This window comes from Evansella sp. AB-rgal1 (assembly GCF_041820985.1).
Classification (GTDB): Bacteria; Bacillota; Bacilli; order Bacillales; family Salisediminibacteriaceae; genus Evansella.
The window spans coordinates 57672-115342 of sequence record NZ_JBGUAU010000015.1 but is presented as its reverse complement, the minus strand read 5'-3'; the positions used below and the strand labels follow the sequence as shown (position 1 = coordinate 115342).

The following is a 57671-nucleotide window of genomic DNA, read 5'->3' as shown; positions in this document are numbered from 1 at the left end:
GAAAATGAAAAAACGGAATCATTACAAAGAAATATAACTTGGTACACTTTTGTTATTGGTTTCGTGTCTGCTGCAATCATCTCGCCGATATATGAAGAGATTTTTTATAGAGGTTTTTTATATAAATGGTTCCGTGGGAAATATGGAATAGCAGCTGGAATGTTTATAAGTTCGTTTATTTTCATGGTCGTTCACATCCCAACATACAATACGCTACCTATAAATTTTATCTCAGGCCTTGTGTTTGCATGGACATATGAGAAAACGGGCTCAGTTCTACCAGCTATTATTATTCATGGTATATATAATGGTATTGCTGTAGTACTGACATTATTAGCATGATAATTCAAGAATATGTTTATTTTGATATTTCTTTACAACAATAGAAAATATAGGGTTTCTTTGTTATCTCTGTTATAAATATTGTAGTATTAAAAGTAAAAAATCCTTTTTATCAATAATAATAAAAGTTACAATTAATATGTTAGACTTTTAACTATACATAATATTTAAAAGACAAGTAGGTGCCTTTATTAAAGTAAAGGTTAAAAGGGAAGTTGGTGAAAGTCCAACACGGTCCCGCCACTGTAATCGTTATTTAAAGCTACAATTAGCCACTGTACATACAAGTATGGGAAGGTGTAGCAGAGACGTAAGTCAGGAGACCTGCCTATTTGTAACTTTTGTGTTCCTTCGAGGAAAAGGATGCTTAAGGGATAAGTGTGAGCTTAAATGGGGCTATAACTTAGATTTTTCTAGGTTTTTGTTATCTCATTACCTTAAACGTCTTTCTAAGAAGAAAGGCGTTTTATTTTTGTTGAAAAATATCATTTTAAATTTACTGGAGGTATGAAAATGAATAAACGTAAAGAAGAACAGCGTGGATTGACCCTTGTTTATACAGGGAACGGCAAGGGAAAAACAACGTCTGCATTAGGACTAGCTTTAAGGGCGATTGGTAGAGACTTTAACGTGAAAATATACCAATTTATAAAGTCTCCTGAAAGGTCCTATGGAGAAAAAATAGCTCTAGAAAAATTAGGAGTAGAAATGGTACAACTTGGAATTGGCTTTACATGGACAAAAACTCCTGAAGAACATAGAGAGGCTTTAAGAAAAGGATGGCCAATCGCACGAGAAGCAGTAATGAGTGGGGAGTATGATTTGGTCATCCTAGATGAATTGAACAATGCCCTTGCTATTACCCAATTTCCTATTGAAGATGTTTTGCCGATTCAGGAGGTAATAGATTTAATTAAAAATAAACCTGCTCATGTTCACCTTGTTATTACTGGTAGAGATGCGAATGAGAAAATAAAAGAAATTGCAGACCTTGTGTCGGTAGTTGAGCCAGAAAAGCACTATTATGACGAAGGTATTCCTGCTGTAAAAGGTATTGAATATTAATTGTAAATATGGAGGTTCCAAAAATGTCTCAACGACGACTAGTAATAGCTGGAACAGGCAGTAGTGTTGGAAAAACGACAGTAACCATCGGTATAATGTCTGCCTTTCAACAAATGGGGTACACTGTTCAAGGATTTAAGTGTGGTCCGGATTATATTGATCCATCGTATCATACAGCAGTAACCGGTCGACGATCCAGAAATCTAGATAGCTGGATGTTATCTCATTCTGTTTTAAGAGAGGTCTTACACCGTGGTAGTGATGGAGCGGATATATCTATTATTGAAGGGGTCATGGGTTTTTACGATGGAAAGGACCCAACAAAAGATGAAGGAAGTACAGCAGAAATAAGTGTGCTGATCGATAGTCCTGTTGTATTAGTTGTTGATTGCTCAGGAATGGCACGGAGCGCAGCAGCGATTGTACGAGGATTTCAAATGCTATCCAAAGATGTAAACATCGTGGGAGTAATAGCCAATAAAGTTGGTGGGGATGGTCATTTTCAGTTAATAAAAAAAGCAGTTGAACAGGAGTGCAACATTCCCGTTGTAGGATATTTAAATAAGGAAATAGATATTGAAATGCCAGAGCGACACTTAGGGTTAATTCCATCTATTGAACGAGGAGAATTAGACTCTTTTTTTCAGAAGCTTGGAGAAATAGTTAGAGATACTATTGATTTGACTAAGATATATGAAATAGCGGAAACAACTCCTTTAAAGATAGATGGTCCAAGTTTTCTTAAACAGAAAAAAACCGTACAGGTTAGGATCGCTGTTGCTCGTGATAAAGTATTTAATTTTTATTATGAGGAAAATCTGGAGCTACTAGAAACTTATGGAGTGGAGCTTATCTATTTTTCTCCTCTAGATGGAGAGTTGCTCCCGGAAAACATTGACGGCCTGTATATCGGGGGAGGGTTCCCAGAAGAGTATGCAGATCAATTATCTAAGCAAACAGAAGTTCATCGTTCTATTAAAAAGGAAATTGAAAAGGGGCTGCCAACATTTGCTGAATGTGGTGGATTTATGTACCTATGTGAAGCAATCACAACGCTAGATCAAAAGGACCACTCTATGGTTGGTGTTATACCGGGAGTTGTTAAGATGCAAAAGAGATTAGCTGCAATTGGTTATAGAGAAATTACTGGAGAGAAAGGAAATTTCCTTCTTAATGAAGGGGAAACAGCAAAGGGACATGAGTTTCATTATTCCACTTTTCACTCAATGAAAAAGAATGAAGTGAAGCATGCCTATGAAACAAAAGGGATGAGAGGGATACAAAAGGAAGGATTCCTTCATAAAAATGTTGTTGCTGGATATACACATATCCATTTTGCATCCTGCACAGCAATAGTAGAAAATTGGATAACAAAATGTTTGGAGTGGAAATCTCATGTCTAAAGCGATACCTATTATGATTCAAGGTACACATTCCGATGCTGGGAAAAGTGCCATTGTTACAGCGTTATGTCGGATTTTTTCTCAGGATGGTTATGTAACAGCACCCTTTAAATCACAAAATATGGCTTTGAATTCCTATATCACTGTAGATGGAAAGGAAATTGGCCGTGCTCAAGGTGTTCAAGCTGAAGCGGCAGGGGTCACTGCAACGACTGATATGAATCCAATATTAATTAAGCCAACTGGAAACTATGAGTCTCAAATTGTGGTTCATGGACAAGTCTATAAAAATATGAAGGCTGGAGAATATAGAAAAAGCTTTTACGAACAAGGCATTAAGCTGATCGAAGAGTCTTATAAAAGACTTGAAGATACATTCGAACGGATCGTCATTGAGGGTGCAGGTAGTCCAGCAGAAATAAATTTAAATGATCGGGAACTAGTAAACATGCGAGTAGCTCGGATTACAAATTCTCCAGTGATCTTAGTAGGGGATATTGAAAAAGGGGGAGTATTTGCTAGTTTAGTAGGTACATTGCAACTTTTAGAGAGGGAGGACCACCAAAGAGTTATAGGGGTAATTATTAATAAATTTAGGGGAGATGTATCCTTACTAGAACCAGGTTTATCTTGGTTTGAGGAATATAGTGGTGTTCCTGTACTTGGAGTTGTTCCTTATATTGATAATTTAATGATCGAAGCAGAAGACTCTGTGGTTTTAAGTCAGTATACATCAAAGGCGGATGCATCTAAGGAGATTGATATTGCAGTTATAAGATACCCTTTCATATCAAACTTTACTGATATTGATCCTTTTTTTGAAGAATCAGATTGCCATGTTCGTTTTGTTAAAAACCCAGAAGAACTAGGTAATCCAGATATTGTTATTCTGCCTGGTAGTAAGAATACCATCGAAGATATGTTGTTTTTATACAATAGTGGCTTGGTGAATCGCCTATTAGACCTTTCTCAAAAAGGCAAATTCATTTTCGGGATCTGTGGAGGCTATCAAATGTTGGGGAGTACTATCGAGGATCAAATGGGTATGGAATCCTCCTTGCAAAAAACAGATGGTTTGGGGATTATCCCAATGAAAACATCCATTAGAACCAAAAAAACAACGACATTATCTGAAGGTATTGTTACATATAAGGAGATGGAAATTCCTGTGACAGGTTATGAAATACATATGGGAGAATCTGATTACGAAGAGGCTTGTGAATCCTTCATTCGAATAAAAGGAAGTAGTGACGGATTCATGAGTAAAGATGGTAAAGTAATTGGAACATATTTTCATGGAATTTTTCATAACGACCTCCTAAGAGAAGAATTCCTTAATGATGTAAGAGTTAGCAAGGGTTTAAATCCCATAATAGACAGGGCTGCGTTTTCCACAAAAAGGGAGGAAGCCTTTGATCGCTTAGCTAAAGTTGTTAGAGAAAATATTAAGTTAGATGAAATTTATAAGAAAATGAGTGAATATCAAAAAGCATAGGGATAGAAGGGGATGGACAGTAAATGAGGAATACAATAGAGGCAATTCGGCCGGTCGATAAGACTGTAGGAAATGACGTTCAGGCATATTTACATACACTCACAAAGCCAATAGGTAGTTTAGGGATGTTAGAGTCACTGGCAGTTCAGTTAGGGGAAATTACATCCAATAAATTTCCTGAAGTGTCTCCGCCAGGAATTATCGTCTTTGCTGCAGATCATGGTATAGCAGATGAAGGGGTATCAGCTTATCCAAAAGAAGTAACAGCACAGATGGTCCATAATTTTTTACAAGGTGGAGCAGCTATCAATGTTCTTGCAAAACAAATTGGGGCAATGTTTCAAATTGTTGATATTGGTGTATCTACTTTTATTGAAAGTGAAAATCTCGTTAATAGAAAAATACGTAACGGAACAGGCAATTTTTTATATGAAGATGCCATGAGTAGAAAGGAAGCTATTGATGCTATTGAGGTTGGAATAGACGTAGCTACCAAACTTATTCAGGATGGTGCTAAATGTATTATTCCTGGAGAAATGGGAATTGGAAATACAACTAGTAGCAGTGCGATCCTAGCGATTCTTTCACAAGAGGATATAAGCATGATTGTCGGATCAGGTACAGGAATAACAGAAGAACAAAGAAAGTATAAAGAAAAGGTTATCCAAAACTCTATAACAAGCCGAGAACCGAATCGAGAAGACGTAATGGACGTTTTAGCAAAAGTGGGAGGCTTAGAGATTGCAGGGATGACAGGAGCTATATTAGGAGCTGCTAGTAAAAAAACACCGATTTTAATTGATGGTTTTATCAGTACTATTGCAGCTTTGGTGGCGGTGAAGCTTTGCGAACACGTAAAAGATTATTTAATTATTGGTCATCAATCAGAGGAAAGAGGACATCAAATTGCTTTAGAGATGTTAGAGTGTAAACCAATACTTAATTTGCAGTTAAGACTCGGAGAAGGAACTGGGGCAGCACTTGCCTTTCCTCTACTTAAAGCATCGGTAAATATTTTACAAGAGATGGCGACTTTCTCATCTGCAGGAGTTACAGAAAGGGAAAAACAATAATTAAAATATTTACAAAAGTAGAGTCCTAATTTATACTAATCTTCAGAACAAAAAAACGAATAAGGAACAACTTGGTTTCTTACATACAAAATTATGTAAGATGAAAAGGGAAGTTGGTGAAAGTCCAACACGGTCCCGCCACTGTAAACGTTGAGGAAGGCTAACATATCTCCACTGTGGATAGTAAGTAATGCATGGGAAGGAGTAGCTAACCGATGAAGCGTAAGTCAGGAGACCTGCCAGGGTGTGTTTTTTAAGCTCCTTCGAGGAAAAGGATGTTTAATATGCATGGTAGTTTATAAAATGGATTACCAGTCTGTCATACTGTCTAATCATAGATAGTGGATGTACATTATATGCATTTATACATTCGACGCTCTTTCTTAGGGAATAGCGTTTTTTTTGTTGTAAAAATAGGGAGGAATTGAAATGAAGAAAGAAATTTTTAAAAATTGGGGTCTAGGAAGTTTTATACTATTTTTAACGATAGTTTTATTAACTGCCTGTGGTACACCTAATGAAGAAGAAGGACAAGCTAATAATACTAATACGAATGAAAATGCCAATGAGCAAGTTGATAATGATCAAACGGAGGACACAGCAGACCAATCACAATTTCCAGTAACGATTGTTGATGATGCAGGAAGGGAAGTAACAATTGAAGAGGAGCCTGAAAGCATCATTTCTATTCAAGCAAGTATTACTGAAATCTCTTTTGCCCTCGGTTTAGGGGATAAAATAGTAGGAGTATCCGATTTTTGTAATTACCCTGAAGAGGCACAATCCGTTGAAAATGTTGGTGGACAAGATATGAATGTGGAGCTTATTTTAAGCATTCTTCCGGATATTGTTCTTGTAACCGATTATCATCATAATAATCATGGAGAAATCTTGTCTCAGTTTGAAGAGGTTGGGATAAAGGTAGTTGTTATAGGAAGTAAATCCAACTTCAATGAAGTATATGAATCGATTGCATTAATCGGCCAAACAACAGGAACTTCCAACGAAGCCGAAGCAATCATTTCTGACATGAAGGAACGTCATGAGGTATTAATAGAGAAGGCGGAAGAAATTACAGACAAAAAGAGAGTTTGGGTTGAGGTATCCCCAGCACCAGATATTTTTACAACGGGGAAAGGTACATTTATGCATGAAATGCTAGAGTCTATTCAAGCAACAAATGCAGCAGAAGATCATGAGGGATGGGTAATGCTGTCTGAGGAAGAGATTGTTCAGCTACAACCAGATGTAATTATTACAACCTACCATACAGAAGATCTTCAAGGGGAAGTCTCCTCTCGTGATGGATGGACAGAAGTTCCAGCTGTAAAAAATGGACAAATTTTTGATGTAGAAAGTGATATTGTAGTTCGACCAGGACCACGTTTAATCGAAGGAGTGGAAACTCTTGCGAAACTCATCTACCCGGAAGTTTTCAAATAGGAAAATTATTTGGCTTTACGTATTCAGTGGAGGGTTTGTACTAGGTACAGCCCTCCTTGGTTTATTAGTAAGTAGTGTTAGTGTTCCTATCCCCACAATATTTCATATTATTTTAAATAACAGTATTAATATAGGATGGCTTGAAGATATCCCAGCCAATGTAGAGTCTATTATTTGGAACATTCGACTTCCGAGAGTGTTACTTGCTTTTTTCGTTGGAGCATCATTAGCATTAGCAGGTGCAGCCTTTCAAGGATTATTACGGAATCCTCTTGCTGATCCATATACAATAGGGGTTTCCTCTGGAGCGGCTTTAGGAGCTGTTATCGTTTTGTTTTTTCAAATAAGTATCGTAGGATTAGGGGGATATACTCTTCCAGTCTTATCTATTATAGGAGGCTTTATTGCCCTACTTATTGTGTTTGGTTTAGTCAGGTTAAGTAGTAGAAGTCTAGCGATAGAAACCATCATCTTAGCAGGAATTATTGTAAGTGCATTTATTAGTTCTATTATTTCCTTAATTATTGCGTTAGGTGATCGAGACTCCATGATACAAATTATATATTGGCTTTATGGAAGTGTTCGTATGAGGGGTTGGAGTCATGTTCAATTGCTAATTCCCTTTATGATAACGGGAACACTAATTCTTTTAATGCATTATCGTGAACTAAACGCTCTTGCACTTGGTGAAGAAGCTGCGGAACAGATTGGTGTTAATGTGAATCGAGGAAAAATACTAATCTTAATAGGTGCATCGTTATTAACAGGATCCGCGGTTGCGGTTTCTGGATCGATAGGTTTTGTGGGGCTAGTAATCCCTCACCTTGTTCGTCTTATTTCAGGTCCTAATCATCGCCATGTTCTCCCGTTGTCGTTATTAACAGGCGGAGCTTTCCTAATTTTGGCGGATTTAGTTGCTAGAACGATTATTGCACCGAAAGAATTGCCAATCGGTGTTATAACAGCATTAATAGGCGCACCAGTATTTGCGTTTCTGTTAATGAAAGAGCGTATTGGTAAGGGGGCCAAATAAACCATGCTTTCGTTAAAGGGTATTGTAGGAGGATATGCTAATACTCCTATCATTAAGGGAATTGATTTAAAGATTGAAAGAGGGGAATTCTTTGCTTTGTTAGGTCCTAATGGAAGTGGGAAAACAACTCTGTTTAAATTAATCACAGGGCAACTTCCTTTACTAAAAGGGGAGAGTATAATTGATGGACAGGCCCTCTCCTCTCTTACTGCGCTAGAGAAAGCAAAGAAGATTGCAGTTCTTACTCAGGAGGCGCATGTGTCTTTTGATTACACAGTGGAAGAAATTATTAGCCTCGGTCGTTATCCATATCAAAAAGGTTTTTTAAAAAATCTTTCGAAAAAAGATTATGAAGTTATGGAAAGCGTTATGGAGATAACGAAAACAACAAATTTTGAAAAAAAACCATTTCGAACGTTAAGTGGTGGAGAAAAACAACGTGTTTTATTAGCCAAAGCACTGGCGCAAGAACCGGAGATGCTTCTCCTAGATGAGCCTACAAACCACTTAGATATAAAGCATACGTTTCAAATGCTTGATTTATTAAAAGAGTGGCAACAAGCAAGAGGATTAACGATCTTTGCTATTTTACATGATTTAAATGTTGCTTCTCTGTATGCGGACCGGGTCGGCCTATTGCATCAGGGGAAATTTTTAGAGGTTGGGGATATTAATACGTTAAGAAAAGAAGACCAATTAGAGAAGGTTTATGAAGTGCAAGTCAAGACACAATCACATCCAGCTATTCCAAAACCACAGCTATTAATGACACCGAACTTTAGAGAGACGCCTGAGTGTAAAGACTTTTTTCAATCATATTCTATAGAAAAAAACGAGAAGTATGTTCATCTTACTTTCGAACAGCCACTACGTACCATATCTAATGGGGTTATTGGAGATGGAATACAGTGGATCAAACACTTCTGCAATTTTCATGTGGAAAAGCACTACAATTGCTCTGAACCAGACAAAGACATTCAACGTTGGATGGAAAAACATCATATTCCTCATGAACAATCAGTTGGGATGATGACTGCCGTCAATTTAGAGGATGTGATAGTGTCTAAGAAGCGGGTTGGTGATAACCACTCTATTATGGCAGTTGTTACAGCTGGAACAGGAAATGCAGTAGACATATCTTCTAAGGTAAAGGCGATGGAGGATGTGAAAATAGGTACGATTAATACGATGGTGTTTATTGATGCACATTTTACTGATGGAGCACTTGTAAACGGAATAATGTCAGCAACAGAAGGAAAGGTAAGAGCGCTTCAAGACCTTCAAATAAAAGACCCTCTTTCTAACACATTTGCTTCTGGAACGTCCACTGATAGCGTGGTCCTGGCGGTAACTCAGCAAGGGGAAAAAACTCCGTATGCAGGATCTGGTACACTTATTGGTAAGGCGATTGGAGAAGTTGTGTATGAAGCAACAACGAATGCTGTAAAAAAATATTTGAAAAGAGTAAAAGTAAATGATAATTCATAATCTGTTTACGTTTCATGAACTAAGTTTATTTGGGTTCATAAGTCTCGCTATAATTGGTGCAATTGTAATAGATCTCCTTATTGGTGATCCACGCTGGATCCCCCATCCTGTCATTCAGATAGGAAAACTAGTTTCTACCCTGGAAAAAAGATGGAATAAAGGGGCAGGTCGCAAAATAAAAGGTTTCTTACTTACAAGTACTGTGCTTACAATCGTTTTTCTTATAACTCTAGGGGGTGTCTATCTCGCATATAAAACTCACTTTATCATTGGCATAGTCGTAGAGATTTACATTATTTCTACGACTATTGCTATAAAAGGATTAAGTTCTGCTGCGATGGATGTATTTAGCCCCCTCACGCAAGGGAATATGAAAGAAGCAAGGAAGAAGCTAAGTATGATCGTTGGACGAGATACAGACCAATTACAAGAAAGTGATATTGTAAGAGGAACAGTGGAAACAGTAGCTGAAAATACAGTAGATGGAATTACTGCGCCCTTACTTTGGGCAGTTATTGGAGGAGCTCCTTTTGCAATGGTTTATCGAGCTATAAATACCATGGATTCTATGGTGGGTTATAAAAATGAAAAATTTGAGAAGTTTGGATATGCATCTGCAAAGCTCGATGATATAGTAAATTGGATTCCAGCACGGTTAACCGCCTGTACCATGTTACTGACTTCTATTTTTATAAAAGGATCTCATAAAAAGCAAGCCATATATGTAACAATGAGAGATGCCAAGAAGCACCCAAGTCCGAATAGTGGTTGGCCAGAAGCAATGGTGGCCGGATTGATTGGTATTCAGCTTGGTGGCGTAAATTTTTACGGGGGCCAAAAATCAGAACGTGCAACAATGGGCGATCCGAAGGAAGTACGGACTGTTTCCAATATCAAACAAGCCATCCTATATATGCATGGAGGCTGGATTGGCTTTGTTTTTCTCGTGCTACTCTTTGTATTCTTTATAGAAAAATGATAATGGAGGTGAAAGAATGAAGTGGCCAAGTCATGGCGGACAGCCAGAAACAATGAAACAACTATTTCACATGGACAAGGAAAAAGAAATCCTCGATTTTAGTGCAAACTTAAATCCATTAGGTCCTCCTCCTTGGTTAAAGGGTGAAATCTATCATTCATACACTACGATTACGAAATACCCAGACCCAACCTATTCTAACTCCCACAACGCATTAGCCGACTATGAAATGATAACAAAGGATAAGGTGTTGCTTACAAATGGGGGAGCAGAAGCAATTTTTTTAGTTGCTAAACTATTTGAAGGTGGCAAAGCGTTGATAGTGCAGCCTACATTTGTGGAGTACGAGAGGGCTTGCGAGCACTACCATATTACTACAGAAGATGTTTTTTTAGAGGAAAGTAATGAATTTCAGCTACCTTTAGAGTTAATCTTAGAGAAGATGGGTGAAGCTGATGTAATTTTTCTTTGTCGCCCCAATAATCCCACTGGTACCTTAGTAGATGAAAAGAGTTTACATAGAATACTCGAAAAAGGGCTTGAAACGAATACGTATGTTGTTGTAGATGAAGCTTTTGTAGACTTTCTTCCTTCAACAAAATTATCTCTGACAAGCTGGCTTCCGTCCTATCGTAATTTGGTTTTATTACGTTCATTAACGAAAATGTTTACCATCCCAGGTCTTCGAATCGGTTATGTTCTGGCAAATGAACATGTCATTGGAAAAATAAAGTCATGGCAACTTCCATGGAGTATAAATTCATTTGCAGATGCGGTTGTTCCTAAATTACTAGCAGACGATAAATATGTAACAAGGACCCGTAACTGGTTAGGGTCAGAATCCTCTTATGTTCTAAACAAATTAACGGATTTAGATTTTTATGTGTCAGAATCTAAGGTGAACTTTTATCTCCTACAAGATAGTAAAAGACCTGATGATACAGAAGAATTGTTTCAATATTTATTTAAAGGTGGGATCTTAACAAGACATACCCACAATTTTAAAGGGCTGAATGGGAATTATCTGCGTATTGCAATTCGGTCGTCAGATGAAAATAATCAATTAATAGACAAACTTCGAGAATGGAGAAATAGATGATGATTGTCTTTGTTTCAGGTGGAGCTCGTTCAGGAAAAAGTAGCTTTGCAGAAGAGCTAGCAAATGAATCGTATTATTCCGTAAAGGGAAAGTTCTCCAAAAGCTGTTTATACTACGTTGCTACTGCCAAGAGAACCGACAAAGAGATGGATAATCGGATTAACATTCACCAACAACGTAGAAGTGGACAATGGGAAACGATAGAGGAGCCATATGATATCGCAAATCTTTTATTAGAACTGAACAAGGGAGATGTGGTTTTATTTGATTGTTTAACCATATGGTTAAGTAATAGAATGTTTGATTTAAACGATGCTTTTGATCAAATAAAGGTGAAATTTCAAAGCTGGCTGAAAATTGCGAAGGAAAGGGAGATAGTTTTTATTATCGTATCGAATGATTTAAATGAAGGGGTTCCCATCCCTAATCAAACTGTCCATAACTACATTTATAATCTGGAGAACTTGCATCAAGAGATAATCCTTTATTCTGATCAAGTGATACAAATGATTGCTGGCCTTCCAACGTATTGGAAGGGGGAAAGAAAATGAAGAACTTCATGTACGGATTTTTATTAGCGATGCAATTCTTGACGAGAATTCCGATTCCCCTTTCGTGTCCATGGAATAAGGAAACGAGTAAGTGGGCCCTGCGTAGTTACCCTGTTGTGGGCTTGCTTTTAGGTACAGTCATAACGGTTATTACGCTGTTCCTCAACACTTTTATACCAGAGGTCATGCTTACCTTAGTAATAATAACTTTGTGGGTATGGCTTACAGGTGGTTTGCATTTAGACGGCTGGATGGATGTTGCCGACGCTATGGGCTCAAATGCCTCCGTTGAGAAAAAGTGGCAGATTATGAAAGACCCACACGTTGGTAGCTTTGGTATTCTTGCTCTTGTATTTTTGCTTTCATGGAAAGCGATCTTTCTTCATTACATAATGGATATTTCCTTCGAGCATATTTATGTATTCTTAGTTATCCTGTCTTTATCTAGGCTAAATGCAGTATTACTGCTGTTTGTTATGCCAACAGCCAAGCAAGAAGGGTTAGCGTATGAATGGAAGAAGCATATATGTAATTCAGATATTCTAATAGCTGTGATTCCTGTTTTCGTAATTTTTCTTATCTTTCCTAGTTACTTATTTTTATTTCCTGCTTATTTACTATTTATTGTTGTATTTGGATTGTGGGTTAAGCATACTTTTAAAGGAATTAATGGCGATATACTTGGAACTGCTATTGAAGGAGGAGAGTTATGGGGACTTGCAATGACTTGGATCTTCTTCTCATTCGTCATGGGATAACGGAGTGGAACGTACAAAAACGATATTTAGGACACACCGACATAGGGCTTGTAGAGCGTGAATTACCAAAGCTTGATCCATTAAAAATAGAATTACAAAAACAATCTTATAATACAATATTTACAAGTGATCTAAGGCGATGTAAGCAAACCCTTAATTATCTATCCCTAAGAACCCAGTTCAACGAAGATGCTAGATTACGAGAGATGAGTTTTGGAGACTGGGAAGGGAAAACATATGAGGATTTAAAAAATAACCTTGAATATCAAAGGTGGTTAAATGATTGGGAGCAGTATTCCACCCCCAACGGAGAGTCTTGGTCTGAATTTACCTCGAGATTGGATTCGTTTTTAGATGATTTAATCCAATGGGTAAAAACAGATAAAATAAATACGAAGCAAAAACCTATTGTAGTGATGACTCACGGTGGGGTAATTCGGTATTTTTTATGGAAGTTTAAAGCAGTCAGCTCATTTTGGGAATTGAATATAAAAGAGGGACAAGCATTTAGGTTAACAGTGAGCTGGGAGGGAGATGATTGGGTATGCAACTCATTGTTGGAGGTGCCTTTGCAGGAAAAAGAAAGGTTGTAAGGTCAACTCATAAGAAGTGTAGTTGGGTGTCATCCTATAATGGAGATTCACTAGATGGATGGAAAACTCGATGGGATTCTAATACAACGCTAGTTTTAGAAGGTTGGGAGAACTGGATTGGTGAAGAGTTACAGAATGAACTTGACGATTTGATCATTCGAGATAGATTTCTAGATGTGTTACGCAAATTAAAAGAAGAAGAAAAAAGAAACGAAACAATTGTCCTTATTATGCTAGAGTTGGGAAGGGGCATAGTACCGATGGACCAAAATGATAGAAGGTTGAGAGACTTAGCTGGATGGCTAGTACAAGATGCAGCTAAAATATCAACGGATGTTCACTATGTTTGGCATGGTTTATCAAGAAAAATGAAATAACAACAAAAGCTGGCAGGGAAAGTATATGAGAATCCGCTAAGGTTTGCACAGCGTTCGGATTCTCAGTTTTACACTTTCGTTTAGTCCTAGTCACGTTTTATTATTGTTTATTTGTTTAATAACGGGTCTTTCTGCTCATCAAATGAAGGATATACATTTGGATGTAGGAGACTCCCAATTTTATTAAGACCTAGTAATAGTCGTGGAGAAGGCCTACAAAATAATGGTTCATCTAAAATATATAATCGATTGTTTTTAATAGCATTCATAGATTCCCAATTTGGACGTCTAAGAATAACCTTAGGATTCACTTTGTCTTTTTGTACACCAACCCATACTACACAAATGATATCAGGGTTCCTATTTCTAACATCATCCCAATCTGTTTTTACACTTGCTTCGGAGTTATCTTCAAAAATATTAATCCCACCAGCTAGTTTACTTATTTCTGTTAGCCAATTATTTGCACCCGGTGTAAAAATAGGTTTCGCCCACCACTCCCAATAAAGGGTTTTAGGATCTGTTACTTGTTTACTTAACGAACGATATTGTTCAAGTATACTATTGTATCTTTCATGCACTACTTTTGCCTCATCAAATTTGTTCGTGGCCTCTCCTAGAAATAATAAGCTATCTCCAACTTCCGTTAATGTTTTAGGCTTAGGAACGATAATATATGGAATATTTCGTTTTTTTAACTCTTCAATATTCCTTTCCATCCCTGGAACGGATAGAGACGCAATTACTAGATCCGGTTGCAACTCCTCTACTTTGTCCATATTAATGTTTAAATCAGGACCAAGCCTAGGAAGTTTATTAACTTCCTCTGGCCAATCAGAAAAGTCATCCACTCCTACTAATGAAGAAGTTAAACCTAAGTACGCTAATAATTCTGTGTTACTGGGACAAATAGATACTAGTTTCAACGATAGCACTTCCTATCCTTTTAGATTATCTTCTAAACTCTTTGTTACTATTTTAACTAATATTATAAAAGAATGTAATGAATAAGGAGATTTAACTTCAACTAAATCATATTAAGTGTTATTACAGAATAGGGAAAGAAAATAGGTACAAGATAAAGTAGAACTAAAAAAGCCTGTCCATATATAGTTTACTCTACTAAAACCCTTTGGACAGGCATGTCTTTTTCTTTTTCTAGTAGCATAGTGACGAACTTTTAATAACTACTCTCCCTCATTTTCATCTCCATCTGAATCATTTATCTCTATTTCGAGAACTGGGCTATCCTCTTCACTATTGCCTTGTTCTCCATCTCCTTCGCTTTGATCAAACAGTGGCAGGACATAAAAAGCGATAAAAAATAGAATACCAAGGGTAATGATCGCGATAAACAAATATTTGATAAAGGTAGCCCCTAATAAACTAGGATTTTCCTCTTTATGATGGTGAATTTTTTCCTCTTTCTTATATTGATCTGTCATGAAAATCAGCCTCCTGATAAGAAGATAGGCGCAAGTATCCTGGAGATAGACATCATTTAGCAAATCGATGCTTTCTGATCTCTAAATCAAAGGGGTCTTCGGCCTTGGATGACTCTGATTAATAACATGGCCACGGCAATGATCAACAGAATGTGTAAGTATCCTCCTAGGACTTGTCCTGATATTAACCCCAATAACCAGAGAATCAATAGGACAAAGAATATAAACCAAAGCAATATCCGACACTCCTTTATTCTTGTAAGCAGATAAGCCACTTTCCCCCTGTTTTCTGAGAAAAAATTTGTATTGCAACTCCAGTTTTGATGTAAGACTTGTCTTGATAAAGCAAGTACCCTTGTATAACCTACACCAAACATGGTGAATAAAATTAGTACTTTATGAGTATGAAATGGGTATTAGGCACTTTACACATGTTGGTAGTATTCAATAATCTGTAGGGTTCACTAACACGCAACCTATCAATTGGTTCTAACTATTAGTCTCTATTTAATAGCTACTGTTATTAGTATATACTTAGACAAATTATGCGCTATGAATAAACCTAACCTCCTCAAGATTTCCTTTTAAAATGTTATGATTGTAGAGAACGCTTCATTTTCACAGGAAGTGAACAGCAGTTTTATAAACACAAAGGGTTTGTACATCCAAGGTGATGTGAAAAGTGTCGAGATAAAAGGTATGGAGAAGACTTCTTAGGGTAGAATCTGGGAAGCAATTAAGAACATAAACATACTTATATTCGAGTTTAGGTAAGAAAGAGTACCTATCAGATATCTTATGGATCTGATTAGTTATAGTAGCAAAATACTAAAAATATTGGATTTAATCAAGGCTTTTCATTAGTAAAAAACTTATGAAAAGCCTGTTTAATTACTGTTGTCTATCTAGATATTTCTGCAGTTGGAAAGCAATCATCTTTCATTAGACACTTCTCCAATTGTTTTTCTATTATATGTGGATTTAAGTGGTCACCAATAAATAGAAACTCTGATAGAACTTTACTCGAAGGTTCATAGTAGCTTTGTTTCTCCGATAAAACTTCAATAGTGGGGCCAATTTGAGAAATATAATAAGTTTTATTTTCATAGGGTATATAACATAAAGCTTTTGTACGTAATAATCCCTCTGGAAGTTTTGTAAAAAAATGCTTAAGGTTTTTCATGGAGATGGGAAAAGGACTTCGATAAATATAGGTATCAATACCATATTCTCCAATAAGCATCAAAGGTTTTTTCTGCTCGAAATGTTGTAATTGATATGTGTATAGTTGTTGTGATGTATGATTCGTTCTATTATTAGTTTCTCTATAGAGGCTATCATTTGTCTTTAAATCATTCGTAGTCATTACTTTAGCTAGTGGATTAAGTTTATTTAAAAACCATTGTAGCTCAGACAAACGTTCTTTATTAATCTTATCAATGCCACCTAGGAGAATTGTGTCAGCCAATTCTAACGGGGTTATTAACAGTTCGCCTATGGAAGACTCATTTATTTCTTCTTCATTAGGATATTGATATATATATTCATTAGAGGAATACTGGAACCAAAAGTTAACCGCATCTACTACATGGATATGCTTTGAAATCAACCAATCGTCTTCCTCAACATTTGAAAATTGCGATAGTAAATGGACATTGGAAAGCTTATCAAGATTGATAATTATTTGATCAATCTGTTTAGTATTCCAAACCTTTATTGTAGAAAGTAGGTCCTTTATAGTGAATAGCTCTAGATCTTGGACTACTTCTGTGGGAATGTTTTCTTGAATAAAACATTCCTTTGAAATATCTCTATTTACTATCCTTGGATCCCGAAAAAGTATAACCTTTGATTTGATTTGTAATTTCATTTCCTTTATTAAAGTAGACTTGAGCCTGTCAGAGAAACCAGTAACTAAAGTGATGGGAATTTGTTTTTCTTTTGTCATTGCTATCTCTCCTCGATAACTGATTTACTGATAACATATGCAAAAGAGAAGCCCGAAGAATTGGGCTTCTATACCATAACGTTACCTGAGTTTTCTTACTTTACCAGCTTGATTTTTTTACCCCTGGAACTTGTCCTTTATGTGCTAATTCTCTAAATGCAATCCTAGAAAGTTTAAACTTGCGAAGAACTCCTCTTGGTCTTCCTGTCATTTCACATCTTCTTGTAAGTCGTGTAGGACTGGAGTCTCTAGGGAGTTTACGTAATGCTTCATAATCTCCTTTAGCCTTCAATTCTCTTCGTAGCTCAGCATATTGAGCTACTAATGCCTGTCGTTTTCTTTCCTTTGCTACCATTGATTTTTTTGCCATTTTTACATTTTCCTCCTTTTACGAATTAAATCGTAATGATTACGTTTTGACTTGTGGTATCATCATACCGAAAAATCTTTTGGAAGTAAAGGAAGGGTCATGATTTTTGACAAGGGAAGGATATGGGTTTAGTATAAGTTATAAAACGTAATGATTACGATTTATAAAGGTGAAATGAGGGGATATCAAATGAAGAAGAGAATTCCAGTTACTGTTTTAAGTGGATATTTAGGTGCAGGTAAAACAACAATATTGAACCATATATTAAAAAATCGGGATGGTCTTAAAGTTGCAGTTATTGTAAATGACATGAGTGAAATCAACATTGATGCTGAGTTAGTAAAACAAGGAGGGGAGCTTTCGAGAACCGAAGAAAAACTTGTGGAAATGTCTAATGGATGCATATGTTGCACTTTGAGAGAGGATTTATTAATTGAGGTAGAAAAGCTAGCAAAGGCTGGAAATATTGATTATATCGTCATTGAATCAACGGGTATAAGTGAACCAACTCCAGTGGCACAAACCTTTTCCTACATTGATGAAGAGCTAGGGATAGACTTAACGAAGTTTTGTCAGTTAGACACAATGGTAACAGTAGTGGATGCAAATCGTTTCTGGAAGGATTTTAGATCTGGAGAGAGCTTACTTGATCGAAAAGAAGCTCTTGGAGAAGAGGACACTAGGGAAATTGCAGATTTACTAATTGACCAAATAGAGTTTTGTGATGTTCTTTTATTAAATAAATGTGATTTAGTGTCAGAAAGTGAATTGGAGAATCTGGAAAAGGTACTCAGAACTCTTCAACCGAAAGCCAAAATTATTCGGATAGAAAAAGGAAAAGTTTCGACAAAAGAGATTTTGAATACGAGTCTATTTAATTTTGAGGAAGCGAGTTCCTCTGCAGGTTGGATTCGTGAGTTGGCCCAAGGACATGAGCAACATACTCCTGAAACAGAAGAGTATGGAATCTCCTCTTTCGTGTATCAACGGCGCCTTCCGTTTCATTCAGAGCGCTTTAATAATTGGATACATTCAATGCCAGAAGAAGTAGTGAGAGCAAAGGGGATTGTTTGGTGTGCCACTAGAAATAATGTTGCACTTTTGATGTCACAAGCTGGTCCATCTGTGGCTATTGAACCTATTACGTATTGGGTAGCCTCTCTACCAAAGCTTGAGCAAGAACAAATTATCAAACAAAACCCTCATTTATTAGATGAGTGGGATGTGGAATTTGGTGATAGACATACCAAGCTCGTTTTTATAGGTGTTGATTTAGATCAAGGTCTAATAACAAGAGAATTAGATAACTGTCTATTAACTCCATCAGAATTCGAAGCGGATTGGACAATGTTACCTGATCCGTTTAACTGGAATTTTCAAAGAGCCTAGGGAGAAGGTGAAAACAATTGATATTATCTGGAAGAAGCATACTATCTAACATTTACTCGGAAAAAATCAAGGTAAATCCCTTTTACGAGGAGCAAATCCAACCAGCATCTATCGATTTACGTTTAGGGAAAAGTCTTCCTATTGAATTGACTGTTGGAAGAAGAATATGTCAATTAGTATTTGCAGAAGTTAATGAAGAGGCTGACCCCTATACGGGAAAGTATCTATATCAGTCTGGTGCAACTAACAGCAGGATATTTCAGGACGTAGAAGTGAAATGATAGTTTGCCTATATCAGGAAAAAAGGATCCCCTAAAAAATATCGTTGTAAATAGTAATAATTACGATTTAAATAGATATATATATTGCAGTAACCTTAAGTAATATTTTTATGGGAGGGGAAAGGAATGGCAAAAATCCCGGTATTTGTTCTAAGTGGCTTTTTAGGGAGCGGTAAAACAACACTTCTAAAGCAATTACTCCAAACATGTGAAGGAAAGGAAGTTACTCCTGCTGTTTTAATGAATGAGATAGGCAAAACAGATATGGATGGAGAGATTATTCTTGAAAAGAATAAACAACAGATCATTGAAAAGTTATTGGATGGTTGTATTTGTTGTAGTAAAAAAAGTGAAGTTGCTGATTCAATCAAAAAACTCCTTCAACAAGAGCCAGATGTCATTTTTATTGAATTAACAGGGGTGGCTAATCCAGAAGAAGTGGTAGATTCTTTAACTGAACCTGAACTGATCGATTATCTTTATTTAGAAAAAGTAATAACGGTCCTTGATGGGGAGAATGTTCTAGAGTATAACAGTATTTTTGAATCTGTTCGAGAACTGGTTCAAACAACGAGGCGACAAATAGAAGTTGCTGATATTTTAATAGTAAATAAAGTAGATTTAATTTCAGAATCTCAAAAGGAAAAAGTAAGGAAAGTAATTAAAAAACAAAATGCAATATCACCAGTATATTTCACTTCTTATAGCGAAGTAGATTTGGATCTTTTGTTAGCAGATGTAAAGGTAATTACGAATAAATTATCATTGCAAAAAAATAGGCATACACACTCTCATGAGGAACATAAGCACCGTCACAATCATGACCATAAAAATAACCGTTCCTACTCTCGGATAAATACGATTACGTTGAATGTAAACCAACAAACGAAACCAGCTAAAATCGAAAAGTTTTTAAAGAAGTGGCGCCCCAATTTGTTAAGGGCAAAAGGGTACATCCCTTTAAAGGAAGGGTGCTACTTACTACAACATGTAATGAAAAGAACATATCTCGAACCATCGGAACATAAGGGTAGAAATTACTTAGTAATGATTGGGGTAGACTTAGATCGTGATGTAGTGGAAAGTGAATGGGCAAAGCTGAATTTTTAATGATGAGAAACAACAAAGGAATTTTTCTTTGTTGTTTTTTTAATGACATCAAATCGTAATTATTTCGATTTGATGTCATGATCCTTGCTTGTCCGCATATATTTTCAGTAAAAATTAAAAGTATGGAGGATCCAATGATACGGCGTATTGAACATAACTTAGCAGAAATTACTGGTTTCATTGTTTTAGCATCTGTAATTTATCTTGTGGTTGTCAATGAGAGATGGACTTTGAAAATAATAGTATTACCCGATTCTCTTTTAGCCATTAACACGATTTTTCTTAGTATATTAATTGAGGCACTTCCCTTTGTTTTAATTGGAGTCTTTATAGCGGGCCTTATACAAGTTTTTGTTACAGAAGAACATATAAAAAAACTAATTCCAAAGAATAAATTGATGGCTGTAGGGATGAGTTGTATGCTGGGAGCATTATTTCCAGCGTGTGAATGTGGGATCGTTCCAATAGTGAGGAAATTAGTGTACAAGGGGGTTCCCATATTTGCAGGGGTGGGTTTTCTCCTAACGGGCCCTCTTATTAATCCAATTGTTATTGCTTCCACTTATATGGCTTTTGGCCAAGATGTACGGATAGCATTATGGAGAATGGGATTGGGTTTGCTTATTGCAATTGTTATTGCTATGATCATTAGCTTTCTATTTAAAGGAAATCAATTAAAAAAAACAACTAATCTACCTGAATTGGATCAGTCAACCTACCGTTTTCCTCTCTTATTGCGAATAAAAGCTATGTTAATCCATTCCGTGGATGAGTTTTTTGATGTTGCTAAGTATTTAATAATTGGGGCCATGTTGGCGGCATTTGTTCAAACCTATGTATCTACCAATACCTTAATTGGAATGGGGCAAGGGGTGGTCTATTCTACAGCAATGATGATGGGGTTAGCTTATCTCTTATCTCTTTGTTCGGAAGCAGATGCTTTTATTGGGGCCTCCTTTCGTCATGTGTTTCCTGAAACTTCTTTATTAGGTTTTCTAATTTATGGACCGATGCTCGATTTAAAAAATACGATTATGATGATGGCAGTGTTTAAGCTTCGTTTTGTAGTCATTTTAATGGTGATTATTACATTGAGTGTATTTGGTATTCTAATGTTTGTTCATCCATGGGTATAGGAGGTTTTTTCTTTGTATTATCAAAGTCAGCAAGCTATAAAAGCAATCATTTTACTAATGTTTTCAGGATTTATTTTTAGGCTACACCATACAGGAGAGATTATTATGTTTATTAATCCTCAGTATACAGCGTTTAGTCAGATAGCTTCCATTCTCTTTCTCTTTCTATTTTTTATTCAAGTACCTAGAATATTTATTTCGAAAGAGCAAGCGGAAGATCATGACTACTGCACCATTTTAGGGTGTAATCATGAGATGATTGGTGTAAGAACGATTCCTTTAAAAAATGTTGTTATTTACTTCATAATAATACTTCCAATAGTAACAGGATTTCTCCTTCCATATAAAGATCTTGGTGCTGCAGAGGCTGTGAAAAGAGGAATCTGTTATACTACTAATTCAACACATACTGATCATTCAGGTAAGGTGGGTACGTCAAACAACGTTTTTCACGAAATGATCGGAAGTCCTGTCCTCATGTTAAATAATGATAATTTCTCTGTATTTGTGAACAATATTCTTACTTATCCAGAGGTGTTTGAAGGGAAACCTATTGAGTTAGAAGGATTTATTTATATGGATGAGACATACTCTCATGAATATCCGCTTTTGGCTAGGTTTTTAGTTACACACTGTGTTGCTGACGCTCATGTTACAGGTTTGCTGTTATCAACTGATGATAAAAATAGGAGAAATGTAGATGAGTGGGTAAGAGTGAACGGAGAAATTAAGTTAATGGAAAATGCTGAAAATACAATACCAATTGTTCTTGTGAAACAATGGAAAAAAATAGAGCGACCGAAAGCGACGTATATTTATCCATAAATGTCCTTAGTTCATAATTTTACTTTCATTGAGGATAACATAAATAATAGCAATTACTATTTATTTAAGATGTAAATAATGAGTATAATTATATTATAAACCGCTTTTAGAACGTTGAAAAATTAAGTGAGGGATTATATGGAAGTAGAAGTAGCTATGCAAAAGTTAAAAGATCATGGATTTAAATACACGCAGAAAAGAGAAAAGATGTTAGAGATATTTTCTAATATAAACGGCTATCTCTCCGTGAAAGAGGTTTATCAAAAAATCAAACAAGAGTATCCTACTATTAGTTTAAATACAGTCTATCTTAACATCTCTTTTTTTGAAGAGGCAGAGGTTCTAGAAACGACGGACCTAAATGGCGAAAAAGTATATAGGTTTTCCTGTGCAGACCATCACCATCATCATATTATTTGTACAGAATGCGGGAAAGTACAAGTTATTAACATTTGTCCAATGGATTCTATCTTTGGTAATCCTCCTGGGTTCACAATAACAGGCCATAAATTTGAAATATATGGGTATTGTGATGATTGCAAGAAATGAAAAATTATCAAGAAGGCCCCACTGCTATGAAAGAAAAGTGACGTTTTTCCTATTGGTATATGATTCAGCTTGAAAAGATGGAACTCTATAGTAATTTCTAGGTTCCATCTTCTTGTTAATATTGTAGAGATTGATTAAGTGACAACTTTATAACTTTGTTTGCACCTCTGTTATCGTTGTAATCATATGTTCATAATCAAGATTTTCACCTATGACAACTAATAGTGTCGGGTAATCTAAATTCTTTCTACAATATTCTAACATGATAGAACCATAAGAATAGTTTAAAAGATATGTGCCTGGACTTTCATCTATTTCAACAAAGCCTTTTGCTCTATATAATTGACCAGGCAATTTAGTTAACCAATTTTCCAATCGAATACGGTTGATTGGATGCTCAAAACGAAAGGTAAATGTATTTAGATGGAGATGAGCATGCTCTTCTTTCGTATCGTCATATGTTTGTGATTTAATAGGACAGTTGTTTGAAAAAAATATAGCCGGATTGATATTTGCGTGTACTGCAGGAAAAATAGCTCCTTCACCATTTATTTCCTTAATGCTTGCAACTAATGAGTCCAACATGTTTGCCTCGACTGTATCCATTTTGTTTATAACTATAACATCTGCAAATTTTACCTGTTCTTTCATAAGCTTTTTTAGCTTAATACTCATTTTACCGTGAAGCCACTGTTTAGCGTTCACTACCGTAATAATCCCTTTCATTGTTATGTAGTTTGCTAACGTAGGATGAGTACAAGCATCAACTGTTTCTATTAAGTGAGCTGCACCTGTTGACTCAATGTATATTACATCTAGTTCGTGGATGTTTAATAGCTCTTTTATCTGTAAGCTTAATTCTCCTCGTAAATTGCAACATACACAACCATTCAGTAATTCTCTTAGGGGAGTATCTGACGGAATGAGTTCCCTATCAATATTAACTTCTCCCATCTCGTTCATGATAACTCCAATCTTTCTTCCTTGCTTTTGCTCGTATTTGATTAAATTAGCTAGTAATGTACTTTTCCCACTCCCTAAAAAACCACTAAGAATAACAATATCAACTTTTTTACACATGTCCATATCTCCTTTAATCCTTTTGTTACTAGTCATGCGAAAGTATTGGTAAGACCTCTATTTTGAATTTCATCATATCAGTTTTATGCTTACTCCTTTGTATAAGATAATTTTGCAATTGCGTCATGTATATGAATTGATTCCTCATTCCTGCATTCCACCGTAAATGATTTTATGTATTCATTTTCATATAATTCTGCGCTCACTAAACGAACCATGTCTTCTACAAATCGTGGGTTCTCATATGCGCGTTCTGTTACAGACTTTTCATCCGGTCTCTTCAATACTGGATATAAGTTGGAACTTGCATTTGATTCTGCTGCTTCAAGTAATTCTACTTTCCAATCATTATTTACCTCAAAGGGATTTAGGTATTCTGCTTTGATAGTTACATAACCTCTTTGATTGTGGGCACTGTATTCGCTTATTTCTTTTGAACAGGGACATAGGGTTGTAACAGCAGTTTTTAGTTCCACTTCATGGGAAAAACCATTCTCTTGATGATAGGTGACGTTCATGCATGCTTCAGCATGTGCTAATCCAGCTTTATTTAAAACAGGACTAGCCCTATTAAAAAACCAAGGAAAACGTACACTCATTTGTGCACTCCTTTGTTCCATTCTTTGAACTAATTCTTTGGTAAAAGAATATAGACTTTCCCAATCTAGAACAAATTCCTTCAGATGATAGTCTTGTAGCAGTTCTGTAAGTCGGCTCATATTAATGCCTTTACTAAACTGGTGTAAGTCTGTTGTTAATGAGAATGTTCCAACTGTGGTTTGTTCATTAGGGTCATAACTTGAATGGATAATTACCGGGTGCTTTACATTACATATTCCTACAAAGTCAAGCGGGAATAAAAAATCACTAGGTGTGTTTTGGAGGTCCATCATGTCTTCTTTATTTATTGGCTTATTTCCTGGTGATGGCTGTACGGAGCCGAACCTTTTGTGGCGCTCTTCTTTATTGGGTAGTTTCTTCTTATTCATAGCATACTCCTTATAGGTTTAAATAGTAATCGTTACAATATGAGTATAACAGCTATTAACATAAAAATCTTTACATACGTATTTCGTAATTATAAAAATTACATTTAAGTACTGTTTTTTCAATAATTAAAAGGTGGGTTGAAACATATATAAATCTTATTTATCATTTGACGAGGAGAATAAAAACATTTAAAATTACATATAAATAGTAATGATTACTATTTGTTTTGTAGCGTGCCTGGTAACATAAAGATTACTATATTCGATTTGAGGAGAGGGAAGGGATATGCTTGATGGCTTATACAAAAGTATAGTAATAGAACATGCGAAATATAGACGTAATCATAAGCGATTAGAAGGAGAGAACGTACGGAAAATTCATTATAAAAACCCTACATGTGGGGATGTAATAACCTTATACCTTCAATTGCAGGGGGAGAAAATCAAAGAAGTTACCTTTGAAGGGGTGGGGTGCAGTATTAGTATGGCTTCCTCATCTATGATGACAGAGTTAATAAAAAATAAAGATTTACGTGATGTAACCAAATTAAGGGGAGAGTTTGAAAGATTAATACGCAATGGTAGTCAAACAAACGAGGAGATTGATCTAGGGGATGCAATATCGTTACAAGGGGTAAACAGATTTCGGGCACGTCATAACTGTGCATTAATGGCATGGCAAGCATTGGATAAACTATTAGCCGATGTAAGGGGATATAAGGGGTGTTGAAACATAGCTAGATTTTTTATGGCTAGACTCCAAAGGAAAACAAAATAGTATTTTTTTATATTGTTAATCGTAATAATTTCGATTTGGACGATTATAAATTGGAGGAAATGAAAAATGAATAAAAGTAATAAGGTTCCTGTTACAGTTTTAACTGGATTTTTAGGGGCTGGAAAAACCACGTTATTAAACTATATCTTAAGTGAAGATCATGGGGAAAAGATTGCTGTTATTGTGAATGAGTTTGGGGAAGTGGGCATTGATAACCAATTAGTAGTTGGTGCAGATGAAGAAATATTTGAGATGAATAATGGTTGTATATGTTGCAATGTCCGAGGAGATTTGATACGGGTTCTCTATGATTTAAGAGAAAAAAGAAGCGCTAGAAATGAAGAGGAGAAATTAGAATTTGACCGGATCGTTATCGAAACAACAGGCCTTGCAAATCCAGGTCCTGTTGCTCAAACATTTTTTGTAGATCTCTCAATAGCTGAATACTATCAATTGGATTCTATAGTGACAGTTGTTGATTCCTATCATGCTCATAGTCAGTTAGACAGATCGCATGAAGCACAGGAACAAATTGCTTTTGCTGATGTACTGCTCCTTAACAAGATTGATTTAGTAAATGAAGACGAACTAACTATTTTAGAAAATAGGCTAAGGAAGATGAATCCAGCTGCTAGGATTCAATATGGAGAGCATAGTCAAGTCGAATTAACTAAAATTCTTGATATATTCTCCTTTGATTTAGAAAGGAAGCTCGAGATAGCGCCTAATTTTCTAAGTGAACATCACCATCATCATCACGATGATCATGTAAAAGCAATTGTTTTAAGGACGGATAAGCCATTAAACCTTAGAAAAGTAGAAATGTGGATGGATATAGTGATTAAAATGCTTGGACCAAATATGTACCGTTACAAAGGTATATTAAACATTGAGAATCTAGAGAAAAGATTTGTGTTTCAAGGAGTTCATATGCTATTTGCAGGTTACGCAGATAGACCTTGGGAACAACATGAAAGACGGAAAAGTGAAATGGTTGTCATTGGTGAAGATTTAGATGAAAGGTGGTTCCAAGAGCAATTTGAAAAGTGTACATCAACTTAATAGGGGGGAATTATTTTGGCGACTTGGGATTTAAGGGAAACAAGAAATCATTTATTTATTTGTAATGGTGGTAGTTGTACGAAGGCAGGAGCGGAACAACTAGTTCAAGCAGTTAGGAAGAAAATTGGAGAAAGAGGATTAGATAGTAGGATACATACGTCTAGAACACTCTGTAATGGACGATGTCAAGATAAGTGTGTTTTAATATCATACCCAGATGGTTATTGGTATAAGGAGATGACAACTGATGATGTACCTAAATTTGTTGAATCGATACTAACAGGAGATTTAATGGAAGAGAAATTGAGTCTTTCATATAATGGTGATGGATTTCAGCCTACATTAGGATCTTTTGTAGGTATAGAGAAACAAAGAGGGACGGTCGAGAAAGTTTCGAAGAAGTTATAGAAATCGTATTTTAAAAAGGCTACCCCTCCATAAGTCATCTCTTAGCTTAGAGATCATTTTTGGGGATAGCCTTGATATAGATTAGTACTTGAATTTTTCTACTAATATTTGAAGTTCTTCGGCCATTTTAGATAAGTTTGTTGCTGTGGCTGTTATTTCTTGCATTGTGGCAGATTGTTGTTCAGATGATGCAGCCACAGTTTGGGTATAGCCAGAAGCTTCTTTTGCAACATGATTTGTTTCATTAATATCTGAAAGCATAGTTTCTGATTTATCTGTAATTTTTTTAACTAACTTTGATATTTCTTCTATTTGTAAAGAAACTCCGTCGACTGAAGTAACAATTTGTTTGAAAGATTGGCCTGCTTCTTTGACAAGTCCAATTCCATCATTCACTGATGATTGTACTCCATTGATGGAAATCACAGATTTATCAATGCCAGCTTGGATTTCATCAATTAAATGACGAATATCGGATGAAGAAGAAGTTGTTTGCTCGGCAAGCTTTCTTACTTCATCAGCTACAACAGCAAACCCTCTTCCGTGTTCTCCTGCTCTGGCAGCTTCTATCGCAGCATTTAGGGCCAAGAGATTTGTTTGTTCTGCAACACCAGTGATTAAAGAAATGATACTTCCAATTTCTTTTGATTTATCCCCCAAGTTATTAATTAGATGAGAGGAGTCATGGGTATTTTTGTTTATTTCTTCCATTTGGTGAATAGCTTGTTCAATTACCTCTTGTCCACTGTTTGCTGAGTTACTAGTATCTAAGGAAGATCTACTCACATTTAAGGTTCTAGTAGAGATTTGTTCGATTCCCTCCACTATTTCTTTACCTGATTTTGTTGCTTTATTAGAACTCTCTACTTGAAGTTCTGATCCATTAGCAATTTCTTGAACAGAGCTACTAATTTCTTCAGTTGCTTTACTTGTTTCTTCCGAACTTGCACTTAACTCCTCCGATGTAGACGCAACTTGCTGAGCGGAGGAAGAAATGTTAGTTATAATCATCCGTAAGCTACTTTTCATTTCATTAATGGCTCTGCTCAAATCTCCTAATTCATCATGGGAGTCATTTTTAATGTCATTTACTTGTAAGTCTCCACTACTAATTGCTTTGGCTGTATCAGTTACTGATTTTAGTTTTGTAATTATAGATCGGCTAAATAAAATAACTGTTATCAGACCAATTAGTAGAATTAATCCTACAATAACAATGGATCCCTTCAGAGAATTTGAAATGATAGTATTCGTTGATTCTTGAACAGCATTGGCTTCATCCCTCATCAAATCAACTAATTCCATAATAATTTCATTGTTATTTCTACGAACATCAATTAGTTGGGGTAATAAGTGTTCATTGTTGTTACTTACAATCTTATATACCAATTCATTAAAAACATCATTGTTTTCCAGTATCTGTTGATGCATAGTGCGCATTTCTTCAGTATGTAGGTTACTTTCAACCTGATGTATATACGCTACTAACTGTTGATCCCTTTCTTGATAAAAATCCTCTCGGTACGTTCCATTAATGATATAGTCAGAAACCTGAATATATTTGGACCTGAATTCCGAACCTATTTGAGATACAATAATTGCACTCTCACTTGTATCGTTTAAGGTGGTTACATTCTTATCGATCGATAGAAACTGCATAAAAACAAAAATAAATCCTGCTAAAAAAAATAAAAATATAGAGCCAAAAACAAATGATAATTTCCATTTAATACTAAGATCTCTGTAAAACTTCTTCATGCTGTTCATCTCCTTAGTGTATTTACTTTTCTATAAATATATCGACAAAAAGATACATATATTTATATATTCCGACATTTTATTTGGTCGGTTATAGTTGTTAAGATACATACCTTACGTTATTACGTTTATGTAACAAGTGGATTGCCACTGCTCAGCATAAATGACTTGGATGTGTACACTAGCAAGAAAGTACATTATATATTGAGTTAGGACATAGACGACGTACAATAAAAAAAGGGTGCCTAAATGGGGGAAACAACCTCAGGCACCCTCTTTATTTTTTTATTACATTAGTAGCTTACTACTGCAGCACCGATTATAACTAGCAATACGAAAATCACCAATACAAACGCAAAGCTTCCTGCCCAGCCTGTAGAGTGAGTCATGAGAACATTCCTCCTTTCCGTTATAGTACATATGTATGTCAGTAAAAGAGTAGTTGTGTAGGGAGGAAACTACTGCTTGGAAAATTAATTACATCATTGATAGACCAACATCTAATGAAGCTTCCGATATAGTAATATAATTTCAAATACATTAAAAGGCTGTTACATACAACATAACATCTTGGCTATTGAATATAATTGTGTTATGAATTTTTTAAGGGGGAATCCCTTATTTTTTATGTTAAAATGCATCCTTATTAAAAAAAGAACGACAAATTATATACAGAAGTGGTGTGTGAAATGGTATTGTAATTATTTATAAAATTGGAAATAAAAACTTATATTTCAAAAAAAATACGGTCTAAATATCACGTAAATTTTGTATGTTCATGATATGATAGATAAAAGTCAGTCTATTCAGTCCCATAACATAGTTCCTATAAAAGGTGTTCAAAAGGGTGGGTGAAAGCATAAACTGGTTACTTCATTCAATCTCCTAATTATTTCAGTATTTGTTTCTGCTTTTTTCTCTCTATTTTGAATTCTTTTTTTTATAGGTTCTACTAGGAATGTATCTTTTGAAATTCATAAAGAATTGCGAGCACCTGTAGCTAAAAACAGGTAGAGTGTTACTTTTTTTTAGGCGTAAAGAGCCTTGATTTAACAAAGTGAATAAAGTTTTTTCTTAAAAACTTTCATATATTACTAGGAGGATGATGCTATTTTGGGTAAAAATCATGAGACTAATGTGGTACAGCCACTTGTTAATAAAATGATTGAAAACGTGGAGAATGTGGTTGTTGGAAAAAGAAACGAAATTGAATTAAGCTTTATCGCATTGCTTAGTGGTGGCCATGTGTTGTTAGACGACGTTCCTGGTGTGGGAAAAACAATGATGGTTCGTGCGATTGCCAAAACATTAGGAGCAGACTTTAAGCGAATTCAGTTTACACCAGATTTGTTACCTTCTGATGTAACAGGAGTTTCGGTTTTCAACCAAAAAACGATGGAGTTTCAGTTCCGTCCAGGACCGATTATGGCGAATGTTGTTTTAGCAGATGAAATAAATCGTACGTCACCAAAAACGCAAGCAGCACTATTAGAAGCATTAGAGGAAGGCAGTGTAACCACAGACGGAGAAACACGGGAATTACAAGATCCTTTTTTTGTAATGGCTACACAAAATCCAATTGAATATGGTGGAACGTACCCTCTTCCAGAAGCGCAGCTTGATAGATTTCTGTTTAAATTTAAAATTGGATATCCGTCGAGACATGAAGAGTTAGAGGTTTTGAATAGAGTAGAAAAGCGTCATCCAATTGAAGACTTACAATCTGTTATTTCATTAGAAGATTTATTAAATATCCAGCATAGTGTGACGCAAGTGTATGTAGATCAAACGGTAAAGCAATATATTATTAATCTTGTAAATGCAACAAGGGAGCACTATTCCGTTTACCTAGGAGCAAGCCCGCGTGCTTCCATTGCTCTAATGAAAGCTGGTCAGGCGTATGCATTTATGCAGGATCGCGATTTTGTTTTACCAGACGATATTAAGGCACTAGCGCCGTATACATTGCAGCATAGAATTCTATTGAATTCTGATGCAAAGCTATCAAATATCACGAACGAGCGAATCATTAAGGAAATAATTGAGCATGTTCCTATTCCAGTAGGAAAAGAGTCAGCAAGATGAAAAGGCCAAGTAATGTAAGTAGTTGGATCAAGTTAATCCTAAGAGTACTAGTTGTGGCAGCTGTATTTATAGGGATGTACAGCTATGCCATGTTTCAAGGTGGTTTTGTAAGCTGGTTTTTATTTTATTCTATTACGGTACTGGTCGTTCTCATGCTACTCTATGCTGCCATTCCGTTAGGCTCCTTTCATGTAAAAAGAGAGTTAGGGGATGGAGCAGTAATAGCTGGAGCGGACTATAAGGTAACGGTCACTATACGCAGAAGGTGGCCATTTCCTTTCTTATATTTATCTGTAACAGATCATATTGAAGATAATCTGAAAAGACAATTGAAGTATAACCATTCGAAAATGATATTTTATCCTACGTTAAAAAGAGAACTAACATACACATATACTATTCCTAACGCCAAGCGCGGGGAATATGTGTTATATGGAGTGGAATTAAGTACGAGTGATATGTTTGGTTTTTTCTATAAAAAGACATTGGTTGAGTTAGAAGATACCATTTTAGTTTATCCAAATTATCATGAGATTGAACGTTGGTCTGCTCTTGAAAATAGAGAGACAGAAACTACATTATCTTCTTTAGATTTTATTGAGGACGTTACTTCTGTGGCAGGAGCAAGAGAATATGTTCCAGGAGATAAACTCACAAGTATTGACTGGAAAGTAACAGCAAGATCAAGTAAATTAATGACAAAGGAATTTGAAGAATATACTGGTCAACGTTTTTTAATTGTATTAAATAATCACCTTCCTAATATGGAATATGAAACGTTAGAAGCTTATGAAAAATCAGTGGAGCTGGCAACTTCTCTCGTTATGCATAGTAGTAGAAACCAAATACAAGTAGGATTATGGACGGTGGGGAAAGAAAGTGCGGCTTACCCTATCGATTCTGGTCCTGAGCAACAAAAACGGTTAATCTATCACCTTGCGAAAATTCGAGGGGATAGTAATGGAGATTTTGCTAAAGGAATAAAGGAATATGATGATAAAATTCCACTAGGTACGACGCTTTTAATAGCTTCAACAGAACTAACAGATGGAATGTTAGAGAGAATCCGTATTTATCTATCAAGACGAACGCGTGTATATTTCTGTTTATTAGATCGGGAAATCGACTCTCAATCTACAGAGATGAAGCGCTTTGAACAATTGAAACGATACGGAGCAGAGGCTTACTTACTATCAGGAGGGAACATTGACCATGCTATCCCATCCTATGCAGGTGATTAATGATGAAACAAATGATGGATAAAAATTCAATAACACATCTATTTATTTATGCATTAGCCTTTCTCATCTTATGGGAATGGTTACGTCCAATCCCAATTGTTACAAATACCGGTAATATTCAAGTTTTTGTATGGTTTGCTTTCTTTAGTTCCGTTCTCATTTTTATAAGGATGAGAGTAATGTACATGATTCCCTTGCTTTTTGTGGGGAGTATTTTCGGATTGAACTATATCTTTACGAAAGAGTTTTTCTTTAGTAGAGAAGGTGGTTGGGAGACATTTGCATCTTTCGTGTCGGACCTTATTTATAATATGGGGCTTGTTTTTACATGGGAGCTGGGTTCTTTAACGAATACGTTCCGAACATTTTTACTATTTTTACTCCTAGCGTTAATCTGTTATCTACTATATTTTTGGATTTTTCATTCAAAAAGAATCTTTTTCTTTCTTTTAGCGACAGTAATTTATATTACAGTTCTTGATACTTTTACTGTTGTCGACGCTTCTATGGCAATTATTAGAATTGTAGTCATTGGATTTTTTATGATGTCATTATTACATGTGTTAAAAATTCAAGAGGAAGAAAAGGTAATCGGGAGGAAAGGCGCTGCTTTTATATCCCCTGCTTGGATGTACACACTTATTTTTATGATTTTGATTGCAACATCAGTAGGTTATGCTGCACCGAAGCATGATCCACAGTGGGGAGATCCAGTACCAGCCTTTCGGGAATATGTATTAGGACAAACAGGAGCGGGGACAGGAACTGGTAATCGACGTGTAGGTTATGGAGAAAATGATGAGATACTTGGCGGAGGGTTTCAACAAGATCACTCTACTGTTTTTTTCGCTCAAACAGAAGAAGCTTTCTATTGGCGAGGAGAATCGAAACATGAATATACAGGTGCTGGTTGGACAAATGATCCAGTTCTGAGGGAGTCTACATCCATCTTTGAAGAAGTGGTGGATTATTATATGTATCGAAATCGAGTAGAGGTAGAAAACAGACATGTTACGATTTCTATGGACGAAGGTGTAGGATTCCGAAACATATTTTATCCTGGTCAGTTATCCTCTTTGAATACAGACTCTTTAGTGTATGAAGTAAACGGACAAAGTGAAACAGATTCCTCCCTTTTAACTTTTTTCACTGATATTGTTGGGGGAAGAATAAGTGCTACCACGAATGATGGGAACGAGGATGTTTTGTTAAGAAACTATGACCTTGCATTCGATCACCCGAGATTTAATTTAAATGATTTAATGGCAGATTCAGAAGATGATCCAGAAAGTATACTAGATATTTATTTGCAACTACCGGACGATTTACCAGACCGAGTTGTTGAGTTGGCGGAAGAAATTGTTGCTGGATTAGATAACCGTTATGATCGAGTTGTTGCAGTAGAAAAATATTTTTCACAAAACGATTTTGAATACCGTACATCTAATGTTCCGATTCCAGAAGATGGTCAGGATTACGTAGATCAGTTCTTATTCGAAACACAATATGGCTATTGTGATAATTATTCCACAGCAATGGCTGTATTATTGAGAGCTGTTGATATCCCGACGCGGTGGGTGAAAGGCTTTACTTCTGGTGAGGAAGTAGAGGAGTTAGCTGATGGGGTCAAGGTATTCGAAATAAAAAATAGTAACGCCCATTCATGGGTAGAAGTGTATTTCCCTGAAGTAGGGTGGGTTCCTTTTGAACCTACTCAAGGTTTTAGTAATAACATCGATTTTTATGAAGAAGAAGGGGAACTTTCTGAATCTGATTCAGAAGATCCGTACTATAGTGAAGACGAGGAAGATAGTCAAAGTGATGTGGACTACTTGATGCCTCCTTTTGAGGAAGACTTTGATGATTCAGGTGTTGGTGCAGGTGGAACTACTGGTGGTGATTCAGAAAGTCGAATTGCGACAATGTTCACGTTTAAGTATATTTTGATTTCCATAACTGTTCTTTTACTAGTTGTTATAGTTTATAGTAGACAAAATCGACTGCAGAATAGTTATTTTTTACTCAAGTACAGAATACTTGGAAAAGATGAGTACTTTACTTCAGCTTATGAACGCCTTCTTTGGATTTTAAGAAATGAAGGTATGCCAAGGGCAGAAGGAGAAACTTTACGTGAGTATGCCTTGAGGGTAGACAGAATGTTTAATTCCTTGTCTATGTCTCAATTAACGAAAACGTATGAATCGTTATATTATGGAGGAAGAGTTGCAAATGGAGAGTGGGAGCAACAGCGTAAAGATTGGGAAGAGTTAGTAAAAACAATAAACTCTTGACCACTTGTATACGTATTGATAAAATGAATCCGTTGTTTAGAATTACTGTACGAACAAAACTCTTCTAAAAAAATATAATGACCTCATATATATTTAGGAATATGGCCTAAGAGTCTCTACCAAGCTGCCGTAAATTGCTTGACTATGAAGGTAGTTGTTTCTTATTAAAACTAACTAGAAATTCTGCCTTCGTGTATACACGAAGGAGATTTTCTAGTTTTTTTATTGCCAAATTGAAAATAACTGGACATCATATCTCTGAAATAGGCTGATTGTTAGTAGCTTAGAGTATGTAATTAGAGGAGGTCCACGAACTCCAGTGGGAAGCAGAGTAGGGGCGAGACACCGTAGCGACGAAGTCGCGGAGGAGGCTCGGTAACTCCCCACAGGAAAGGTGCAGACTGAAGTGAATGGAATAACTACCAACAAAATTAGTATCACTCGATAGTCAGATACACGTATTTTCAGGGTAGACCATTTATATTTTTTTTAGAATGATGATATGATTAGATGCAAAGATTAAGTGTAAGATAAAAGACGAATGTAAAGGTGGATGAACATGCAAGAAATTAAGGAAAAGATTATCGTCTTAGATTTTGGTGGACAATACAATCAACTGATTGCAAGAAGAATTCGTGATCTTGGAGTATACAGTGAACTTCATTCCCATAAGATTACGATCGAAGAATTAAAAGAAATGAACCCTAGTGGAATCATTTTCTCTGGTGGACCAAATAGTGTTTATGCGGACAATGCACCACGTTGTGATGAAGGGATCTTTGATTTAGGAATTCCTGTACTTGGTATTTGCTATGGTATGCAGCTTATGACACACCATTTTAAAGGGAAAGTAGAGGCGGCAAACCATCGCGAATATGGAAAAGCAATCATTTCCGTAGAAAATAAATCAAAGTTATATGATGGATTAGAGGACAAACAGTCAGTATGGATGAGCCATGGTGATTTAGTAGTAGCTCCTCCAGCTGGATTTACAGTAGATGCAACGAATGTATCATGTCCTGTAGCGGCAATGAGTGATGAAAGCCGTAAGTTATACGGAGTTCAATTCCATCCAGAAGTACGACACTCTGAATTTGGAAATGAAATGCTAAAGAATTTTGTTTTTAACATCTGCGAATGTCATGGGAATTGGTCCATGGAAAACTTCATTGATATGGAGATAGACAAAGTACGTGAATTAGTTGGAGATAAGAAAGTACTTTGTGCATTAAGTGGTGGAGTGGATTCTTCCGTAGTAGCAGCCCTAATTCATAAGGCGATTGGTGATCAGTTAATTTGTATGTTTATTGACCACGGACTTCTTCGTAAAAATGAAGCGGAAAGTGTTATGAAAACTTTCTCTGAAGGTTTTGATATGAATGTTATTAAAATTGATGCTCAAGAGCGTTTTCTCTCAAAACTTGAGGGAGTAAAAGATCCAGAGCAAAAACGTAAAATTATTGGAAATGAGTTTATCTATGTTTTTGAAGAAGAAGCAGGGAAATTAAAGGATGTTGATTTCTTAGCTCAAGGTACTTTGTACACCGATATTATTGAGAGTGGTACAGATACAGCTCAAACAATTAAATCTCACCACAATGTTGGTGGACTACCAGAAGATATGAATTTTACATTGATTGAACCATTAAATACGTTGTTTAAGGATGAAGTCCGTGAAGTTGGAACAGAACTAGGTTTACCTGATGAAATCGTTTGGAGACAACCGTTTCCAGGTCCTGGACTTGGAATTCGTGTTCTTGGAGCAATCACGGAAGAAAAGTTGGAAATCGTTCGTGAATCGGATGCTATCCTTCGTGATGAAATCAAAAAAGCAGGACTAGAACGAGAAATTTGGCAATACTTCACAGCGCTACCTGATATGAGAAGTGTAGGAGTAATGGGGGATGCAAGAACGTATGATTATACAGTTGGTATTAGAGCTGTAACTTCTATCGATGGAATGACATCTGACTGGGCTAGAATCCCGTATGAAGTATTAGAAATTATCTCAACAAGAATTGTAAATGAAGTGAAACACGTAAATCGCGTAGTGTATGATATTACGTCTAAGCCACCTTCCACAATCGAGTGGGAATAGTAAAGAATTGTAAAATACGAATATTATTCTTCTTTTTGAAGATAATATTCGTATTTTTTATTGACAGCTTATCATTTGGTTGATAAACTGAACGTAGTAATAAAGTATTAGTGCTGAATGTTCGTATAATTTCGGGAATAAGGCCCGTAAGTTTCTACCGAGCTACCGTAAAATGGCTTGACTACGAATGATGAATACCAAAAAGTGGAGAATGTTTCTTGAATTTATTTATTTTTCTTCCTCTTTTCTTTTGGTAAAAATCGTTTTAGTTAAACATTTACTCTTTAAGCTCTGGTCCAGAAGTGACTTAGAGCTTTATTTTTGGCAAAAATACTAAAAAAAGAGGAGTGTTTGTACATGCAAAAGTATTTCCAATTTAATGAATTAGGTACGAATTACAAACGTGAAGCTATGGGTGGTTTAACAACATTTTTAGCTATGGCTTACATTTTGTTCGTTAACCCATATTATTTAGGACAATCAGGTATGGACCCAGATGCGGTATTCGTAGCGACTGCTTTAGCAGCTGCGATCGGTACAATCATCATGGGTGTTTATGCGAAATATCCAATTGCACTTGCGCCTGGAATGGGATTAAATGCGTTTTTTACATTCTCTGTCGTACTAGGATTAGGTATCCCTTGGCAAACAGCACTACTAGGTGTTTTCATTTCTGGGGTAATCTTTATCATTATTACGGTTGTAGGTATTCGAGAAATCATTATTAATGCGATTCCGGCAGAGTTAAAATATGCAGCTGCAGCTGGTATCGGATTATTTATTGCTTTTATCGGTCTTCAAGGGGCGGGAATAGTAGAAGCGACACCGGCAACGGCAGTAACGTTAGGTGACTTCACTCAAGGAACGACACTTTTAGCAATTTTCGGTGTATTTGTAACTGTAATTTTAATGGCGAAAGGTCTTCGCGGTGGTATTTTCTACGGAATGATTATCACAGCAATCGCAGGTATTGTTGTTGGGCTAATTGAGCTACCTGGAAGCCCAATTGGTGCTATTCCAAGTTTAGAACCGACTTTCGGTAAATTTTTACTACCATTTTTCGAACAATCTCTTAGTGAAATTTTTACATTAAACTTAATCATTGTTATTCTGACGTTCTTATTCGTAGACTTCTTTGATACAGCAGGAACACTTTATGCAGTAGCAAACCAAGCTGGTTTTGTTAAGGATAACAAGCTTCCAAGAGCACAAAAAGCATTAATCTCAGACTCTTCTGCGACAGTAATTGGTGCTGTTTTAGGTACATCAACAACAACTGCTTATATTGAATCTTCATCTGGTATCGCAGCAGGAGCAAGATCTGGTTTTGCATCAGTAGTAACGGGGCTTTTATTCCTTGTAGCATTGTTATTCTCACCATTATTAACAGTTGTTACAGAAGCAGTTACTGCTCCAGCGTTAATTATCGTAGGTATTTTAATGGCTGGTACACTAGGCAATATTGAGTGGAAAAGGTTTGAGATTGCAGTGCCAGCTTTCTTAACTGTGATCGCTATGCCATTAACATATAGTATCGCAACAGGTATCGCATTAGGTTTTATCTTCTATCCAATTACAATGGTATGTACAGGAAGAGCGAAAGAAGTACACCCGATTATGTACGGATTAGTTCCAGTGTTTGTACTTTACTTCATCTTCCATTAATAAAACTTTGGAACACTCTCTCAGGAATGAGGGGGTGTTTTTTTCTGTTCGAGCGGCGTATATACAGATGAGAGAGCAAAAAAGAGCGTGAAGTGAAAGATTGAGCTATCACCTTAATAGGTACCTTCTTATAAATAAGTGTTCAAAAATAGTGTCAAAGAACATTGTGTGAATTATCTGCTTCCTATATTTACTTGAGAACAATTCTCAATCTATAATCAAATCAGAATTGAGAACTATTTTCAATTAGTGAAGGGGAGAAGTTCTATGCGACTTGTTGAACTTGCGAAAGGTCAAAGAGCATTGGTGAAAAATATATCTGGTTGCCAAGAGTTAATTCAGAAACGATTGCATCACTTAGGTATTTTCGAAAATAGTGAGGTGTGTCTCCAAAACAAATTGCCATTTGGTGGACCTTGTATGATTTCATGTGATGAACAGTGTGTAAGCTTAAGGAAATCGGAAGCTAGTTCCATTGAAGTGGAGGTACTCCCATGCAAATAGCTTTATTTGGAAATCCGAATACAGGAAAAACATCCTTGTTCAATGCATTAACAGGTTCTTACGAATATGTTGGAAATTGGAGCGGTGTAACGGTTGAAAAGAAGGTAGGAAAATTGCGGAATTCACCTGGACATATAATCGATTTGCCAGGTGTGTATACACTAAATCCTATTTCGAAAGATGAAACAGTAGTCTCTTCGTTTCTAATTAATGAAGACTTTGAACAAGTGTTAAATATTGTTGATGCATCACAGATAAAACGAAATTTACAGTTAACCATTCAGCTTTTGGAATATGGTAAGCCTGTGATCATTGGATTAAATATGGTTGATGTAGCAAAACATCGTGGGTTAGTTTTGGATGAGACGAAACTTGCTGAAAAACTACATACGCCTGTTTTTCCAATTATTGCTCGAAACAGCAAGGGGATAAATGTGATAGAAAACTATTATAATGAGGGGAATATAAAAGCGATTACCCCACTTCCACTTAATTATGGTCCTCAAATTGAAAAGGGAATTGCAAAATTAGAAAGTTTATTAAAAAAGCAAACTCATAATACAAGATGGCTAGCGATTCAGTGTTTAGAAGGAAATCCTATCGTAAGAGAATATATCTCTAAATATGTTGACCATCAATTGTTAACTAGCATTAGTTCAGAGGTAGAAGCAGCGTTACTTGAGGAAGAAAATACCACATTACATCAATGGATTTATCGTACGCGCAATAATTATATCGAAGCATTATTAAACGATTGTATGGTATTAGATGTGAAGAGTGAAAAGGTGCTATCTGAAAAAATCGATGAGATTGTTACACATAGATTTTTAGGTATACCGCTATTTATCGCACTTATGTATCTCATGTTCATGCTAACTTTTAATTGGTTGGGTTTTCCATTATCAGATATGCTAGATGATTTCTTTTCAGGTCCATTAACGAATATGCTCGAGGTCATTCTTACAGGAATTGGGTCGACGGCTTTCATAGAATCCCTAGTAATGGACGGGATCGTTACGGGAGTCGGTGGTGTATTAGTATTTGTTCCGCAAATTTTTATTCTATTTTTCTTTATCTCTTTATTAGAGGATTCGGGATATATGGCAAGAGTGGCTACCGTGATGGATAGAATCATGCAATCTATTGGCTTGAATGGAAAAGCTTTTATCCCGATGATCATTGGATTCGGTTGTAATGTACCAGGTGTGATGGCAGCCAGAACAATTGAACAACCGAAGGAACGGTTATTAACCATTTTATTAACGCCATTGATGTCATGTTCTGCACGACTACCTGTATATGCCCTATTCATTGCAGCGTTTTTTGCCCAACAGCAAGCGGCAATCGTTTTATCACTTTATATATTGGGTGTTGTATTAGCGATGTTACTTGCAAAATTATTTTCAAAAACCTTACTAAAAGAAGAAACTTCGTTTTTCATCATGGAGCTACCGCCATATCGACTCCCACAATGGATGACGCTGTGGAGAAGTACGTGGGATAAAGGAAAAGGTTTTTTACGAAAAGCAGGTACATTTATCTTTGCAGGGTCCGTTTTTATATGGTTTTTATCATATGCGGGGCCAAGTGGACTTGGTGTTTCTATGGATGACAGTTTTCTAGCTATGATAGGTGGCTTCGTTGCCCCTGTTTTTGAACCACTTGGTTTTGGTACATGGCAAGCTGGTGCAGCTTTACTAACTGGTTTTATTGCGAAAGAAGTAGTGGTTGCAACGATGGCGATCATCTACGCTGTTCCGGAAGCTTCGATGCAAACAGTTTTAGCAGACGCATTCACACCAGCAGCGGCCTATAGCTTCATGGTCTTTATCTTACTATATATTCCGTGTCTAGCAACTGTAGCAGTTATTAATAAAGAGTCTGGTTCAAAAAAGATAACCTTTTTTAGTATGGGTTATGCGCTTATTATTGCTTATGTCTTATCATGTATCGTCTATCAAATAGGGAGTAGATTTATTGGATAATTCACCTGAATGGAGGGAGCTAAATGATAGCGAGTTGGATACTTGGCATACTTATTTTTGGATATGCAGGATATGCATTCTATAAACATATCGAAAAAAGTAAAGAGGGTAAATGCGCAAAATGTGATGTGAATAAAGAGTGCTCCATTGTTACGGATTGTTGTAGTGGGGTTGATAAAAAGAGTAGTTAGCCTTAATGTGATCATACCGATTTCCTTGGTATGATCCTATTTTTTGTCACAAAAAATGGATGAAATACGGCCAATTTACACATCCTATTGTTAATGATTGGAAGTCATTTATTTGGAGGAGTAAGTTGTGCCAGCGATAGTATCAGTAAGTACATGTAAGCCACCATACGAAATTACACAAAAGGAAACAGAACAAGTGGTGAAAGGGTTATTTAAAGACCGTTATCCTAATATTGATAAGCTATTATCTATTTTCAATAATGGACAAATAGAAAAACGTAACTTCGTTGTACCGAAGGAATGGTTCGAAACGGAGCACTTCTTTGAAGAGAAAAATACACTGTTTATTCAAGAGTCTGTAAGATTAGGTACAGAAGCCGTGAAAAGATGCTTAGATAATGAGGCACTTAGCAGAACGGTTCAGGAAGAAGAGATTGATGCAATTATTTTTGTCACTAGTTCAGGGTTAGCTACCCCTACGATAGATGCCAGAATTATGAACAAACTTCCTTTCTCTTCTCATACGAAGCGTATTCCGTTATGGGGGCTAGGATGTGCTGGAGGTGCAGCTGGACTTAGTAGGGCATATGAATATTGCAGAGCTTTTCCTAATGCAAAAGTGCTAGTTCTATGTATAGAACTTTGCAGTATCACCTTTCAACGAAATGATTCACGAAAAAGTAACCTTGTAGGAACCTCTTTGTTTGCAGATGGTGTCGCATGTAGTCTTGTGGTTGGAGATGAAGTAATGGTTGATGATAAACTCGTTAACGTTTTTGTTCCATATATATTAGACACGCAATCCACACTTATGCCAAATTCAGAGAATGTAATGGGATGGGATATTCAAGACGATGGGCTTCATGTTATTTTTTCAAGAGATATTCCCACTATCATTGAGAAATGGCTTAAACCAAATGTAGATGAATTTCTCCAACGATCCAGTCTAGGAATTGATAGCATCCAACATTTTGTTGCTCATCCTGGTGGAAAAAAAGTGTTGCAGGCGTATGAAGCATCACTAGGATTCTCATCTGATGTAACATCTATTTCACGGAATGTGCTTATAGAAAACGGGAATATGTCTTCTCCAACAGTAATGTATGTGTTAAAAGAGACAATGGGAATACATCCTAAAAAAGGTGAAGTAGGCATGATTGCTGCACTTGGACCAGGGTTTAGCTCTGAGTTACTATTAGTGGAATGGAGGTAACGATAAATGATGTTTTTTTGGATTCTTATTGGATTTATTATTATGCAAAGACTAGGAGAGCTAGTAGTAGCGAGAAAAAATGAACAATGGATGCTTGCACAAGGTGGGAAAGAATATGGGGAAAAGCATTATCCATTTATCGTTCTCCTTCATAGTGGCTTTTTCTTCGCTTTAATATTGGAGGTTCTGTTAAAGGGAAGAGGACTAATATACTACTGGCCCCTCTTGTTAGCTGTCTTCTTGTTCGTGCAGTTGACTCGTGTTTGGGTTATTCAATCGTTAGGGAGGTTCTGGAACACAAAGATTATCATTCTCCCAGGAGAAGATCTTGTAAGGAAAGGGCCATATCAATGGGTTAAGCATCCAAACTATTTGATTGTAGCGGCTGAATTTATTGTTGTGCCTCTATTATTTCAAGCCTATACAACATTAATTGTTTTTTCAGTATTAAACGCATTATTTCTATTGTTCATACGAATACCTAAAGAGGAAGAAGCATTAAAGTTAGTTTAATTTAGTGTTTTTATGATAATCTATTTTCTTTTTCTGCGGAAAGGTCTAAAATAGAATACATGTTTAAAAGTACTATACGACTTAGTGAAAGAGACATTTAGGATATTTCATCCGATGCTCTTTTTTCTGTTTAATAAGGAGGAGAAATAGATGATTAGTGCGATTTTAGATAATGCAATAGGAATGATCGTGATCATCCTTGTAATTAATATTGTGTACGTTACACTATTTACATTACGAATGATTTTTACTTTAAAAGGACAAAGGTATTCTGCGGCTTCAATTAGTATTATTGAAGTAATTATTTACATTGTTGGATTAGGTCTTGTATTAGATAATTTGAGTCAAATAGAGAATCTGATAGCCTATGCCATTGGTTATGCAACAGGTGTGTTAGTAGGAATGAAGATAGAGGATAAACTTGCATTAGGTTATATAACTGTGAATGTAATAACAAAAGAATATGAGCCAGACATTCCAAATGCCCTACGAGATAAAGGGTATGGGGTAACAAACTGGGTTGCATATGGACGCGAAGGTGAACGATTGATGATGGAAATATTAACATCTCGTAAATCAGAAGCTCTTCTATATAAAACAGTCAAAGAATTGGACCCAGGTGCGTTTATCATTTCCCATGAAACAAAGGCATTCTTTGGAGGGTTCTGGGTGAAAGGAGTGCGAAGGTAGGTATATGGCACAAAAGACAAAACAGAAGTTCTATGTAGAAGAAGGGGAATCTATCGACGAATGCCTTAACAGAATGAAAAAAGAGGGCTACATGCCAGTGCGTAGAATGGAGCAACCCATTCTAAAAGAAATAAAGAAAAATGGAAAAACAGATGTAGAAGTAGCTAAACAACAAATCATCTTCGAAGGAAAGCTCATAAAAGACTAAAGAAATACAGATAAAAAATTCACAAAAAGTTCAGGGACCTGGGACTGGACAATTTTGTGAATTTTTTTAGGAAGAGGAGTTTATGTCTGAAATGAAAATAAACACAGAAGAAGATATCATTCGTGTTATCCAATCAGACGAATGGATGATGCATTGCCTGCGTGCAGTTCGTACCCTGCAATTACCTGACTGGTGGATTTGCGCAGGGTTTGTTCGTTCAAAAATATGGGACATTCTTCATGAATTCGAAGAAAGAACACCCTTAGGGGATGTGGATGTCATTTATTTTGACCCTGAGGATGTAGAAGAAAGTACGGAGAAAAGTCTTGAAAATCAGTTGCGAAAACTGGATTATACTGTTCCATGGTCCGTAAAGAATCAAGCAAGAATGCACCTCGTCAACAATTTTCCGACTTACACTTCCTCCGTAGAAGGAATATCAAAATTTCCAGAGACGGTGACCGCGTTAGGTGTAACTTTATCAACTACGAAAGATGTTCAATTAACTGCTCCATGGGGAGTTCGAGATGTTGTTAATATGATCGTAATGCCAACACCTGATTACACCCCAGATAAACCTCTTCATCATGTATACCGAAAAAGGGTAACGAGCAAGAGGTGGGAAAAACACTGGAATAAACTTGTAATCACATAAATAGAAAAGTACCAAACAGCCTCATTCGTTTACTTCGAATGAGGCCAGATTGGGTATTCAACTGGTCGCTTTTGTAATTAACGTAACGTACCAGTAGAAGTTATCCTAGGTTCTACATGAACAGTAAACGTCGTCCGTTTTAATATGTCTGTCCAATATTCTTTAGTCCAATCCTTAGTTTGAACCTTTAGTCTAAAGTAGTCTCCGATCCCCATCGGATCTACTCCAAGTTCCTGAAAATGGTAGAGAGATCGCAATAAAGAATCTTCAATTTCTTTACTCAATTTTTTCTCAATTTCGTCTCTTTCTTCTTGTTTAGAGATGTTTTTATTACCTGTATAATCAACTACAGAGCCAGTAATATAAAAATAGATAAAAACTTCTGGATTATTTGGATCCCCATTCGTTTTTATATTTCTTTTAGAGCGAATGAAGTTTAATACTATTGTTTCTTCTTCTTCACCGTCATCTCCAGGTAATGTATAGGAGATATCTGCTGTTTTTCGATTGCGTTTAATACTCTCAACGATTTTCGCATCTTCTCTTTCAATGGTTGACACCATTTTACTTCCTTCAAAAATGGCAACCTTTGTAAGTTTAATTGCTCCATCTACATTTTCTAAATACGGACAAATCGCATCAGATACTTGGCTTGTTACATGGCGAATAAAATGATGAATGGTCGTGAAAGGACTAAATGCAGTGATAGTTCTAGGTTGTAAGAGTTGGTTTAAATAACGATTAATATCTGGTTTGTCTGGATACTCTTTTTTTACCATTTCTTCCACAGAGCCTTTAACAATCGCGATGAATGAGTTAGTTCCTACCCTAGGATCACGATATAAGTTATCTAATACTTCCCAAACCCCGACTTCTCTGGCAAATTCCTCACTAAATAAAATAACTCGCAACTGGGCAGTAGACAATAATTTCTCTGATTCAGTAGAAGCTTCCATAATGGAGCGATGAGGGGAATCAACATCGACAGTAATAATTTGAGAAATTTTTTCAGTATTCTTCTCTGCTTGTGGTAAGGCTACAGTTATTTTTAATTTTTCGTCTTCACTAATATCAAAGCCCATTACGCCAACCATTCCGTAATTTTCGATAGAAGGTTGATCGAATTCTGCACATCCTACAAGTAGGAAAAAGAAACTAAAACGGAGTAGGAAAAAGATTGATTTTTTCATTGAGTCGAAGCTTCCTTTCTATTCCTAATCTTGTGAATAAATAGTAACAGAATAGGTAACGAAATAAGACAGTACCCACCGTAAATGATCCATTCCTCGTACATTATTTTTTGATAACGAATAGGGATGGGCCCAAGCACGATAAATAAACAAATACCAGTCATTAAGTATAAGTGTCTCGTTTTGTTTTTATGTTTACTGAACAATGCATCCACTCCTTTTTTGGCAACCCACAATAGCAATGAAGCCTTTGCTAGAGTACTTAGGACATAGATGCTAATACCGAACGTTTCAATTCGTTCAACATTAGATAATTCTACAGCTTGAAACAAGTTCAGTAACGGGTATAACAAGTTTTCTATTTGCCATTCTGAGAAGTAAACAATACTGGCGACGGAAATTAAAAGCATAAGTACTATACCTATCCAGATACCTATTGTTGCATGCTTAAACGATTTTTTTTGATTTTGGATGTAAGGAAAGAAAAACATAATTAATGCGAATCCAAGCATGAGTTGAGAACCCTCAAAAAAAGCTAATCCCCAATCTTGTAAGCTTTTATCAAATCTAGGGACTAAATGAAGAAAATTCGCATCGGAGAATGCCCAGTAGCTGTAATAACCCAACCACATAGTTAAAAACCAAGCTAATATACAAAAGCGAGCAATAGATTTGATTCCCCCGTTGACTATCATAGTCATTACAAAAAACAAAGCTAATGTTATCGGTGTAATTGTAAAGTCTGGCAATGTTATAGCCTGTACGAGACGAACATAGAATTTACTTTCGTTAGCAACTTGCAAGGTAACGTAAATTAAGATAAAAAAATTTAATAACTTGCCGATATATTTCCCTAGCAGTTTTTCATTCATTACAAACAATGAATGATTCGGATATTTTTTACATAACTGAACCATAGGATAAAGTAAAAGAGTTGCTAAAATCCCGAACATTAGCAGAACCATCCACATATTAACGCCCACATGTCTTAAAAAATATGGTAAGGAAAAGAGAGCTATACCGGCAATACTCTTATCGACTAAGAAGATTACATGATATTTATTTAACTTTTTTATCTTCCCCTTATCCATAGTATTACTCCTCGTCTAATGGTCTTGTTAATTGCTTTTTCGCTCTTGAAATGCCTGCCCGAGTGACCATGAAATTGATGGGAGCACGTAGAACGCTATTAAATAAATCAGTCCACTTTCTAGGTACGAAGGGAGTCATGTAAGGAGACCCCAAAGACGTGAGATTTAATAGATGATTCATGAGCCAAGCTAAAAATACAAATTGCCCAAACATCCCAAGTGTTCCTCCTGCAATTATAAATCCGTAGCGAACAAGACGAACTGCATTACTCATTAAAAAGTTAGGAGGTAAAAAGGATAATAAAGCAGATGTCGCAACTAGTACTATTAATACATTACTAGTAAGTCCTGCTTCTACAGCTGCTTGCCCAATTACGATACCACCAACGATACCAATCGTTTGCCCGATCTTCGTAGGCATTCGTGACCCAGCTTCTCTTAAAATTTCAATTACTAATTCAATAATCAGTACCTCTAAAAGTGGTGGGAAAGGTACTTGTGTTCTCGACTCTGAAAGCATTGTTAGTAATGTAGGAGGAAGCATTTCAGGATGGTACGTTAATACAGATATATAGGTGGAGGTAAGGAGTATGGAAATGAGAAAACCACCTAACCTAATTGCACGTAATAACGTGGCTGTGGACCATCTGTTATAATAATCTTCTGTACTAGTAAACATTTCAAAAAAAGTAGCAGGCAATATTGCGGCCTCTGGACTTCCATTGATCATCACTATTATTCGTCCATCTAAAAGTGCTTCCGTTGCATAATCTGTTCGAACTGTTATCCCAAATTGAGGGAATGGAGAGAAGGGTTTATCCTCAAGCATTTGTTTTAAAATTGGTAAGCTAACAAACCCTTGATATTCAATATTCTGTACCCTTCGTATCACTCTTTGCACATTTTCGTTGTTTGCGATATTGTCCATATAGAGTATGGCAACATCATCATTTGTTTCTGTTCCCATTTGCATTATTTTTGTTTTGAGATTAAAAGAACGAATTCTTTGTTTTATCAAAGAAATACTGGTTGTTAACGATTCGTTAAAAGAATCCTGAGGACCCATAACGGTAGTTTCATTTTCCGCAGATTCAACACTTCGATTTTCCACTTTATACGTATCGATTTCTAATATGAACTCTCGATTAAGAAAGTATAGGATAGTATAACCACTCATAATGTTATAGACTAATGTATTTAAGTCGCCCATATTTACTGTGGCGCTATGCTTAATTGCATTTTCAGGTTGAATGTTATCTGAAGTTGAGTTTAATGGAGTTAACACTAACTCTTGTATCATACTAGCGTTTGTCAGCGAACTTAAATAAATTAGGAGTGCTTTTTCATCATTTACATTTATCTCTTTGATAATTAAATCATCTATGTTTTGAAACTTGCTCTTCAGACTTTCGAGGGTTACAGGTTCATTTTCTTTTATTTCATACTGAGGTTTCGATTTTTGTTTTTCAGGTGATACTGTTTTTTTGACTATGTTTTTATACCACTTCCAAACATTCACTCTTATCACCTCATCAAAAACGTTTCTGTATTATAAAGAATAGGTTGTGTAAGCAAAGTAATATTTATTCAACATTGCTGGTTAAAAAGCACTATTTTTCCATACAAAAAGAGTACTGGAAAATCCTCCAGTACTCTTCAGAAACCTGAGTTATATATTGAATTTTGGAGCTACTCGATGCTTCGTTCCTTGTTCAAACGCATATGCGAGCTTTAAGAGTATGTCTTCCGAATAAGCTGTTCCCGTAAATGTGATCCCAATAGGTTCACCATCTTGAGTATACCCAGCTGGAACCGTTACAGATGGATAACCCGCTTTTGCAGGAATTCCTGCACCAAAGTTGTTTGGGAAAACTAAGGCATCTAATCCTTCCAGCGCAGCATCTACGCCGTTCTCCTTTGCATGATATTGATCGTGCTCTAAACTAGACAAGTAAGCTGTTTCCGTTAATGTTCCAGATGTACTTTCACTTTCTAGTAAAACTTTTTGTCCGTATTTCAGCATTGCTTTCGGTTGCTGAAAGTTAAAAGCAACCACATCAGCCAAGGATTTCACTTTAATTCCTTCTGTAAACTCCTTTAAATAAGAATTTACTCCAGCTTTAAACTCATACGTTAAAACATCGATGTTCCATTTTTCCTTAGTAGAAGGAATAACAACATCCACTATTTCTGCACCTAATTTCTCGAGCTGCTGAATTGCTTCGTTCATAATTGAAGCTTTCTCATCAGATAAATAATCGAAGTAAACTTCTCTAGCAACCCCAATTTTAGTGCCTTTCAATCCATCTTTTTGTAAAAATGAAGTGAAATCTATGTTAAGTAATTTCGTGTTTGTCTTTGTAACGGCATCTTTATCATCAGGACCTACTAAAGCATTAAGTAATAGTGCAGCATCCCTCACTGTTCGAGTCATTGGACCAGCAGTATCTTGAGTGTGAGAAATAGGAATAACCCCTGTGCGGCTAATTAATCCTACTGTAGGCTTTACTCCAACTAACGAGTTTTGGCTGGCGGGACTTAAAATGGATCCGGATGTTTCTGTACCGATTGCACCTGCTGCAAAGTTACTAGCGATAGAAGCTCCAGAGCCAGAACTTGATCCACCAACCATAAATTCTTTTCCATAAGGATTGATAACTTGCCCACCTCGAGAACTATATCCAGTTGGCATTGACTCAGCCATAAAGTTCGCCCACTCTGTCATATTTGTTTTCCCAAGAATGATAACACCAGCTTTACGTAATTTTTGTACTAAAAATGCATCTGCATTAGCGTATGAATCGGCTAACGCAAGAGATCCAGCGCTTGTATGCATTTTGTCTTCTGTTGCAATGTTATCTTTAATAAGTAGAGGAATACCATGAAGCGGACCTCTAGCCCCTGATTTCTTTCTTTCGGCATCCAGAGCTTCTGCAACATGAATAGCATCAGGGTTGATTTCTAAAACAGAATTCACTGCATTTTCCCCATTATCATAGGAAGAGATGCGGTGTAAATACATGAGCACTAAGTCTCGCGAAGTAATTTGACCGTTACTTAGTTTTTCATTTATATCATCAATCGTTGCTTCTACTAACCAGTTTTCTGCAAGTTCATGTAATCTTTTATTTTCCATTGTTTTCAATCCTTTCGGGATATACAGATAGTATATTTTATCAATATAGTAGGGATAAGTAAAAAAATTACATCCTATTGTAGGGAGAACTTACGTTTATTCCGCGGGGGGTCAATCTTTGAACTAGGTCGGTTTATAGGCACTACCGCGGTAGTGCCTACCCTGGATGACGGTTAAATCCGTGAGCAAATGGGAGTATGAGGGAGATTTTGACTAGGTCGTTTTGTATGCGCTACGGCGGTAGCGCCTACCGGAGACTACGGTTAAATCCGTGAGAAAACGAGAGTATGAGAGAGGAAAGTGACTAGGTCGGTTTATAGGCACTACCGTGGTAGCGCCTACCCAGGGCTACGGTTAAATCCACGAGTAAACGGGAGCGAGAGGGAGAAAAAGAACTAAGTAATTTTTCCGGGATCCACAAGTAGCGCCCTACCTCCTTCTGTACGTGTGAAAGAAACAAATGTGAACATGTGGAAGATAATCTCCAATTGTTTTCCAGTAAAACACGAACATTAAAATACTCATTCACTTTAATGTTCGAAATTTGGTTGACTTTTGATTTCTAACCTTGTTATGATAGATTTAGCGAAAACGATAAAACATACCTCGTATAATCTTGGGAATATGGCCCATAAGTTTCTACCTGATGACCGTAAATCATTAGACTATGAGGGTGACTGACACGTATACATTGGAAGGTGCTGAGATGAATCTAGTACCTGCCTATTGTTATGTACTCACACGTGCTCCTTTGTCCCCTCAAATGGCAATAGGACACGTTTTTTTATGACAAAAACTAGTTTCAATTTTCTTTCTATTTAAAAGGAGGGTGCTTCATGACACCAAAAGTTGGAGTTATCATGGGATCTACATCGGATTGGGAAACGATGAAACACACGACAGAAACTTTAGACGAGCTAGGAGTTCCATATGAAAAAAAGGTGGTTTCCGCACATCGTACTCCTGATTACATGTTTGAATATGCAGAGACAGCACAGGAAAGAGGATTACACGTTATTATCGCAGGTGCAGGTGGAGCTGCTCACTTACCTGGAATGGTTGCAGCGAAAACGCAAGTTCCAGTGATCGGTGTTCCTGTTCAATCAAAAGCGCTTAGTGGTATGGATTCCCTTCTTTCTATCGTACAAATGCCAGCTGGAGTTCCAGTAGCAACTGTGGCAATTGGTAGAGCGGGAGCAATAAATGCGGCACTATTAGCTGCACAGCAATTAGCTGTTCATGATAAGGAAATTAGACAAAGACTAGAAGAACGTCGTGAAGCAAAACGGAAAGATGTATTGGAAAACGGAGAGCTATTATGAGTGGTCGTTGGATTGAGCCAGGCAAAACAATTGGGATTCTTGGTGGCGGACAGCTTGGTAGAATGATGGCATTATCCGCAAGAGAGATGGGGTACAGGATTGCAGTACTAGAACCAACACCGGATTCTCCTTGTGGTCAGGTTGCAGATATACAAATAGAAGCGGCTTACGATGATTTAGAAGCCGCAAAACAATTAGCAGAAAAATGTGATATTTTAACATATGAATTTGAAAACATCGATTCACATACAGCAACATGGCTAGAAGAAAATTTATACTTACCACAAGGAAGTGATCTTTTATCTATTACTCAGGATCGCTTACTAGAAAAAAAAGCAATTACATCCTTTGAAGTTCCTGTTGTACCTTACCAAGAAATCCGTTCATTAGAAGATCTGGAAATGGCAGTGGAGAAATTAGGTCTACCAGCTGTCTTGAAAACAACACGAGGTGGATATGACGGAAAAGGGCAGCGTGTGATAAATCAAAATACCGAGCTCCACGATGTCTGGACTGAAATGGGAGATAAAGCACCATTTGTTCTCGAAGCATGGATCCCTTTTGAAAAAGAGGTATCTGTTATTGTAACAAGAAGTGTTCATGGAGAATCAACAACGTTCCCTATTGCGGAAAATATCCATATAAATAACATTCTACATCAAACAATCGTACCAGCACGAGTAGAGAAGGAAATAGAAGTAGAAGCTATTCGTATCGCAAAACATCTAGCAGATTCCTTCCATTTAATAGGAACGTTAGCGGTTGAGATGTTTATCGCAGATGGTCGCGTCTATGTAAATGAGTTAGCACCACGTCCACATAACTCTGGACATTACACTATCAACGCTTGTGAAACATCTCAGTTTGATCAGCATGTGCGGGCTGTTTGTGGTTGGCCGCTTGGTAAAACCGATTTACTAAAATCAGTGGTAATGGTCAATATATTAGGAGAGCATATGCCTAGTGTTATATCGAACATTACGGAGTTAGAAGGTGCACATCTTCACTTATATGGAAAAGCGGAAGCAAAAACAGGTAGAAAAATGGGGCATGTAAATGTTCTCGGAAATACTGTTGATGATATATTACAAAAAATAGAGCAATCACCAATTTGGAAGTAAGCTAATTAAACTTAGGAGGAACAAACATGATCGAACGTTATACTCGCCCGGAAATGGGAGCAATTTGGACAGAAGAAAATCGATTTCAAGCGTGGCTAGAGGTAGAAATTCAAGCATGTGAGGCATGGGCTGAGCTTGGAGATATTCCAAAAGAAGACGTACAAAAAATACGTGAAAACGCAGGCTTTGATGTAGAGCGCATTAAAGAAATCGAAGAAGAAACTCGCCATGATGTTGTTGCTTTCACCCGTGCTGTCTCAGAGACACTTGGGGAAGAGCGTAAATGGGTACATTACGGACTAACTTCTACAGACGTAGTTGATACCGCCTTATCATACATGCTACGACAAGCAAATGAGATTATCGAAAAAGATATTATTAACTTCATTGATATTTTAAAAGAAAAAGCAAAAGAGCACAAAATGACGGTGATGATGGGTCGTACTCACGGTGTTCATGCAGAGCCAACAACATTTGGTCTAAAGCTAGCACTTTGGTATGAAGAAATGAAGCGTAACCTAGAGCGTTTCCGCGCTGCTGCTGAAACAGTACGTGTTGGTAAAATCTCTGGAGCAGTTGGAACGTATGCAAACATCGATCCTTTCGTAGAAAAATATGTGTGTGAAGGTTTAGGACTTGAAGCTGCACCTATTTCCACACAAACATTACAACGTGATCGACATGCACATTACGTTGCAACACTAGCTTTAATTGCTGGATCTATTGAGAAAATGGCAGTAGAAGTACGTTCGTTACAAAAAAGTGAGACTCGTGAAGTAGAAGAGTTTTTCGCAAAAGGTCAAAAAGGATCTTCTGCTATGCCACATAAACGTAACCCAATAGGTTCGGAAAATATGACAGGACTTGCTCGAGTAGTTCGTGGGCATGTAATTACAGCTTACGAAAATATCGCATTATGGCATGAAAGAGATATTTCTCACTCTTCTGCAGAGCGCGTTATCTTACCAGATGCAACGATTGCAGTAAACTATATGCTAAATCGTTTCGGAAATATCGTGAAAAACTTAACGGTTTTCCCAGAAAACATGATGCGCAACATGGATAGAACATACGGATTAATCTACTCCCAACGAGTTCTTCTAACTCTAATCGATAAAGGTATGGTTCGCGAGGAAGCTTATGATCTTGTTCAACCAAAAGCGATGGAAGCTTGGGAAAAAGCAGTACCATTCCGAAGCCTGGTAGAAGCAGACGAGCAAATCATGGCACACCTAACAACAGAAGAACTAGACGACTGTTTCGACTACAATCATCACCTAAAACACGTCGACACAATCTTCGACAGATTAGGGTTGAATTAAGGAAACATTTACACCTATCTTGCTAGTGTTAACCTTGCGATAATGAAAGAGATGTTTCATAAAAAATATAAGACAATCAAACGAATGGAGGGAGCACCTTGAACAAAGGAGCTTGTCTTTACGAAGGAAAAGCAAAACGTATCTATGAAACAGAACAGCCCGAAGTACTTTGGGTAGAATACAAAGATGATGCCACAGCATTTAACGGTGAAAAAAAGGATGTTTTAGAAGGAAAAGGTCGTTTAAACAATGAAATCAGTTCTCTAATTTTTACACAGTTAAAACAAGAAGGAATTGATAGTCACTTCATTGAAAGACTGTCTACAAATGAGCAGTTAGTAAAAAAAGTGTCTATCGTTCCAGTGGAAGTAGTAGTACGTAACGTTGCGGCTGGTAGTCTTGTAAAACGCCTTGGTATTGAGCGAGGCACAGTTTTCGCCCCTCCAATCGTTGAATTTTATTATAAAGATGATGATTTAGGTGACCCGATCATGACAGAGGAACACATCCGTGTCATGAACATTGCAACACATGAAGAGGTTGCACAATTAAAGGATATGGCGTTAAAAGTGAATGATCACCTCATTCAATTATTTAAGAAGATTAATATACAATTGATAGATTTTAAGCTTGAATTTGGTAGAGACAATACAGGTGCTATTCTTTTAGCAGATGAGATTTCTCCTGATACGTGCCGTCTTTGGGATGAAACAACAGGAGAATCACTAGATAAAGATCTATTTAGATTTCAGCTTGGTAGTTTACAAGAAGGCTATGAAACTATTCTTACTCGACTAGGGGGACTTTAATTATGTTATTTGAAGTGAAAGTATATATCTCGTTAAAAGAAGCGGTATTAGATCCTGCAGGAGCAGCTGTAAAAGGTTCCTTACATCACCTTGGTTATGAAGGTGTGGAAGATGTTCGAATTGGTAAAGTGATGACGCTACAAATCGAAAGCACACAAGATAAAATTGAAGCTACTGTAACAGAAATGTGTGACAAATTATTAGCGAACCCTGTAATTGAAGACTATCGTTTTGAAATCGAGGAGGTAGTTTCTCAATGAAATTTGCAGTAATCGTGTTTCCAGGATCCAACTGTGACCTAGACATGTACCATGCAGTCAAGGATGAGCTAGGTGTTGAAGCAGAATACGTTTGGCATGACGAAACAAGCCTAGAAGGCTTTGACGGAGTGTTGTTACCAGGAGGATTCTCTTATGGGGATTACCTTCGTACAGGAGCAATCGCTCGTTTTTCCCCAATCATGGATGCGGTTATCAAAGCTGCAAAGGAAGGAAAGCCAGTACTTGGAGTTTGTAACGGATTTCAAATCTTACTAGAAGCTGGTCTCCTGCCGGGTGCTATGCGTCGTAATCAAAACCTTAAATTCATTTGTCGTCCAGTTCAGCTTGTTGTGGAAAACGGAGAAACAATTTTTACAAAAGAGTATGAACAAGGAAAAGAAATTACCATTCCAGTCGCACACGGTGAAGGAAACTACTATTGTGACGATGCTACACTAGAATCATTGAAAGCAAATAATCAAATTGTTTTTTCATATAAAGATGATGTGAACGGATCTGTAAATAATATTGCTGGAATTATCAACGAAGCTGGGAACGTATTAGGGATGATGCCTCACCCAGAACGAGCTGTAGATTCTTTACTAGGATCGGATGACGGTCTTACTTTATTTAAATCGATTTTAAGCCATTGGAGGGAACGCAATGCAATTACTTCATGAACCATCTCCGCAAATGATTAAAGATGAGAAAGTTTATGCTGAAATGGGATTAACAGATGCTGAGTTTGAAATGGTAGAAAACATATTAGGACGTCTACCAAATTACACGGAAATCGGTCTTTTCTCTGTCATGTGGTCCGAGCACTGTAGTTATAAAAACTCAAAAGTAATTTTAAAGAAATTTCCTACAACTGGTGAAAAAGTACTTCAAGGACCTGGGGAAGGTGCAGGGATTATCGATATTGGTGACGAGCAAGCAGTTGTTTTCAAAATCGAAAGCCATAACCACCCATCGGCAATTGAACCATATCAAGGTGCAGCAACAGGAGTCGGCGGAATCATTCGTGACATTTTCTCCATGGGAGCGCGTCCTGTAGCATTAATGAACTCATTACGTTTCGGAGAATTAACGAATTCTCGCGTGAAATACTTATTTGAAGAAGTAGTTGCTGGTATTGCTGGATACGGAAACTGTATCGGTATTCCAACAGTAGGTGGAGAAATTCAATTTGACCCTTGTTATGAAGGGAATCCACTAGTAAATGCAATGTGTGTTGGTTTAATTGATCATAAAGATATTCAAAAAGGGCAAGCAAAAGGCGTTGGCAACTCCGTCATTTACGTTGGTGCAAGTACTGGACGTGATGGAATTCACGGTGCGACATTTGCGTCTGAAGAACTTTCTGAAGCATCCGAAGCGAAACGTCCTGCTGTTCAAGTGGGAGATCCGTTTATGGAAAAGCTTCTTCTTGAAGCGTGCTTAGAAGCAATCAAAAATGATGCCCTTGTTGGAATTCAAGATATGGGTGCTGCGGGTCTAACTTCTTCTTCAGCGGAAATGGCAAGTAAAGCTGGATCTGGGATTGAAATGGATTTAGATAAAGTACCACAACGTGAAAAAGGTATGACAGCATATGAAATGATGCTTTCTGAGTCACAAGAAAGAATGCTTTTAGTTGTGGAAAAAGGCCGAGAACAAGAAATGATCGAGATTTTCGAGCGTTGGGGCTTAGAAGCAGTAGTTGTTGGTCGCGTTACAGACGACAAAAAGCTTCGTTTACTTCATAAAGGAGAAGTAGTTGCAGACGTTCCTGTAGATTCATTAGCGGAAGATGCACCAGTGTATCATAAGCCATCAGCAGAGCCAGCATACTTCCGTCAATTCCAAAATGAAGAGGCGTTCCAACCAGAAGTAACGAATGTAAGTGAAACATTACAACAACTTTTAGCACAACCAACGATTGCAAGTAAAGAGTGGGTTTATGATCAATACGATTATATGGTAAGAACTAACACAGTTGTTGCTCCAGGATCCGATGCAGCGGTTCTACGAATTCGTGGTACCGAAAAAGCACTTGCGATGACAACGGATTGTAACTCTCGTTATATTTATTTAGATCCTGAAGTTGGTGGACAAATCGCGATTGCAGAAGCAGCAAGAAACCTAGTATGTTCTGGAGCGAAGCCACTTGGTGTAACAGATTGCTTAAACTATGGGAACCCGGAAAAGCCTGAGATCTTCTGGCAGTTGGAAAAATCAGCTGATGGATTAAGCGAAGCATGTCGTGTTTTAGATACACCTGTTATCGGTGGAAATGTATCTCTATACAACGAAACGAACGGTGTAGCTGTTTACCCAACACCGGTAATCGGTATGGTTGGATTAGTAGAGCATGTTGATCACATTACGAAACAGCAGTTCCAAAACGAAGGAGACTTCATTTATGTGATCGGTGAAGCTGGAAATGACTTTGGTGGAAGTGAACTTCAAAAGCTTCAAAAAGGTCACATCAGTGGAAAAGCACCAGCAATTGATTTGAACGTGGAAAAGGAACGTCAAGAAAAAGTATTGACTGCGATTCAAGCAGGAACAGTAGCATCTGCACATGATTTAGCAGAAGGCGGATTCCTTGTTGCATTAGCAGAGTGCACATTTGGTACTGGTTTTGGTGCAAAGGTTACATTACGTGGAGAAGATGTTGTGAAAGAAAGCTTTGCTGAAACTCCATCTCGATATATTTTGACTGTTACAAAAGAGCAAAAAGACCAGTTTGAAGCGATCATTCCAGAAGCAGTTTGCGTTGGGGAAGTAACAAAAGATGCAAATGTAATAGTAAACGATAAAGCTGGAAATGTAGTTTTAAATACGGAAGTAAACCAACTTGAAGACACATGGAGAGGTGCCATTTCATGCTTGCTGAAATAAAAGGATTAAACGAAGAATGTGGAGTATTCGGAATCTGGGGTCATAAAGACCCCGCTCCTATCGCATATTACGGCCTTCATAGTCTTCAACACCGAGGGCAAGAAGGTGCCGGAATTGTCGTTAGTGACGGAGAAAAACTAAAGACCCATAAAGGTATGGGGCTTGTAAATGAAGTGTTTGGTAAAGGTGAAATTAACGACATGTATGGAAAGGGCGCCATCGGCCACGTTCGTTATACAACAGCAGGTGGAAGTAATCTATTAAACGTTCAGCCACTAGTGTTTAACTCTCAAAAGGGGAGCTTAGCGCTTGCACATAATGGAAATCTTGTAAATGCAACTTCATTAAAGCATCAATTAGAAAGACAA

57 protein-coding genes, 1 pseudogene and 5 riboswitches (2 of these 63 cut by a window edge) are annotated in these 57671 nt (G+C 36.8%); of the genes and pseudogenes, 45 read left to right on the top strand and 13 right to left on the bottom strand.

Features of this window, described 5'->3' with window-relative positions; translation table 11 throughout:
* From ACERII_RS14335 to ACERII_RS14270, 14 genes are all read left to right on the top strand, one after another.
* Positions 1 to 342 carry the 3' end of a CPBP family intramembrane glutamic endopeptidase gene (locus ACERII_RS14335; RefSeq protein ID WP_373643182.1) on the top strand. Its footprint begins 357 nt before the window's first position, so 342 of the gene's 699 nt are visible here — the last part of the coding sequence; its start codon lies beyond the left edge, outside the window; the stop codon is at positions 340 to 342.
* 163 nt (positions 343 to 505) lie between these two features.
* A riboswitch (cobalamin riboswitch) is annotated at positions 506 to 688 on the top strand.
* Between the two features lie 167 nt (positions 689 to 855).
* Complete coding sequence (locus ACERII_RS14330) at positions 856 to 1407, top strand: cob(I)yrinic acid a,c-diamide adenosyltransferase (RefSeq protein ID WP_373643181.1); 552 nt, start codon at positions 856 to 858, stop codon at positions 1405 to 1407.
* 23 nt (positions 1408 to 1430) lie between these two features.
* Entirely contained in the window at positions 1431 to 2810 is a 1380-nt protein-coding gene (locus ACERII_RS14325) for a cobyrinic acid a,c-diamide synthase CobB (protein ID WP_373643180.1), read from the top strand.
* Positions 2803 to 4305, top strand: coding sequence for a cobyric acid synthase (locus ACERII_RS14320; RefSeq protein WP_373643179.1), 1503 nt, complete (start codon positions 2803 to 2805; stop codon positions 4303 to 4305). The genes ACERII_RS14325 and ACERII_RS14320 overlap by 8 nt, the downstream gene beginning before the upstream one ends.
* Before the next feature lie 23 nt (positions 4306 to 4328).
* Positions 4329 to 5378 carry a nicotinate-nucleotide--dimethylbenzimidazole phosphoribosyltransferase gene (gene cobT, locus ACERII_RS14315; RefSeq protein ID WP_373643177.1) on the top strand — a complete coding sequence of 350 codons (1050 nt, stop codon included), beginning with the start codon at positions 4329 to 4331 and terminating at the stop codon, positions 5376 to 5378.
* A gap of 55 nt (positions 5379 to 5433) precedes the next feature.
* Positions 5434 to 5636, top strand: a riboswitch (cobalamin riboswitch).
* A gap of 171 nt (positions 5637 to 5807) precedes the next feature.
* Positions 5808 to 6821, top strand: a complete 1014-nt coding sequence (locus tag ACERII_RS14310) for an ABC transporter substrate-binding protein (protein WP_373643175.1) — start codon at positions 5808 to 5810, stop codon at positions 6819 to 6821.
* Positions 6787 to 7854 carry a FecCD family ABC transporter permease gene (locus ACERII_RS14305; RefSeq protein ID WP_373643172.1) on the top strand — a complete coding sequence of 356 codons (1068 nt, stop codon included), beginning with the start codon at positions 6787 to 6789 and terminating at the stop codon, positions 7852 to 7854. Before ACERII_RS14310 ends, ACERII_RS14305 begins: the two co-directional genes overlap by 35 nt.
* A gap of 3 nt (positions 7855 to 7857) precedes the next feature.
* On the top strand, positions 7858 to 9342 hold the full coding sequence (locus ACERII_RS14300; protein ID WP_373643170.1) for an adenosylcobinamide amidohydrolase: 1485 nt from the start codon (positions 7858 to 7860) through the stop codon (positions 9340 to 9342).
* The gene (gene cbiB, locus ACERII_RS14295) at positions 9329 to 10321 is read left to right on the top strand and encodes an adenosylcobinamide-phosphate synthase CbiB (protein ID WP_373643168.1); all 993 of its coding nucleotides are present in this window, start codon (positions 9329 to 9331) and stop codon (positions 10319 to 10321) included. The genes ACERII_RS14300 and cbiB overlap by 14 nt, the downstream gene beginning before the upstream one ends.
* 16 nt (positions 10322 to 10337) lie before the next feature.
* Positions 10338 to 11420, top strand: coding sequence for a threonine-phosphate decarboxylase CobD (gene cobD / locus ACERII_RS14290; RefSeq protein WP_373643165.1), 1083 nt, complete (start codon positions 10338 to 10340; stop codon positions 11418 to 11420).
* Positions 11417 to 11971 (top strand): bifunctional adenosylcobinamide kinase/adenosylcobinamide-phosphate guanylyltransferase, encoded by a 555-nt coding sequence (locus tag ACERII_RS14285; RefSeq protein WP_373643164.1) that lies wholly within the window; start codon positions 11417 to 11419, stop codon positions 11969 to 11971. Before cobD ends, ACERII_RS14285 begins: the two co-directional genes overlap by 4 nt.
* Complete coding sequence (gene cobS / locus ACERII_RS14280) at positions 11968 to 12729, top strand: adenosylcobinamide-GDP ribazoletransferase (protein WP_373643162.1); 762 nt, start codon at positions 11968 to 11970, stop codon at positions 12727 to 12729. Before ACERII_RS14285 ends, cobS begins: the two co-directional genes overlap by 4 nt.
* Positions 12681 to 13322, top strand: a complete 642-nt coding sequence (locus ACERII_RS14275) for a histidine phosphatase family protein (protein WP_373643161.1) — start codon at positions 12681 to 12683, stop codon at positions 13320 to 13322. Before cobS ends, ACERII_RS14275 begins: the two co-directional genes overlap by 49 nt.
* The gene (locus ACERII_RS14270; RefSeq protein WP_373643223.1) at positions 13274 to 13699 is read left to right on the top strand and encodes a bifunctional adenosylcobinamide kinase/adenosylcobinamide-phosphate guanylyltransferase; all 426 of its coding nucleotides are present in this window, start codon (positions 13274 to 13276) and stop codon (positions 13697 to 13699) included. Before ACERII_RS14275 ends, ACERII_RS14270 begins: the two co-directional genes overlap by 49 nt.
* 107 nt (positions 13700 to 13806) lie before the next feature.
* On the opposite strand, the gene ACERII_RS14265 is transcribed toward ACERII_RS14270, so the two are convergent.
* From ACERII_RS14265 to ACERII_RS14255, 3 genes are all read right to left on the bottom strand, one after another.
* Entirely contained in the window at positions 13807 to 14625 is an 819-nt protein-coding gene (locus ACERII_RS14265; RefSeq protein ID WP_373643159.1) for a cobalamin-binding protein, read from the bottom strand.
* 261 nt (positions 14626 to 14886) lie between these two features.
* Positions 14887 to 15144: a hypothetical protein gene (locus ACERII_RS14260; protein ID WP_373643158.1), complete on the bottom strand. Its 258-nt coding sequence runs from the start codon at positions 15142 to 15144 to the stop codon at positions 14887 to 14889.
* Between the two features lie 86 nt (positions 15145 to 15230).
* Complete coding sequence (locus ACERII_RS14255; RefSeq protein ID WP_373643157.1) at positions 15231 to 15521, bottom strand: lmo0937 family membrane protein; 291 nt, start codon at positions 15519 to 15521, stop codon at positions 15231 to 15233.
* 207 nt (positions 15522 to 15728) lie between these two features.
* On the opposite strand from ACERII_RS14255, the pseudogene ACERII_RS14250 reads away from it, so the two are divergent.
* Positions 15729 to 15818, top strand: a pseudogene (locus tag ACERII_RS14250) (zinc-ribbon domain containing protein); the annotation flags it as partial.
* A gap of 227 nt (positions 15819 to 16045) precedes the next feature.
* On the opposite strand, the gene ACERII_RS14245 reads toward ACERII_RS14250, so the two are convergent.
* Together ACERII_RS14245 and rpsN are read right to left on the bottom strand one after the other, a co-directional pair.
* Positions 16046 to 17092 (bottom strand): GTP-binding protein, encoded by a 1047-nt coding sequence (locus tag ACERII_RS14245; RefSeq protein WP_373643156.1) that lies wholly within the window; start codon positions 17090 to 17092, stop codon positions 16046 to 16048.
* Between the two features lie 100 nt (positions 17093 to 17192).
* Positions 17193 to 17462: a 30S ribosomal protein S14 gene (gene rpsN, locus ACERII_RS14240; RefSeq protein WP_373643153.1), complete on the bottom strand. Its 270-nt coding sequence runs from the start codon at positions 17460 to 17462 to the stop codon at positions 17193 to 17195.
* A gap of 189 nt (positions 17463 to 17651) precedes the next feature.
* Between rpsN and ACERII_RS14235 the strand changes: the two genes are divergently transcribed.
* The 6 genes from ACERII_RS14235 (at position 17652) to ACERII_RS14210 (ending at position 22752) form a co-directional block, all read left to right on the top strand.
* Positions 17652 to 18851 (top strand): GTP-binding protein, encoded by a 1200-nt coding sequence (locus ACERII_RS14235; RefSeq protein WP_373643152.1) that lies wholly within the window; start codon positions 17652 to 17654, stop codon positions 18849 to 18851.
* A gap of 17 nt (positions 18852 to 18868) precedes the next feature.
* The gene (locus ACERII_RS14230) at positions 18869 to 19132 is read left to right on the top strand and encodes a 2'-deoxycytidine 5'-triphosphate deaminase domain-containing protein (protein ID WP_373643151.1); all 264 of its coding nucleotides are present in this window, start codon (positions 18869 to 18871) and stop codon (positions 19130 to 19132) included.
* Positions 19133 to 19258: 126 nt separating this feature from the next.
* A complete protein-coding gene (locus ACERII_RS14225) occupies positions 19259 to 20242 on the top strand; it encodes a CobW family GTP-binding protein (RefSeq protein WP_373643150.1) in 984 nt (327 codons plus the stop codon).
* A gap of 134 nt (positions 20243 to 20376) precedes the next feature.
* A complete protein-coding gene (locus ACERII_RS14220; RefSeq protein ID WP_373643147.1) occupies positions 20377 to 21378 on the top strand; it encodes a permease in 1002 nt (333 codons plus the stop codon).
* A 12-nt stretch (positions 21379 to 21390) separates the two neighbouring features.
* Positions 21391 to 22203: a TIGR03943 family putative permease subunit gene (locus ACERII_RS14215; protein WP_373643146.1), complete on the top strand. Its 813-nt coding sequence runs from the start codon at positions 21391 to 21393 to the stop codon at positions 22201 to 22203.
* A gap of 138 nt (positions 22204 to 22341) precedes the next feature.
* Positions 22342 to 22752 carry a Fur family transcriptional regulator gene (locus tag ACERII_RS14210; RefSeq protein WP_373643144.1) on the top strand — a complete coding sequence of 137 codons (411 nt, stop codon included), beginning with the start codon at positions 22342 to 22344 and terminating at the stop codon, positions 22750 to 22752.
* Between the two features lie 147 nt (positions 22753 to 22899).
* Here the strand turns inward: ACERII_RS14210 and ACERII_RS14205 are convergent, their stop codons facing one another.
* Together ACERII_RS14205 and folE2 are read right to left on the bottom strand one after the other, a co-directional pair.
* Positions 22900 to 23832: a CobW family GTP-binding protein gene (locus ACERII_RS14205; protein WP_373643142.1), complete on the bottom strand. Its 933-nt coding sequence runs from the start codon at positions 23830 to 23832 to the stop codon at positions 22900 to 22902.
* A gap of 89 nt (positions 23833 to 23921) precedes the next feature.
* Positions 23922 to 24821, bottom strand: coding sequence for a GTP cyclohydrolase FolE2 (folE2, locus tag ACERII_RS14200; RefSeq protein WP_373643140.1), 900 nt, complete (start codon positions 24819 to 24821; stop codon positions 23922 to 23924).
* Positions 24822 to 25107: 286 nt separating this feature from the next.
* Here folE2 and sufU point away from each other — a divergent pair, with 286 nt between their 5' ends.
* From sufU to ACERII_RS14185, 3 genes are all read left to right on the top strand, one after another.
* Positions 25108 to 25551, top strand: a complete 444-nt coding sequence (sufU, locus tag ACERII_RS14195) for a Fe-S cluster assembly sulfur transfer protein SufU (RefSeq protein WP_373643139.1) — start codon at positions 25108 to 25110, stop codon at positions 25549 to 25551.
* A 114-nt stretch (positions 25552 to 25665) separates the two neighbouring features.
* Positions 25666 to 26661: a CobW family GTP-binding protein gene (locus ACERII_RS14190; RefSeq protein WP_373643138.1), complete on the top strand. Its 996-nt coding sequence runs from the start codon at positions 25666 to 25668 to the stop codon at positions 26659 to 26661.
* A 15-nt stretch (positions 26662 to 26676) separates the two neighbouring features.
* Positions 26677 to 27069: a (2Fe-2S) ferredoxin domain-containing protein gene (locus ACERII_RS14185; RefSeq protein ID WP_373643137.1), complete on the top strand. Its 393-nt coding sequence runs from the start codon at positions 26677 to 26679 to the stop codon at positions 27067 to 27069.
* Positions 27070 to 27150: 81 nt separating this feature from the next.
* On the opposite strand, the gene ACERII_RS14180 is transcribed toward ACERII_RS14185, so the two are convergent.
* Both ACERII_RS14180 and ACERII_RS14175 read right to left on the bottom strand, forming a co-directional pair.
* On the bottom strand, positions 27151 to 28827 hold the full coding sequence (locus tag ACERII_RS14180; protein ID WP_373643136.1) for a methyl-accepting chemotaxis protein: 1677 nt from the start codon (positions 28825 to 28827) through the stop codon (positions 27151 to 27153).
* A gap of 293 nt (positions 28828 to 29120) precedes the next feature.
* Positions 29121 to 29216: a YjcZ family sporulation protein gene (locus tag ACERII_RS14175; RefSeq protein ID WP_373643134.1), complete on the bottom strand. Its 96-nt coding sequence runs from the start codon at positions 29214 to 29216 to the stop codon at positions 29121 to 29123.
* Positions 29217 to 29988: 772 nt separating this feature from the next.
* Between ACERII_RS14175 and ACERII_RS14170 the strand changes: the two genes are divergently transcribed.
* The 13 genes from ACERII_RS14170 (at position 29989) to ACERII_RS14110 (ending at position 44166) form a co-directional block, all read left to right on the top strand.
* Positions 29989 to 30912, top strand: coding sequence for an AAA family ATPase (locus ACERII_RS14170; RefSeq protein ID WP_373643221.1), 924 nt, complete (start codon positions 29989 to 29991; stop codon positions 30910 to 30912).
* Positions 30909 to 32153 carry a DUF58 domain-containing protein gene (locus tag ACERII_RS14165; protein ID WP_373643133.1) on the top strand — a complete coding sequence of 415 codons (1245 nt, stop codon included), beginning with the start codon at positions 30909 to 30911 and terminating at the stop codon, positions 32151 to 32153. Before ACERII_RS14170 ends, ACERII_RS14165 begins: the two co-directional genes overlap by 4 nt.
* A gap of 2 nt (positions 32154 to 32155) precedes the next feature.
* Positions 32156 to 34444, top strand: coding sequence for a DUF4129 domain-containing transglutaminase family protein (locus ACERII_RS14160; protein WP_373643132.1), 2289 nt, complete (start codon positions 32156 to 32158; stop codon positions 34442 to 34444).
* A gap of 63 nt (positions 34445 to 34507) precedes the next feature.
* A riboswitch (purine riboswitch) is annotated at positions 34508 to 34609 on the top strand.
* Positions 34610 to 35003: 394 nt separating this feature from the next.
* Positions 35004 to 36542 (top strand): glutamine-hydrolyzing GMP synthase, encoded by a 1539-nt coding sequence (gene guaA / locus ACERII_RS14155; protein WP_373643131.1) that lies wholly within the window; start codon positions 35004 to 35006, stop codon positions 36540 to 36542.
* A 101-nt stretch (positions 36543 to 36643) separates the two neighbouring features.
* Positions 36644 to 36746: riboswitch (purine riboswitch) on the top strand.
* A 153-nt stretch (positions 36747 to 36899) separates the two neighbouring features.
* Entirely contained in the window at positions 36900 to 38207 is a 1308-nt protein-coding gene (locus ACERII_RS14150; protein ID WP_373643128.1) for an NCS2 family permease, read from the top strand.
* Between the two features lie 267 nt (positions 38208 to 38474).
* Positions 38475 to 38711 (top strand): FeoA family protein, encoded by a 237-nt coding sequence (locus tag ACERII_RS14145; RefSeq protein ID WP_373643127.1) that lies wholly within the window; start codon positions 38475 to 38477, stop codon positions 38709 to 38711.
* The gene (gene feoB / locus ACERII_RS14140; RefSeq protein ID WP_373643126.1) at positions 38702 to 40696 is read left to right on the top strand and encodes a ferrous iron transport protein B; all 1995 of its coding nucleotides are present in this window, start codon (positions 38702 to 38704) and stop codon (positions 40694 to 40696) included. The genes ACERII_RS14145 and feoB overlap by 10 nt, the downstream gene beginning before the upstream one ends.
* A gap of 23 nt (positions 40697 to 40719) precedes the next feature.
* A complete protein-coding gene (locus ACERII_RS14135) occupies positions 40720 to 40887 on the top strand; it encodes a FeoB-associated Cys-rich membrane protein (protein ID WP_373643125.1) in 168 nt (55 codons plus the stop codon).
* Positions 40888 to 41014: 127 nt separating this feature from the next.
* A complete protein-coding gene (locus ACERII_RS14130) occupies positions 41015 to 42100 on the top strand; it encodes a type III polyketide synthase (RefSeq protein WP_373643123.1) in 1086 nt (361 codons plus the stop codon).
* A gap of 6 nt (positions 42101 to 42106) precedes the next feature.
* Positions 42107 to 42613: an isoprenylcysteine carboxyl methyltransferase family protein gene (locus tag ACERII_RS14125; RefSeq protein ID WP_373643122.1), complete on the top strand. Its 507-nt coding sequence runs from the start codon at positions 42107 to 42109 to the stop codon at positions 42611 to 42613.
* Between the two features lie 150 nt (positions 42614 to 42763).
* Positions 42764 to 43303, top strand: coding sequence for a DUF2179 domain-containing protein (locus tag ACERII_RS14120; protein ID WP_373643120.1), 540 nt, complete (start codon positions 42764 to 42766; stop codon positions 43301 to 43303).
* A 4-nt stretch (positions 43304 to 43307) separates the two neighbouring features.
* A complete protein-coding gene (locus ACERII_RS14115; protein WP_373643119.1) occupies positions 43308 to 43511 on the top strand; it encodes an NETI motif-containing protein in 204 nt (67 codons plus the stop codon).
* Between the two features lie 91 nt (positions 43512 to 43602).
* Positions 43603 to 44166 (top strand): nucleotidyltransferase family protein, encoded by a 564-nt coding sequence (locus ACERII_RS14110; RefSeq protein ID WP_373643220.1) that lies wholly within the window; start codon positions 43603 to 43605, stop codon positions 44164 to 44166.
* 77 nt (positions 44167 to 44243) lie between these two features.
* Here ACERII_RS14110 and ACERII_RS14105 read toward each other — a convergent pair whose 3' ends face one another.
* The 4 genes from ACERII_RS14105 to ACERII_RS14090 form a co-directional block, all read right to left on the bottom strand.
* A complete protein-coding gene (locus ACERII_RS14105; RefSeq protein WP_373643118.1) occupies positions 44244 to 45356 on the bottom strand; it encodes a Ger(x)C family spore germination protein in 1113 nt (370 codons plus the stop codon).
* Positions 45353 to 46447, bottom strand: coding sequence for a GerAB/ArcD/ProY family transporter (locus tag ACERII_RS14100; RefSeq protein ID WP_373643117.1), 1095 nt, complete (start codon positions 46445 to 46447; stop codon positions 45353 to 45355). The genes ACERII_RS14105 and ACERII_RS14100 overlap by 4 nt, the downstream gene beginning before the upstream one ends.
* 4 nt (positions 46448 to 46451) lie before the next feature.
* Positions 46452 to 47966 carry a spore germination protein gene (locus tag ACERII_RS14095; protein ID WP_373643116.1) on the bottom strand — a complete coding sequence of 505 codons (1515 nt, stop codon included), beginning with the start codon at positions 47964 to 47966 and terminating at the stop codon, positions 46452 to 46454.
* Between the two features lie 150 nt (positions 47967 to 48116).
* Positions 48117 to 49583, bottom strand: a complete 1467-nt coding sequence (locus ACERII_RS14090; protein ID WP_373643115.1) for an amidase family protein — start codon at positions 49581 to 49583, stop codon at positions 48117 to 48119.
* Positions 49584 to 50169: 586 nt separating this feature from the next.
* A riboswitch (purine riboswitch) is annotated at positions 50170 to 50271 on the top strand.
* A gap of 148 nt (positions 50272 to 50419) precedes the next feature.
* On the opposite strand from ACERII_RS14090, the gene purE reads away from it, so the two are divergent.
* The 8 genes from purE to purF all read left to right on the top strand — a co-directional run.
* The gene (purE, locus tag ACERII_RS14085) at positions 50420 to 50905 is read left to right on the top strand and encodes a 5-(carboxyamino)imidazole ribonucleotide mutase (protein ID WP_373643114.1); all 486 of its coding nucleotides are present in this window, start codon (positions 50420 to 50422) and stop codon (positions 50903 to 50905) included.
* Positions 50902 to 52026, top strand: a complete 1125-nt coding sequence (gene purK / locus ACERII_RS14080) for a 5-(carboxyamino)imidazole ribonucleotide synthase (RefSeq protein ID WP_373643112.1) — start codon at positions 50902 to 50904, stop codon at positions 52024 to 52026. Before purE ends, purK begins: the two co-directional genes overlap by 4 nt.
* A gap of 26 nt (positions 52027 to 52052) precedes the next feature.
* Complete coding sequence (gene purB, locus ACERII_RS14075; RefSeq protein ID WP_373643110.1) at positions 52053 to 53348, top strand: adenylosuccinate lyase; 1296 nt, start codon at positions 52053 to 52055, stop codon at positions 53346 to 53348.
* A 98-nt stretch (positions 53349 to 53446) separates the two neighbouring features.
* Entirely contained in the window at positions 53447 to 54157 is a 711-nt protein-coding gene (gene purC, locus ACERII_RS14070) for a phosphoribosylaminoimidazolesuccinocarboxamide synthase (RefSeq protein WP_373643108.1), read from the top strand.
* Between the two features lie 2 nt (positions 54158 to 54159).
* Complete coding sequence (gene purS / locus ACERII_RS14065) at positions 54160 to 54417, top strand: phosphoribosylformylglycinamidine synthase subunit PurS (RefSeq protein ID WP_373643107.1); 258 nt, start codon at positions 54160 to 54162, stop codon at positions 54415 to 54417.
* Positions 54414 to 55097, top strand: a complete 684-nt coding sequence (purQ, locus tag ACERII_RS14060; RefSeq protein WP_373643106.1) for a phosphoribosylformylglycinamidine synthase subunit PurQ — start codon at positions 54414 to 54416, stop codon at positions 55095 to 55097. Before purS ends, purQ begins: the two co-directional genes overlap by 4 nt.
* Positions 55081 to 57303: a phosphoribosylformylglycinamidine synthase subunit PurL gene (gene purL / locus ACERII_RS14055; RefSeq protein WP_373643105.1), complete on the top strand. Its 2223-nt coding sequence runs from the start codon at positions 55081 to 55083 to the stop codon at positions 57301 to 57303. The genes purQ and purL overlap by 17 nt, the downstream gene beginning before the upstream one ends.
* On the top strand, positions 57288 to 57671 hold the start of the coding sequence (purF, locus tag ACERII_RS14050; protein ID WP_373643104.1) for an amidophosphoribosyltransferase. The gene runs 1029 nt beyond the window's last position; the window shows 384 of its 1413 coding nt (coding positions 1-384); the start codon lies at positions 57288 to 57290; its stop codon lies off the right edge, out of view. The genes purL and purF overlap by 16 nt, the downstream gene beginning before the upstream one ends.

Excerpts from the sequence above, each read along its gene's own strand:
- ACERII_RS14285 (WP_373643164.1), top strand. The coding sequence starts at position 11,417 with ATGATGATTGTCTTTGTTTCAGGTGGAGCTCGTTCAGGAAAAAGTAGC.
- cobS (WP_373643162.1), top strand. The coding sequence starts at position 11,968 with ATGAAGAACTTCATGTACGGATTTTTATTAGCGATGCAATTCTTGACG.
- ACERII_RS14150 (WP_373643128.1), top strand. The coding sequence starts at position 36,900 with ATGCAAAAGTATTTCCAATTTAATGAATTAGGTACGAATTACAAACGT.
- purS (WP_373643107.1), top strand. The coding sequence starts at position 54,160 with ATGTTATTTGAAGTGAAAGTATATATCTCGTTAAAAGAAGCGGTATTA.
- purK (WP_373643112.1), top strand. The coding sequence starts at position 50,902 with ATGAGTGGTCGTTGGATTGAGCCAGGCAAAACAATTGGGATTCTTGGT.
- ACERII_RS14300 (WP_373643170.1), top strand. The coding sequence starts at position 7,858 with ATGCTTTCGTTAAAGGGTATTGTAGGAGGATATGCTAATACTCCTATC.
- ACERII_RS14115 (WP_373643119.1), top strand. The coding sequence starts at position 43,308 with ATGGCACAAAAGACAAAACAGAAGTTCTATGTAGAAGAAGGGGAATCT.
- ACERII_RS14275 (WP_373643161.1), top strand. The coding sequence starts at position 12,681 with ATGGGGACTTGCAATGACTTGGATCTTCTTCTCATTCGTCATGGGATA.
- ACERII_RS14325 (WP_373643180.1), top strand. The coding sequence starts at position 1,431 with ATGTCTCAACGACGACTAGTAATAGCTGGAACAGGCAGTAGTGTTGGA.
- ACERII_RS14330 (WP_373643181.1), top strand. The coding sequence starts at position 856 with ATGAATAAACGTAAAGAAGAACAGCGTGGATTGACCCTTGTTTATACA.
- purE (WP_373643114.1), top strand. The coding sequence starts at position 50,420 with ATGACACCAAAAGTTGGAGTTATCATGGGATCTACATCGGATTGGGAA.
- ACERII_RS14255 (WP_373643157.1), bottom strand. The coding sequence starts at position 15,521 with ATGTTTGGTGTAGGTTATACAAGGGTACTTGCTTTATCAAGACAAGTC.
- cbiB (WP_373643168.1), top strand. The coding sequence starts at position 9,329 with ATGATAATTCATAATCTGTTTACGTTTCATGAACTAAGTTTATTTGGG.
- ACERII_RS14170 (WP_373643221.1), top strand. The coding sequence starts at position 29,989 with ATGATTGAAAACGTGGAGAATGTGGTTGTTGGAAAAAGAAACGAAATT.
- purL (WP_373643105.1), top strand. The coding sequence starts at position 55,081 with ATGCAATTACTTCATGAACCATCTCCGCAAATGATTAAAGATGAGAAA.
- ACERII_RS14245 (WP_373643156.1), bottom strand. The coding sequence starts at position 17,092 with ATGACAAAAGAAAAACAAATTCCCATCACTTTAGTTACTGGTTTCTCT.
- ACERII_RS14220 (WP_373643147.1), top strand. The coding sequence starts at position 20,377 with ATGATACGGCGTATTGAACATAACTTAGCAGAAATTACTGGTTTCATT.
- ACERII_RS14110 (WP_373643220.1), top strand. The coding sequence starts at position 43,603 with ATGAAAATAAACACAGAAGAAGATATCATTCGTGTTATCCAATCAGAC.
- ACERII_RS14225 (WP_373643150.1), top strand. The coding sequence starts at position 19,259 with ATGGCAAAAATCCCGGTATTTGTTCTAAGTGGCTTTTTAGGGAGCGGT.
- ACERII_RS14090 (WP_373643115.1), bottom strand. The coding sequence starts at position 49,583 with ATGGAAAATAAAAGATTACATGAACTTGCAGAAAACTGGTTAGTAGAA.
- ACERII_RS14260 (WP_373643158.1), bottom strand. The coding sequence starts at position 15,144 with ATGACAGATCAATATAAGAAAGAGGAAAAAATTCACCATCATAAAGAG.
- ACERII_RS14105 (WP_373643118.1), bottom strand. The coding sequence starts at position 45,356 with ATGAAAAAATCAATCTTTTTCCTACTCCGTTTTAGTTTCTTTTTCCTA.
- folE2 (WP_373643140.1), bottom strand. The coding sequence starts at position 24,821 with ATGAATAAGAAGAAACTACCCAATAAAGAAGAGCGCCACAAAAGGTTC.
- ACERII_RS14270 (WP_373643223.1), top strand. The coding sequence starts at position 13,274 with ATGCAACTCATTGTTGGAGGTGCCTTTGCAGGAAAAAGAAAGGTTGTA.
- ACERII_RS14175 (WP_373643134.1), bottom strand. The coding sequence starts at position 29,216 with ATGACTCACTCTACAGGCTGGGCAGGAAGCTTTGCGTTTGTATTGGTG.
- ACERII_RS14210 (WP_373643144.1), top strand. The coding sequence starts at position 22,342 with ATGGAAGTAGAAGTAGCTATGCAAAAGTTAAAAGATCATGGATTTAAA.
- cobD (WP_373643165.1), top strand. The coding sequence starts at position 10,338 with ATGAAGTGGCCAAGTCATGGCGGACAGCCAGAAACAATGAAACAACTA.
- purB (WP_373643110.1), top strand. The coding sequence starts at position 52,053 with ATGATCGAACGTTATACTCGCCCGGAAATGGGAGCAATTTGGACAGAA.
- ACERII_RS14135 (WP_373643125.1), top strand. The coding sequence starts at position 40,720 with ATGATAGCGAGTTGGATACTTGGCATACTTATTTTTGGATATGCAGGA.
- guaA (WP_373643131.1), top strand. The coding sequence starts at position 35,004 with ATGCAAGAAATTAAGGAAAAGATTATCGTCTTAGATTTTGGTGGACAA.
- ACERII_RS14120 (WP_373643120.1), top strand. The coding sequence starts at position 42,764 with ATGATTAGTGCGATTTTAGATAATGCAATAGGAATGATCGTGATCATC.
- rpsN (WP_373643153.1), bottom strand. The coding sequence starts at position 17,462 with ATGGCAAAAAAATCAATGGTAGCAAAGGAAAGAAAACGACAGGCATTA.
- ACERII_RS14160 (WP_373643132.1), top strand. The coding sequence starts at position 32,156 with ATGAAACAAATGATGGATAAAAATTCAATAACACATCTATTTATTTAT.
- feoB (WP_373643126.1), top strand. The coding sequence starts at position 38,702 with ATGCAAATAGCTTTATTTGGAAATCCGAATACAGGAAAAACATCCTTG.
- ACERII_RS14165 (WP_373643133.1), top strand. The coding sequence starts at position 30,909 with ATGAAAAGGCCAAGTAATGTAAGTAGTTGGATCAAGTTAATCCTAAGA.
- cobT (WP_373643177.1), top strand. The coding sequence starts at position 4,329 with ATGAGGAATACAATAGAGGCAATTCGGCCGGTCGATAAGACTGTAGGA.
- ACERII_RS14205 (WP_373643142.1), bottom strand. The coding sequence starts at position 23,832 with ATGTGTAAAAAAGTTGATATTGTTATTCTTAGTGGTTTTTTAGGGAGT.
- purQ (WP_373643106.1), top strand. The coding sequence starts at position 54,414 with ATGAAATTTGCAGTAATCGTGTTTCCAGGATCCAACTGTGACCTAGAC.
- ACERII_RS14125 (WP_373643122.1), top strand. The coding sequence starts at position 42,107 with ATGATGTTTTTTTGGATTCTTATTGGATTTATTATTATGCAAAGACTA.
- ACERII_RS14180 (WP_373643136.1), bottom strand. The coding sequence starts at position 28,827 with ATGAAGAAGTTTTACAGAGATCTTAGTATTAAATGGAAATTATCATTT.
- ACERII_RS14320 (WP_373643179.1), top strand. The coding sequence starts at position 2,803 with ATGTCTAAAGCGATACCTATTATGATTCAAGGTACACATTCCGATGCT.
- sufU (WP_373643139.1), top strand. The coding sequence starts at position 25,108 with ATGCTTGATGGCTTATACAAAAGTATAGTAATAGAACATGCGAAATAT.
- ACERII_RS14145 (WP_373643127.1), top strand. The coding sequence starts at position 38,475 with ATGCGACTTGTTGAACTTGCGAAAGGTCAAAGAGCATTGGTGAAAAAT.
- ACERII_RS14100 (WP_373643117.1), bottom strand. The coding sequence starts at position 46,447 with ATGGATAAGGGGAAGATAAAAAAGTTAAATAAATATCATGTAATCTTC.
- ACERII_RS14235 (WP_373643152.1), top strand. The coding sequence starts at position 17,652 with ATGAAGAAGAGAATTCCAGTTACTGTTTTAAGTGGATATTTAGGTGCA.
- ACERII_RS14310 (WP_373643175.1), top strand. The coding sequence starts at position 5,808 with ATGAAGAAAGAAATTTTTAAAAATTGGGGTCTAGGAAGTTTTATACTA.
- ACERII_RS14190 (WP_373643138.1), top strand. The coding sequence starts at position 25,666 with ATGAATAAAAGTAATAAGGTTCCTGTTACAGTTTTAACTGGATTTTTA.